This is a genomic window from Streptomyces sirii, assembly GCF_045690365.1.
Taxonomy (GTDB): domain Bacteria; phylum Actinomycetota; class Actinomycetes; order Streptomycetales; family Streptomycetaceae; genus Streptomyces; species Streptomyces sirii.
Genome location: NZ_CP147982.1, coordinates 6783809 through 6841479, shown reverse-complemented (window position 1 = coordinate 6841479; position 57671 = coordinate 6783809). Strand labels below are relative to the sequence as shown.

Below are 57671 nucleotides of genomic sequence, written 5' to 3'. Positions count from 1 at the left end.
CGCTGCTGCTGCCGGCGGCCTCCCCCGGGGAGCTGTTCAGCGCGGTGGGCCGGCACAAGGTCACCGTGCTGCTCACCGCGCCCACCGCCTACCGCACGGCGCTGCGGCGGATCGAGACCTACGACCTGCGGTCGCTGCGGCGGTGCGTCTCGGCCGGGGAAGCGCTGCCCGCGGACACCTGGCACGCCTTCGAGCGGGCCACCGGCCGGCGGATCATCGAGGGCATCGGCTCCACGGAGCTGCTGCACGTCTTCATCTCGGCCGCCGACGACGCCATCCGGCCCGGCGCGACCGGCAAGCCGGTGCCCGGGTTCCGCGCCCGTGTGGTCGACGAGGAGGGCGCCCCGCTCCCGGACGGTGCGCCGGGGCGGCTGGCCGTGCAGGGGCCGACCGGGTGCCGCTATCTCAGCGACGACCGGCAGCGGGCGCAGGTGCAAAACGGCTGGAACATCACCGGCGACATCTACGTCCGCGACACCGACGGCTACTTCCACTACCAGGCCCGCGCCGACGACATGATCGTCACCGCCGGATACAACGTCGCCGCCCCCGAGGTGGAGCAGGCGATGATCCGCCACCCGGCCGTCATGGACTGCGGGGTGGTCGGCGTGCCCGATCCGGAACGCGGCCAGGTCGTCAAGGGCTTCGTCGTCCTCGCGCCCGGCTTCGAAGCGGGCGAGCAACTCGCCCGGGACATCAAGGATTTCGTCAAGGCCGAGATCGCACCGTACAAGTACCCGCGGCTGGTGGAGTTCGTCGCCGCGCTCCCCTTCGGCGACACCGGAAAGCTGCAGCGCCATGTGCTGCGGGCCGCTCTCGCGGCGGACCGCGCATGAGCGACCGGCGGCGTCGTCGTCTCGTCCGGGGCCCCGGCCGACCGGCCGTCTCCTTCTTCCAGGCAGGTGAGTTCTGATGTCGCTGACGGAGACCGTCGGCGCCCCTCCGACCGCTCGGCGGGTGACGCAGTGGACCACTCCCGCCGGGGTGAGCGTGCACCGCTCGGTGACCCCGGCCGGCAGCGCCCGGCTCGTGCGGGCCCGGCTGGAGAGCGCGCTCGACCGGCGGCGCGGCATGCTGCGGTTCCGCGGCGACGAGGTCGTCGTCGGCTACGCCGATCCCCCGGTCGAGGTGAGTGTGCGCGGCGACCGGGTGACCGTCCGCGCGCTCAACTCCCGTGGCCGGGTGCTGATCCCCGCGCTGCGCGGCGCGCTGGACGCGGTCCTGACCGGGCTGTCGGCCGGGGACGACGAGGTGTCGGGACGGGTCCCCGGGCGCACCGGGATCTTCGCGGAGGAGGACCGCACCTCGCACGCCGGTGTCTTCCACGCGGTGCGCGCGCTGCTGCGGGCCATGGCGGCGCCCGAGGACCGGCTGCTGGGGCTGCACGGCGCCTTCGGCTACGACCTGCTGTTCCAGGTGGACCCCGTCGAACTGCACCAGCGGCGCGATCCGGACGACCGCGACCTGGTGTTGCACCTGCCGGACGAGATCTACGAGCTCGACCTGCGCCGCGACGAGGCGGTGCGGCACGCCTACGAGTTCACCGTCGGCCGGGCGCGCACCGAAGGGCTGCCGCGCACCACCGACGCCGTGGAGTTCACCCCCGGCGCCCCCGGCCGGCTGCGCGACCACGCGCCCGGCGAGTACGCCGGGGTGGTGACCCGGGCCAAGGAACTCTTCCGCTCGGGCGACCTGTTCGAGGTGGTCCCCGGCCAGGTCTTCCGCCGCCCCTGCGCACAGCCGCCCTCCGTGCTCTTCCGGCGGCTGCGGGAGAGCAACCCGGCTCCGCACAGCCTGCTGGCCAACCTCGGGGAGCGGGAGTACCTGATCGGCGCCTCGCCCGAGATGTTCGTACGGGTGCGGCACGAGGCCGGTGCGGCCGGCGCCGGCGACCACCTGGTGGTGGAGTCCTCGCCGATCAGCGGGACCGTCCGGCGGGGCCGCGACGCCATGGAGGACGCCGAGCACATCCGCCGGCTGCTCAACTCCGCCAAGGAGGAATCCGAGCTGACCATGTGCACGGACGTGGACCGCAACGACAAGGCCCGCGTCTGCGTGCCCGGTTCCGTGCAGGTCACCGCCCGGCGGCGGATCGAGAAGTACGCCACGCTCATCCACACCGTGGACCGGGTGCGCGGGGTGCTCGCGCCGGGGCGCGACGCCCTCGACGGCTTCCTCGCCCACCTGTGGGCGGTGACCGTCACCGGGGCGCCCAAGCTGGCGGCGGTGGAGTTCATCGAGCGCGAGGAGCGCTCACCGCGCCGCTGGTACGCGGGGGCGGTGGGGTGCCTCGCCTTCGACGGGGACCTGGACACGGTGCTGGCCCTGCGCACCATCCAGGTGCGCGACGGCGTGGCGACGGTGCGGGCCGGGGCGACGCTGCTGTACGACTCCTCGCCGGCGGCGGAGGAGGCCGAGACCGAGCTCAAGGCCGAGGCGCTGCTGCGGGTGCTCGACGGACCGGTGCCGGCCGCCGGGCCGCCGAGCGCGGGCCGGGACCGGCCGGGCGAGGGCCTGCGCATCCTGATGGTCGACCACCGCGACTCGTTCGCCCACTGCCTCGCCGACTACCTGCGCCAGACCGGTGCGCGGGTGACGACCTACCGGACCCCCGGCCATCTGCCGATGCTGGCGCGGGAACGGCCCGACCTGCTGGTGCTCTCGCCGGGACCGGGCCGACCCGCGGACTTCGGGCTGGGCGCGACGCTCACCGAGGCCGAGCGGCTGGACCTGCCGGTCTTCGGGGTGTGCCTGGGCCTGCAGGGACTCGTCGAGCACTTCGGCGGCACGCTGGGCGTGCTGGACCGGCCGGTGCACGGCAAGCCGTCCCGGGTCAGGGTGACCGCCGAGGACAGCCGCCTGCTGGCCGGACTGCCCCGGGAGTTCGAGGTGGGGCGCTACCACTCGCTGTACGCCACCGCGGCGCGGCTTCCCGCGCAGCTGCGGGTGACCGCCGAGACCGCGGACGGCGTGGTCATGGCCGTCGAGCACCGTCAAAGGCCGCTGGCCGCCGTCCAGTTCCACCCCGAGTCGATCATGACCGCCGGCCGACGGATCGGCCACCTGGTGGTCGAGGGCGCCGTGACCTCCCTGGTCCGCCACCGTGCGGGCGCCGGTGCGAGGGGACGGCGGCCGTGAAACGGCGGAGCGCAGCGGCCCACCACACATCCACGAGGAGAACTCCCATGGCCGTTCGGCCGCTTCGGATCGGCATCGTCGGCGCCGGACCACGAGGGCTGTCGGTGCTGGAGCGGCTGTGCGCCAACGAGCGCGCGGCGCCCGCGCACCCGGCTGTCGTCGTCCACCTCGTCGACCCGTTCCGGCCCGGCGCGGGCCAGATCTGGCGCACCTCGCAGTCCCGGCATCTGCTGATGAACACCGTCGCCTCGCAGATCACCGTGTACACCGACGCCGGCGTGAGCATGGCGGGCCCGGTCGAACCCGGTCCGGGCCTGTACGACTGGGCCCGTTCGCTGTCCCTGATGGGGCCGCTGGAGCAGTCGTTCGGCGGCTTCGACGACGAGACCCTCGCCGAGGCCCGGGACCTGGGGCCGGACGCCTACCCCACCCGCGCCTTCTACGGCCGCTACCTGGAGGACGCCTACCGCCGGATCGTGGCCGGGGCGCCGGACCATGTCACCGTGTGCGTCCACCGGACCCGGGCGGTCGCACTCGACGACGAGGGCGGCACACGGGCCGGTGCGCAGCTGCTGACGCTGGCGGACGGCACCCGGCTGTCCGGGCTCGACGCCGTCGTGCTCGCACAGGGGCACGTCCCCGCCCTGGCCACCCGCGAGGAGGAGCGACTGACCGCCGCGGCACGGGAGTCGGGCCTGCGCCACATACCGCCGGCCAACCCCGCCGACGTGGACATCACCCAGATCCGGCCCGGTGAGACCGTGCTGCTGCGCGGCCTGGGACTCACCTTCTTCGACTACCTGGCGCTGTTCACCGTCGGCCGCGGAGGCTCCTTCGAGCGGACCGGTCGCGGGCTGGTCTACCACCCCTCGGGGCACGAGCCGCGGCTGTACGCCGGCTCGCGGCGCGGCGTGCCGTACCACGCGCGCGGCGAGAACGAGAAGGGCGCACACGGCCGGCACCGTCCGCTGCTGCTGACCCCGGACGTGATCGACGGGCTGCGCCGGCGCGCCGAGCGGGGTGAGCGGGTGCGGTTCCGCACCGAACTGTGGCCGCTGATCGCCATGGAGGTCGAGTGCGTCTACTACGGCACCTGGCTGACCGCGCACGGCCGCGGCGCGGAGCGCGAGCGCTTCACCGAGCGGTACCCGGCCGCCACCGACGCCGCGTCCCGGCGGCGCCTGCTGGACGCCTACGCCGTCCCCGATGCCGAGCGGTGGGACTGGGAGCGCATCGCCGCGCCGTACGGCGGACGGCCGTTCGCCGACCGGGAGGAGTTCCGCCGCCGGCTGCTGGAGCATCTGCGGCGCGATGCGCGCGAGGCCCGGGCCGGCAACGTCGGCGGACCGCTCAAGGCCGCCCTGGACGTGCTGCGCGATCTGCGCAACGAGATCCGGCTCGTGGTCGACCACGGCGGCCTGGACGGCGCCTCCTACCGGGACGACCTCCAGGGCTGGTACACCCCGCTCAACGCGTTCTTGTCCATCGGCCCGCCCACCTCCCGCATCGAGGAGATGACCGCGCTGATGGAGGCGGGCGTGCTCGACGTCCTGGGGCCCGGGATGCGGGTGCGGCCGGACGCCGATCGCAGGGCGTTTCGCGCCCGCTCCTCGGTGCCCGGTCCCGAGATCGACGCGCGGGTGCTGATCGAGGCGCGCCTGCCGGACCCGGACCTGCGCCGCACCGGCGACCCCCTGCTGCGCCACCTGCTGCGGACCGGCCAGTGCGCCCCCTACCGCATCGCCTCCGACGACGGCACCGACCACGAGACCGGTGGCCTCGCGGTCACGGCCCGCCCCTACCGCCTGGTCGACGCCCGTGGACGGGCGCACCCGCGGCGGCTGGCCTACGGAGTCCCCACCGAGGCCGTCCACTGGGTCACCGCCGCCGGGATACGCCCCGGCGTGGACTCGGTGACCCTCGGCGACTCCGACGCCATGGCCCGCGCCGTCCTCGCCCTGCCCCCGGACCGCCGAGCCCGCCCCGGACATCGCGCACCGGGCGTCATGACCGCCACCGACCCCATCGAACCCGGCGCACCCGGCGCACCCGGCGCGGCGTTGGCGCTGCGCCGGGCCGTCGCGGACCTGGAGGGCCGTCCGCCGCTGGTGTTCCCCGACGAGTGCGACCGGCTCCGCGACCGACTCGCGGCGGTCGCCCGCGGCGAGGCGTTCACGCTGCTGGGCGGCGGCCGTGCGCCGACCGGCGAGGTGCTGACGACACTGCTGCGGATGGCCGTCGTGCTGTCCTACGCGGGCTCGGTCCCGGTGGTGAAGGTGGCCGGGACGGCCGGGGCCGAGGGGCCGAACGGTCTGCCGGATTCGTACGCCCCGGACGCGGAGCGGCTGCGGCGGACGTACCACGCCTCGGCGGCGGCGCTGAACCTGCTGCGCGGTCTCACCGCCGGCCTCCACACCGACCTGCGACGCACGCACCGCGCCCTCGAGGACTTCGCGGCACGCTCCCCCGCGCGGGTCCGCCATCGCCGTCTGACCCGGGACATCGGCGCGGCGATCCGCTTCATGGAGGCCGCCGGAGCCACCGGGGACGCGCCGGGCACCGCGGAGTTCTTCGCCGGCCATGCGGCGCACCCGACGGCGTACGAGTCCGCGCTGACCCGGGTCGACGAGCGCGGTGGGCGGGCGTACGCCCTGTCGGGCCATCTGCTGTGGATCGGCGAGGGCCCCCGGGGGCCGGACGACGCGCGGGTGGAGTTCGCCGCGGGCATCGGCAATCCGCTGGGGGTCGTCCTCGGCCCCGCCGCGACGGCCGACGAGGCGCTCGCGATGATCGACCGCCTCGACCCCGAACACGTCCCGGGGCGGCTGACGTTCCTCATCCGGATGGGCGCGGCGGCGGTGCGGGACCGGCTGCCCGAGCTGGTGGCGAAGGTCGCCGCGAGCGGCGCCCCGGTGGGCTGGGTGTGCGACCCGATGCACGGCGGCACCGGCGGCGCCCCGAGCGGAGCCGGTACGCGCCGCCTCGCCGACGTCCTGGACGAGGTCGGCGGCTTCTTCGAGGTCCACCGGGCACTGGGCACCCATCCGGGCGGCGTCCGGCTGGAGTTGTCCGGAGCCCCGGGGCCGAACGCCGGCGATCCGCTCCTGAGCCCGGACCAGGCTCTCGAACTCGCCTTCGCGATCGCCGAGCTGTACGGAGGCCGGTGACCTTCCTGAGCGTCGGCCGGGGTGCGCGACGGGGCGCGCGAGGACCGAACGCCGGTTGCACGCACCGTAGTTGCGCACCGCAGTTGCTTCATCACCTGAATGGTTAAACTCAAGCAATGAACTTACCGGCTTCACCGCTGACCCTGGAGGTCATCGACCTCATCGGCACGATGGTGTCCCGCTTCCACGACGAGTACGAAGCGGCCGCGGCCGACCACCAGCTCACCGGCGCCCAGGCCCGCCTGCTGGCGCTGCTCTCCCACGGGCCGCTGCCGATGCGCCGGATCGCCGAGCAGCTCAAGTGCGAACCGTCCAACGTGACCGGCCTCGTCGACCGTCTCGAAGCCCGCACTCTGGTGCAGCGCCGCCCCGACCCCGCCGACCGCCGCGTCAAGCTGGTCGCCGCCACCGACGCGGGCCGCCGCACCGCCGACCGCCTGCGCTCCTCACTGGACTTCGCCCGCGAGCCGCTGGCCGCGCTGGAGGACCAGGAGCGCGCGACCCTGCGGAATCTGCTGCGCCGGATACTGGCCTGAGCGAACGCGCGCGGAGCCGGGTGGCCCGGGGCGACCCGGCTCCGCACACACATCAGCCTCAGGCCTTGCGGGCGGCGATGATGCCGTAGCCGATCTGCGGCAGGTCCCCGAAGCGCTCGATGATGTCGGCGGCCTCGGTGAGCTGTTCGCTGAACGCGTCGTCGAACGTCTCCTTGGCCTGCCGGATGGCAGCCGCGGCCAGCGTGTGGCTGCGCCGTACGTTCTCGCCGATGTCCAGTACCTCGACGACCTCCAGGCCGGCCTTCTCCATGTGGGCGACGTACTCGTCGGCGTCGCCGATCGGCGGGATCTGGAACAGCCTGCGGTTGGCCGCCACGATCTCGGTCCCCCGGGCGTCGAGTTCGCCCTCCTGGTACGGGTTCGCCGTCACCAGCATGCCGCCGGGGCGCAGCACCCGCGTCGCCTCGGCGATGGCCTTGGCGCGGTCGGACATGTGCAGGAAGGACTCGATGGCGTAGACGCGGTCGAAGTGGCCGTCGTCGAAGGGCAGGTCCATGCCGTCGGCCTGCCGGAAGGCCACCTGGCCGCTGCCGTCGCCGACTTCGGGCCGGGCGGCGGCCACTTCCGCCTGCTGGGCGCTGATGGTGACACCGGTGACGTGCACCTCGCGCCCGCCCGCGATATGGACGGCGGGCTTGCCGCTGCCGCAGCCGATGTCCAGCACCCGCAGACCCGGTGAGAGCGCGAGCCGGTCGGCGACCATGTCGGTCAGCGTGTCGGTGGCCTCGGCGACCGTGGCGTCGTCGTCATCGCTGCGCCAGTAGCCCAGATGAATATTTCCCCCCATCACTTCGGAGAGAAGATCGGTCGACTGGTCGTACATGCTGCCCACGTCCGCCGCGGTGGGTATTTGCTGTTCGGCCATCCCTGATATGCCTTTCCCTCATTCCCCGGCCGGTGCGCCCGCACCGCCGGACGGACGCTACAAAGCGCCAAGTCCGTTTGTCAATGGATCACTTCACCCGCCACCGGCAGCTTTCCCCGCCTTATTCACTGCATTTACCTGCCATTTGGACCGGGTGTTTTGTTTTTCTCGGCAAAACGCCGATCGCACCGCCCGCCAGCCCTGATAGCAGAAGTTATCAGCCTCATCGGGCGAGTTATTGGACAGTACAGCAGGCGTCGGGTGTACTGATTAACACGTGATCACATCAGGGACTCTGCAGAGTGGCAGGCCCTGCGAGCGAGCCGGGCCCGCCATCGAGCAGGGCCGGTGAGGACTGGCAATTGACGGGTCAGCGGGCGCTTGCGCGACCGGCGTGAGCGGGTTCACATCACGAGGGCTCGGCCCCAATATCTCTGTCCAGCGAAATCCTGGTTCGCGACATGTCACCTGACATTCGCCCGCCGTCGGCCTTTGGGGGAGTTTCATGCGCACCGCTCGAGTTTTCCCGCAGGACAGCACCAGCGTGGAGAACGATCCCATCGCGGTCGTCGGCCTGGCCTGTCGATTTCCCGGCGCGCCGAACCCGGATGCCTACTGGAAGCTGCTGAGCAACGGCACCGACGCCGTATCAGAATCTCGTCCCGACCGGCCGACCGGTAACCGCGCGGGCGGCTTCCTGGACCAGGTCGACCAGTTCGATCCCGAATTCTTCGACATCTCGCCCCGTGAAGCGGCCGCCATGGATCCGCAGCAGCGGCTGGCCCTCGAATTGAGCTGGGAGGCGTTCGAGGACGCCGGGATCGTCGCCGCGGACCTGAAAGGCCGCAGGGTCGGCGTGTTCGTGGGGGCCATGTGGGACGACTACGCCACCGTGCTGCACCGGCGCGGCGAGGGCGCGGCCACCCAGCACAGCATGACCGGTCTGCATCGCAGCATCATCGCCAACCGGGTGTCGTACACCTTCGATCTGCGCGGGCCGAGCATGGTGCTGGACACCGGGCAGTCGTCCTCGCTGGTCGCGGTGCACACGGCCTGCGAGAGCCTGCGCCGGGGCGAGGCCGCGCTCGCGCTGGCGGGCGGGGTGAGCCTCAACCTCGCGCCGGAGAGCACCCTTTACTCCGAGAAGTTCGGCGGACTGTCCCCGGACGGCCGCTGCTTCACCTTCGACGCCCGCGCCAACGGCTATGTCCGCGGCGAGGGCGCCGGACTCGTCGTGCTCAAACCCCTCTCCCGGGCCCTCGCCGACAACGACCGCGTCCACTGCGTGATCGAGGGCACCGCGATGAACAACGACGGTGCGAGCGAGGGACTCACCGTCCCCAGTTCCCGGGCGCAGGAGGAGGTGCTGCGCGAGGCGTACCGCAAGGCCGGCGCCGACCCGTCCGAGGTGCAGTACGTGGAGCTGCACGGCACCGGGACGAAGAAGGGCGACCCGCTGGAGTCCGCCGCGCTCGGCGCCGTGTTCGGTGCGGACCGTGGCGAGGGCGCACCGCTGCTCGTCGGGTCGGTGAAGACCAACATCGGGCACCTGGAAGCCGCCGCCGGTGTCGCCGGACTCATCAAGACCGCACTGAGCATCGGGCACCGGGAGATCCCGCCGAGCCTCAACTTCCGTACCCCCAACCCGCAGATCCCCTTCGACGAGTGGAAGCTGCGGGTGCAGACGGACCTGAGCGGGTGGCCGCGCGGCGAGGCCCCGCTGCTGGCGGGCGTCAGCTCGTTCGGCATGGGCGGCACCAACTGCCATGTGGTGCTGTCGGACGCCCACACCAGGGCCGCGGACGCCGAGACCGGCCACGACGAGGCACCCGCCGGCCGTCCCGCCCAGGCCCCGGCGCTGCTGCCGTGGGTGCTCTCGGGGCGGTCCGCGGCCGCGGTGCGCGCCCAGGCGGAGCGGCTGCGCGACCATGTCACCGCCCACCCCGAACTGGACCCGGCGGACATCGCCTTCTCCCTGGCGACCCACCGCACCGCGTTCGAGGAACGCGCCGTCGTCCTGGGCGGCGAGCGCGGCGACCACCTCGGCGGCCTGGAGGCCCTCGTACGCGACGCGCCCGCGCCGAACCTGGTGCGCGGCACCACCCGCGGCGGGGGCCGGACGGCGTTCCTGTTCACCGGGCAGGGCAGCCAGCGCCCCGGGATGGGACGCCGGCTGCACGCGGCGGTTCCGGCGTTCGCCGACGCGCTGGACGAGGTGTGCGCCCAGCTGGACACCGAACTGCCGCACCGGCTCCAGGACCTGATCTTCGCCGAGCCCGGCACCGACGAGGCGGCCCTGCTGGACGAGACGCGGTTCACCCAGGCCGCGCTGTTCGCGGTGGAGGTCGCGCTGTTCCGCCTGATCCGGCGGTGCGGGCTGCGCCCGGACTTCCTCCTCGGCCACTCCATCGGCGAGCTGACCGCCGCCCATGTCTCCGGGGTGCTGTCCCTCGCCGACGCCTGCACCCTGGTCGCGGCCCGGGGACGGCTGATGCAGCAGGCCACCGCGGGCGGCACGATGTTCGCGCTCCAGGCCGACGAGCGGGAGGTCCGCGCCGCGCTGGCCGACCGCGACCGGCTGGTCTCGATCGCCGCCCTCAACGGTCCGCTGACCACCGTGATCTCCGGCGACCGGGAGGCGGCCGAGGCCGTCGCCGCCGGGTTCGCGGCCGACGGCCGCAAGACCAAGCGGCTGCGCGTCAGCCATGCCTTCCACTCGCCGCACATGGACGGCGTACTGGACGAGTTCCGGGAGGTGGCCCGGCAGTTGAGCTACGGCGCCCCCGAGATCCCGCTGGTCTCCAACGTCACCGGACGGCTCGCCACCGCGGACGAACTCGGCTCACCGGACTACTGGACGCGGCACATCCGGTCGGCCGTGCGCTACCACGACGGTGTCCGCCTGCTGCGGTCCGAAGGCGTCACGGGCTATCTGGAGCTCGGCCCCGGCGGCCTGACCGCGATGACCCGGGAGAGCCTGGCCGCGGACGGCGGGCGGCCCGGCGCCGCGGTCGTCCCCCTGCTGCGCGACGGCCAGTTGGAGGACCGCACCGTGGCCGCCGCGCTCGCCGAGGCGTTCGTGCGCGGGGCGGCGGTGGACTTCGCACCGCTCACCGGGTCCTTCGGGGCGCGGGTCGAGCTGCCGACGTACGCCTTCCAGCGGCGGTCCTACTGGGTCGGCGGGACGGACCGGGCGGACGAGGCGGACACCGCGCGGCCCGCGGACGCCACGGCCGGTGCCGAGCCCGCTCCGGCGCCCGAGCGGCACGAGCCGGTCGGTGCCGGCTCCGAGGCGGATGTGGCGGAGCTGGTGCGGGCGAGTGTGGCGACGGTGCTCGGGCACCTGTCGTCCGACACCGTCGACACCGGCAGGACGTTCAAGGAGCTGGGCTTCGACTCGCTCACCGCGGTCGAGTTCCGGGACCGGGTGGCCGAGGCGACCGGCCTGGCGCAGCTGCCCCCCACTCTGATCTACAACTACCCGACGCCGGTCGAACTGGTGCGCTATCTGCGGGCCGAGCTGTCGGGCGAGAAGCCGGCCGCGGAGGACCGGCGGCCGGCGGCGACCGCCCTCGACGAGCCGATCGCCATCGTGGGCATGGGCTGCCGCTTCCCCGGCGGGGTGCGCTCGCCGGAGGACCTGTGGCGGCTCGTGGCCGACGGCGCGGACGCCGTCTCCGCGTTCCCCACCGACCGCGGCTGGCCCGCCGACGAGCTCCGCGACCCGGAGAACCCGGACGTCCGGTACACGCGGGAGGGCGGGTTCCTCTACGACGCGGCCGCCTTCGACGCGGGCTTCTTCGGGATCAGCCCGCGCGAGGCGCTCGCCATGGACCCGCAGCAGCGGCTGGTGCTGGAGACGGCCTGGGAGGCGCTGGAGCGGGCGGGCATCGACCCCACCGCGCTGCGGGGCAGCCAGGTCGGGGTGTTCGCCGGCGCGACCGCGCAGGACTACGGCCCCAGGCTGGGCGAGCCGGCACAGGGCGCGCAGGGCTATCTGCTGACCGGCAACACCGCCAGCGTCATCTCCGGCCGGGTGGCCTACACCCTCGGCCTGGAGGGCCCGGCGGTCACCGTGGACACGGCCTGCTCGTCGTCGCTGGCGGCGCTGCACATGGCGAGCCGGTCCCTCCAGCAGGGCGAGTGCACGATGGCGCTGGCCGGCGGGGTGACGGTGATGGCGACACCGGGCATGTTCGTGGAGTTCGCCCAGCAGCGCGGTCTGGCGCCCGACGGCCGCTGCAAGCCGTTCGCGGCCGCCGCCGACGGCACCGGCTGGAGCGAGGGCGTGGGCATGGTCGTGCTGGAGCGGCTGTCGGACGCCCGCCGCCACGGCCACCGGGTGCTCGCGCTGGTGCGCGGCTCGGCGGTCAACCAGGACGGCGCCAGCAACGGCCTCACGGCGCCGAACGGACCGTCGCAGGAGCGGGTGATCCGCCAGGCACTGGCCAACGCCCGGGTGTCCGCGCGGGACGTCGACGCGGTGGAGGCGCACGGCACGGGCACGAAGCTGGGCGATCCGATCGAGGCGCAGGCGCTGGTGGCCACGTACGGCCGGGACCGGGGCGGCGACCGGCCGCTGTGGCTGGGATCGGTGAAGTCGAACATCGGGCACACCCAGGCGGCCGCCGGCGTGGCCGCGGTGATCAAGATGGTGATGGCGCTGCGGCACGGCCGGCTGCCCGCCAGCCTGCACATCGACCGGCCGACCCCGCATGTGGACTGGTCCGCGGGCTCGGTGGCACTGCTGACCGACGGCGTGCCCTGGCCGGCGGGCGAGCGGGTGCGCCGGGCGGGCGTCTCCTCGTTCGGCATCAGCGGCACCAACGTCCACGCCATCCTGGAGGAGGCGCCCGCCGAGGCCGAGCCGGCGGCCGGGCCCGGCGAGCGGGCCGCCGCACCGGCGGGCCCGGTGGCCTGGCCGCTGTCGGCGAAGACCCCGCAGGCGCTGCGCGGCCAGGCCGCCGGTCTGCGGACGCATCTCGACGGCCACGACGGCCTCGCCGCCGCCGACGTGGGCTACTCCCTGGCGACCACCCGGGCCGCGTTCGACCACCGCGCCGTGCTGATCGGCGACGACCGGGACCAACTGGCCGCCGCCCTGGACACGCTGGCGCAGGACGCCCCGTCGGAGACGGTGGTCCGCGGCCTCGCCGTGCACGGCGCGGAGCGGGTGTTCGTCTTCCCGGGCCAGGGCGCGCAGTGGGCCCAGATGGCGGTGGAACTCCTGGACTCCTCACCGGTGTTCCGCGCCCGGATGGAGGAGTGTGCGGCGGCCCTCGACGCGGTCGTGGACTGGTCCCTGCTGGACGTACTCCGCGGTGCCCCCGGTGCGCCGGGCCTGGAGCGGGTCGACGTCGTGCAGCCGGTGCTGTTCGCGATGATGGTGTCGCTGGCGCGGCTGTGGGAGTCCTACGGTGTGCGGCCGACCGCGGTGATCGGGCACAGCCAGGGCGAGATCGCCGCGGCCTGCGTCGCGGGCGGGCTGACACTGGCGGACGCCGCGCGGATCGTGGCGCTGCGCAGCCGGGCGCTGACCGCGATCTCCGGCCGCGGCGGGATGGTGTCGGTGTCGCTGTCGGCCGAGCGGGTACGTCGACTGCCCTGCTGGGACGAGCGGCTCGACCTCGCCGTGGTCAACGGACCCTCGTCGGTGGTGGTCTCCGGGGAGCCGGCCGCGCTGGAGGAGCTGCTGGCGGTGTGCGCCGCCCGCGAGATCCGCGCCAAGCAGATCCCGGTGAGCTACGCGGCGCACTCCGCGCAGGTCGAGGCCATTCGCGAGCGGCTGCTGGACGCGCTGCGCGAGGTCGAACCCCGCTCGGGCGAGGTCCCCTTCTACTCGACGGTGACCGGGGAACTGCTCGACACCCGCACGCTCGACGCCGAGTACTGGTACCGCAACCTGCGCGAACCGGTCCAGTTCGAGCGGGCCATGGGCACGGTCCTCAAGAAGGGCCACACGCTGCTGGTCGAGGTCAGCCCGCACCCGGTGCTCGGCGTCGGCGCCCAGGAGGCCATCGACACACTCGGCGGGTCCGGCGCGGTCGTGGGCTCCCTGCGCCGCGACGACGGCGGCCCCCGGCGTTTCCTGACCTCGCTCGCGCAGGCCTATGTGCTCGGCGCCCCGGTGGACTGGACGGCCGTCTTCGCCGGGTTCGGCGCGGCGCGGACGGAGCTGCCCACCTACTCCTTCCAGCACCAGCGGTACTGGCTGGCGCCACCCGAGCCCGCGGCCGCCGTGGCGCGGGGCGACGCGGCACAGGCACGGTTCTGGGAGGTGGTGGAGCGCGGCGACGCCGAAGGGCTGGCCGCCGAGGTCGGCCTCCAGGACCCGGACGCCCTGCGGGCGCTGTTGCCGGCACTGTCCGCATGGCACCGGCAGCAGGGCGAGCGCGCCCTGGTCGACTCCTGGCGCTACCAGGTCACCTGGCAGCCCCTGCCGCAGGTCCCGGTGAGCGCGCCGACCGGCCGGTGGCTGGTGCTGCTGCGCGAGGGCGCCGAGCGGCGGCAGCCCGTCGCGGCCGCCGTGGACGCCCTGGGCCGGAGCGGCGCGCAGGTGGTGGCGGTGGCGGTGCGGCCCGGCATCGGGCGGAGCGAACTCGTCGAACGGCTGCGCGCCGCGGCCGGCGAGGGGCCGCAGCCGGCCGGAGTGCTGTCGCTGCTGGCGCCGTCCGCGCCCGCCGGGCCGGTGCTCCCCTCGGAGACCGAGCAGTGGGCCGACGCCCTGACGCTGGTCCAGGCGCTCGGCGACGCCGAGATCCCGGCACGGCTGTGGTGGGTGACCCAGGGCGCGGTGGCCGTGGGCGCCGGCGACACGGTGACCTCGCCCGCCCAGGCGCAGGTGTGGGGTCTTGGCCGGGTCGCCGCCGTGGAGTTCCCCGAGCGCTGGGGCGGACTGGTCGATCTGCCGGCGGAGGCGGGCGGCGACGTCATCGGGCGGCTGCCGGCCGTGCTGGCCGGTCCGTGGGCCGCACAGGGCGAGAACCAGGTGGCGCTGCGCGCGGCGGGGGTGTTCGCCCGCAGGCTGGTGCGCGCACCGCGGCCGGAGAGCGCCCCCGGGCGGCGCTGGGAGCCGCGCGGCACCGCGCTGGTCACCGGCGGCACGGGCGCGCTCGGCGCGCACGCCGCGCGCTGGCTGGCCGAACAGGGCGCCGAGCACCTCGTGCTGGTCAGCCGCAGCGGGCCGAAGGCGGCGGGCGCCGATGCGCTCAAGGAGCGGCTGACCGCCCTCGGCGCCCGGGTCACCGTCCTGGCCTGCGACGTCGGCGACCGTGCCGCGCTGGCCCGGCTGCTGGCCGACCTGGAGGCGGACGGCAGCCCGGTGCGCACCGTCGTCCACACGGCGGGGCTGATCGAGAACACCCCGCTCGACCTGCTGACCCCGCAGCGCTTCGCGGAGCTGATCCGGGCGAAGGCCGACGCCGCGCTGCATCTGCACGAGCTCACCCGCGAGCAGGACCTGGACGCGTTCGTGCTCTTCTCCTCCGTCTCCGGGATGTGGGGCAGCGCGGGCAACGGCGGATACGCGGCGGCGAACGCCTACCAGGACGCCCTCGCGGAGTACCGCAGGTCGCAGGGCCTGCCGGCCACTTCGGTGATCTGGGGGCCGTGGGCCGGCGACGGGATGATGGCCCGCGACGGCATGGACGAGACGGTGGTCCGCCACGGCATCCGGTTGCTGGACCCGGACCGCGCGATCGAGGCGCTGCGGCAGTGCCTCGACGGCAGCGCCGCGGCGCCGGTCGTCGCCGACGTGGACTGGGCGGCGTTCTTCCCGGCGTTCACCGCGAAGAGCCCGAGCCGGCTCTTCGCCGAGGTGCCCGAAGTGCGGCGGACGGTCGAGGAGTCGGCCACACCGCAGCCGGACGGCGCCGATGCCGAAGCCGCCGGGACCTGGGCGACGCGGCTCGCGGAGCTGACGCCGGCGCGGCGCCGGGAGACCGCCTCCCGGCTCGTGCGCGCACAGGTGGCGGCCGTACTGGGCTACGCCGACGCGGACGCGGTCGGCGACCGTGCGGCGTTCAAGGACCTGGGCGTCGACTCGGTGATCGCGGTGGAGCTGCGCAACCGGCTCCAGGCCGACACCGGGCTGCGGCTGCCGGTCACCGTGATCTTCGACCATCCCACGCCGGAGAAGCTGGTGGATTTCCTGCTGACCACGGCGATCGGGGACGACGAGACACCCGACGCGGGCGCCGCGGAACCGATCAGCGAGAAGGAACAGCAACGCAAGAAGGAACTGCTTGACGCGGAAGCGCGGATCAACGAGATGGACGCCGACGACTTGGTGCGGCTCATGCTCGGCGAAGAGTAGCAACGCATCGAAGAGAACTCCGTTCCAAGGAAACCGATCTGTGAGGGACCATGGCCACGTCGCCGGATAAAATCGTCGATGCCCTGCGCGCGTCAATGAAGGAGACGGAGCGACTGCGGCAGGAGAACCAGGATCTGCTCTCCGCCGCGCACGAGCCGATCGCCATCGTCGGCATGGGCTGCCACTTGCCCGGCGACGTACGCAGCCCGGAGCAGTTCTGGCAGCTCATCGCCTCGGGCGGGGACGCGATCGCCGGGTTGCCGACGGACCGGGGCTGGGACCTGGAGGCCTTGTTCGACCCGGACGCGGACCGCTCGGGCACCGTGTACACGCGCCACGGCGGATTTCTCACCGATGTCGCCGACTTCGACGCGGAGTTCTTCGGGATCAGCCCGCGCGAGGCGACGGCGATGGACCCGCAGCAGCGTTTGCTGCTCCAGACCTCATGGGAAACGCTGGAGCGCGCCGGAATCGATCCGACGACGCTGCGGGGAAGCCGCACCGGCGTTTATCTGGGAACCGCGTTCCAGGATTACGCGACGCGCGCCAAGCCGTCCGAACTCGGGGAATACGAGGGGTATTTCCTGACCGCGGGAGCGGCGAGCGTGCTCTCGGGCCGTATCGCGTACACGCTCGGCCTCGAAGGCCCGGCGGTCACCGTCGACACCGCCTGCTCGGCGTCGCTGGTGGCGATCCACGCCGCGTGCCAGGCGCTGCGCCGTGCCGAGTGCTCCCTCGCGCTGGCCGGTGGCGTCACCGTGATGACCACCCCCCATCAGCTCCAGGGGTTCAGCCGGCAGCGCGGGCTGTCCCCGGACGGGCGGTGCCGGTCCTTCGCGGCGGCGGCGGACGGCACGGGCCTGTCCGAAGGCGTCGGCGTCCTGCTGCTGGAGCGGCTGTCCGACGCCCGGCGGCTGGGCCACCGGGTCCTCGCCGTGGTGCGCGGCAGCGCCACCAACCAGGACGGGGCGAGCAACGGACTGGCCGCGCCCAACGGCCCCTCGCAAGCGCGGGTGATCCGCCAGGCGCTGGCCGACGCCGAGCTGACCACCGCCGAGGTCGACGCGGTGGAGGCGCACGGCACCGCCACCACGCTGGGCGACCCGATCGAGGCACAGGCGCTGCTGGCCACCTACGGCCAGGACCGCACCGACCCCCTGTGGCTGGGCTCGGTGAAGTCCAACATCGGCCACACCCAGGCGGCGGCCGGCGTCGTCGGCGTCATCAAGATGGTGCTGGCGATGCAGCACGGCGTGCTGCCGCCGACCCTGCACGTCGACGAGCCGACGCCGCATGTGGACTGGTCGTCGGGGCGACTGGAGCTGCTGACCGAGGCGGTGGCCTGGCCGGAGACCGGCCGCCCCCGCCGCGCCGGGGTGTCGTCGTTCGGCATCAGCGGCACCAACGCCCATGTGGTGCTGGAGCAGGCGCCCGCGGCGGACGGGCCGGCGACCGAGGCCGTCGGCGGCACCCCGCCGCGGACGGTGCCCTGGGTGCTGTCCGCGCGCAGTGCGGACGCCTTGCGGGAGCAGGCCCGCAACCTGCACGCCTGGCTGGGCGACCGCGATGAGCCGGCCGCGGCGGACGTCGGGTACGCGCTGGCCACCACACGGTCGGCCTTCACCCACCGGGCCGCGCTGGTCGCGGCGAGCGGCGAGGAACTCGCCCGGGGCCTGGCCGCGCTGGCCGAGGACCGCCCCGATCCGGCGGTGACGGTCGGTACGGCGGTGCGCGGCAAGCTCGGGTTCCTCTTCACCGGCCAGGGCAGCCAGCGCGTGGGCATGGGACGCGAACTGTACGAGGCCTCGCCGGAGTTCGCCGAGGCGTTCGACGCGGTGTGCGCGGAGCTGGACCGGCATCTGGACCGGCCGCTGCGCGAGGTGGTGTTCACGGCCGCCGGCGACGACGGGCTGCTGGACCGGACCGGGTACACCCAGCCGGCGCTGTTCGCCCTGGAAGTCGCGCTGTTCCGGCTCTTCGCGCACCGCGGCGTCCGCCCGGACTATGTGACCGGGCACTCCATCGGCGAGGTGAGCGCCGCGCATGTGGCCGGGGTGCTCTCGCTGCCGGACGCGGCGGCGCTGGTGGCGGCGCGCGGCCGGCTGATGCAGGCGCTCCCCGAGGGCGGCGCGATGGTCGCCGTGCAGGCCACCGAGGACGAGGTGCGCCCGCTGGTGGCCGAGCGCGCGGCGCTGATCGACCTGGCCGCGGTCAACGGGCCGTCCTCCGTGGTGGTCGCCGGCGCTGAGCAGGCGGTGCGGGAGGTCGCCGAGCACTTCGCGGCACAGGGGCGCAAGACCAAGCAGCTGACGGTCTCCCACGCCTTCCACTCGCCGCTGATCGACGCCATGCTGCCGGAGTTCCGCCAAGTGGTCTCGCAACTGACCTTCCACTCCCCCGAGATCCCGGTGGTGTCCACCCTGACCGGCCGGGAGATCACGCCGGAGGAGATCCGGACGCCGGAGTACTGGGTGCGGCACGCCCGCGGGACCGTGCGGTTCGCCGACGCGATCCGCGTCATGGAAGCCGAGGGCGTCCGCACCTTCCTGGAGCTGGGCCCCGACGGAGTGCTGTCGGCGATGGGTCGGGAGAGCCTCACCTCGGCGGACGTCGATCTGACCCCGGCGCTGCGGGCGGACCGGGGCGAGGAGCTGGCGGCGACCACCGCACTGGCCCGACTGCACACCCGCGGCGTACCGGTGGACTGGCGGGCGTTCTACGCCGGGTCCGGTGCGCGGGCGGCCGAGCTGCCCGTCTACCCCTTCCAGCGCACCCGCTACTGGCTGCCCGCCCCCGCCTCCTCGGCGGCCGTGGGCTCCGCCGGCCTGTCCACCGCCGACCACCCGCTGCTCGGCGCGGTGGTGTCGCTGGCCGACGACGACGAACTGCTCTTCACCGGGCGGCTGTCGCTCGGCGCGCACGGCTGGATCGCCGACCACGCGGTGTTCGGCCAGGCGCTGCTGCCCGGCACGGGGTTCCTCGAACTGGCCCTGCACGCGGGCGAACGGGTCGGCCTCGACCTCGTCGAGGAGCTGACCTTCCACACGCCGCTGGTGGTCCCCGAGCGCGACGCGGTCACGCTGCAGGTGCGGGTGGGCGGCGCCGACGAGTCCGGCCGGCGGTCGCTGAGCCTGCACTCCCGGCCGGACGGGGCGGCGGACGACGAACCGTGGACGCTGCACGCCACCGGTCTGCTCGCACGGGCCGAGGTGCCCGCCGACGAGGAACCGGCCGTATGGCCGCCGCGCGGCGCCGAGCCGGTGGACGTCGCCGGGCTCTACCCGCTGATGGCCGAGACCGGCCTGGACTACGGGCCGGTGTTCCAGGGGCTGCGGGCCGCCTGGCGGCGCGGTGACGAACTCTTCGTGGAGACCGTCCTGCCGGACGGCTCCGGCGCCGAGGAGTTCGGCGTGCATCCCGCGCTGCTGGACTCGGCGCTGCACGGGGTCGCGCTGAACGTCGTCCTGCCCGAATGGGACCAGGCCCGGCTGCCCTTCTCCTGGCGCGGGGTGACCCGGTACGCCACCGGCGCACCCCGGTTGCGGGTGCGCCTGGCGCCGGTCGGTACGGACGCGGTGTCCGTGGTGGCCGCCGACGACACCGGCCGTCCGGTGCTGTCGGCCGACGCGCTGGTGCTGCGCCCGGCCTCGCGCGACCGGATCGAGGCGGCCGGCACCGCCACCCGCGACCGGCTCTTCCAGGTGAGTTGGGAGGCCCTCGCCCCCACCACGGCCCGGGGTGCGGCCGCGGCCTGGGCGGTGGTGGGCACCGGCACCGACGATCTGGCGCCCTACCTCGCCGACCGGTCCGTCGACACCCACCCGGACCTGGCCTCGCTGGCCCGTACGCTGGACGCGGGCGGCCCGGCCCCCGACTCGGTGCTGGTGTCCTGCCGCGCCGACGCGGGCCCGGCGGCCGATCGCGCCGACGCGGTGCGGGCCGCCGCCCACCGGGCGCTCGACCTGGTGCACGGCTGGCTGGCCGAGGAGCGCTTCGCCGGCAGCCGGCTGGTGGTGGTGACCCACCGCGCCGTCGCCGTGGGCGCGGAGGACGTCACCGACCTCGCGCACAGCGCCGTATGGGGCCTGGTGCGCACGGCCCAGTCGGAGAACCCGGGCCGTATCACGCTGCTCGACCTCGACGGCCACGCGGACTCCCGCGGCCGGCTGGCCGACGCCCTCGCCTCGCAGGAGCCGCAACTGGCGGTCCGGGCGGGCGAATTGAGGGCGCCCCGGATGGCGCGGCTGCGCCCCGAGCGGGCGCTGTCCGCCCCGGCGACGCCGACCTGGCGGCTGGGCGTCGACGGCGGCGGGACGCTGGAGAGCCTCTCCCTGCTCGACCACCCCGAGGCCGGTGCGCCGCTGGCCGCCGGTCGGATACGGGTGGGGGTGCGGGCGGCCGGGCTGAACTTCCGCGATGCGCTGAGCGCCCTGGGCATGTACCCCGGGGAGGCCGGACCGCTCGGTGTCGAGGGCGCCGGCGTGGTGCTCGAAGTGGGCCCCGGCGTCGAGTCGGTGGCGCCCGGCGACCGGGTCCTGGGCATGATCTTCGGCGGGATCGGCCCGGTCGCCGTGACCGACCACCGGATGGTCGCCAAGATCCCCGACGGCTGGTCGTTCGCGCAGGCGGCGGCCGTCCCCGCGGTGTTCCTCACCGCCTACTACGCGCTGGTCGACCTCGCGGACCTGCGGCCCGGCGAGTCGGTACTGGTGCACGCCGGAACCGGCGGCGTCGGCATGGCCGCCGTACAGCTGGCCCGGCACCTGGGAGCCGAGGTGTACGCGACCGCGAGCCCGGCGAAGTGGGACACCCTGCGGTCGATGGGGCTGGACGACGACCACATCGCCTCCTCCCGGACCCTGGAGTTCGAGGAGAAGTTCCGGCGGACCGGCCGCGGCCGGGGCGTGGACGTCGTACTGAACTCCCTGGCCGGGGAGTTCGTCGACGCCTCGCTGCGGCTGCAGGCTGCGGGCGGCCGGTTCCTGGAGATGGGCAAGACCGACGTCCGGGACCCGAAGGCCGTCGCCGACGAGCACGACGGCGTCTCCTACCAGGCGTTCGACCTCGTCGACGCGGGACCGGAGCGCACCGAGGCGATGCTGGCCGCGCTGCTCGGCCTGTTCGCGGACGACGCGCTGCGGCTGCCGCCGGTGACCCCGTGGGACGTCCGGCACGCGGCCGACGCGTTCCGCTTCATCAGCCAGGCACGCCACATCGGCAAGGTGGTGCTCACCGTGCCGTCCGGGCTCGATCCGGCGGGCACGGTCCTGATCACCGGCGGCACCGGCGCGCTCGGCGGGGCCCTCGCCCGCCGGCTGGTGGACCGGCACGGGGTCCGGCATCTGACGCTCGTCAGCCGCCGGGGCGCCGACGCCCCCGGAGCGGACGCCCTGGTGGCCGAACTCACCGAGCGGGGCGCCGTGGTGACGCTCGCGGCCTGCGACGTCGCCGACCGCGCCGCGGTGCGGCGGCTGCTCGCCTCGGTGCCGGCCGCGCACCCGCTGACCGCCGTGGTGCACACGGCCGGGGTGCTGGACGACGGGGTACTGGCGTCGCTCACCCCCGAGCGGCTGGACACCGTGCTGCGCCCCAAGGCGGACGCGGCACTGCTCCTGGACGAGCTGACCCGGGACGCCGACCTCGCCGCGTTCGTGCTGTTCTCCTCGACCGCCGGTGTGCTCGGCGGGCCGGGGCAGGCGAACTACGCCGCGGCCAACGTCCTGTTGGACTCGCTGGCCTACCACCGCAAGGCCGCGGGACTGCCCGCGGTGTCGCTGGCCTGGGGTCCGTGGGAGGACTCCGGCAGCATGCTCGGCGGGCTGGGCGAGGTGGACCTGGTCCGGCTCGGCCGCACCGGTCTGGTGCCGCTGTCCGACGAGGAGGGCCTGGACCTCTTCGACGCCGCCGTCGCCACCGGCGAGGCCGCCGTCATCCCGGCCAAGGTCGACGCCGCGCTGCTGCGCCAGGCGCCGGCGGACGAGATGCCGCACATGCTCCGCGGGCTCACCCGGAAGCCCAAGCGCCGGGCCGGCGGCGCGGCGCACCGGCCCGCCGCGGCCGCGGCGCTGCAAAGCCGACTGGCCGCCGCCTCCGAGGCCGAGGGCGAGCAGCTGCTGCTCGACCTGGTGCGGCTGCACGCGGCGACGGTGCTCGGTCACGCCGACGGCGCGACGGTCGCGGCCGACCTCGCGTTCAAGGAGCTGGGCTTCGACTCGCTGACCGCGGTCGAACTGCGCAACCGCCTGGGCGGCGCGGTCGGCACACAGCTCTCCTCCACCCTGATCTTCGATCACCCGACGCCGGCCCTGCTGGCCCGCCATCTGCGGACCGAGCTGCTGGGCGCCGAGGTCGACCGGTCGGCCGCCGCCGCACAGGCGGTCCCCCTGGACGACGACCCGATCGCGATCGTCTCGATGAGCTGCCGCTACCCCGGCGGCATCGCGACGCCGGAGGACCTGTGGCGGCTGGTCACCGACGAGTCGGACACGGTCTCGCCGTTCCCGTCCGACCGCGGCTGGGACGTGGAGAGCCTCTACGACCCGGACGGGAACCGGCCGGGCACGACGTATGTGCGGGTGGGCGGATTCCTCGACGACGCCGCGCGGTTCGACGCCGGACTGTTCGGGATCAGCCCGCGCGAGGCGCTGGCGATGGACCCGCAGCAGCGGCTGCTACTGGAGACCTCCTGGGAGGCGCTGGAGCGGGCCGGGATCGACCCGCTGTCGCTGAAGGGCGACCAGGTCGGGGTGTTCGTCGGGGCCGCGGCCCAGGGCTACCCCTCGGACCCGCGCCAGGCGCCCGAGGACCTGGGCGGCTATCTGCTGACCGGCAGCACCTCCAGCGTGATGTCCGGCCGGATCGCCTACGCCTTCGGCGTGGAGGGGCCGGCGGTGACCATCGACACCGCCTGCTCCTCGTCGCTGGTGGCGCTGCACATGGCCGTACAGGCCCTGCAGCGCAACGAGTGCTCGCTGGCCGTGGCCGGTGCGGCCGCCGTCATGGCGTCGCCCGACATCTTCCTGGAGTTCAGCCGTCAGCGCGGACTGTCCCCGGACGGCCGCTGCAAGGCCTTCGCGGCGGCCGCGGACGGCACCGGCTGGGGCGAGGGCGTCGGCACGCTGCTGCTGGAGCGGCTGTCGGACGCGCGCCGCAACGGCCACCCGGTGCTGGCGCTGGTGCGCGGCTCGGCGATCAACTCCGACGGCGCGAGCAACGGCCTGACGGCGCCGAACGGCCCCTCCCAGCAACGGGTGATCCGACAGGCGCTGGCCAACGCCCGCCTGTCGGCCGACGACGTCGACGCGGTGGAGGCGCACGGCACCGGCACCCGGCTCGGTGACCCGATCGAGGCCCAGGCCCTGTCGGCGACGTACGGGCGCGAGCGCGCCGAGGACCGTCCGCTGTGGCTGGGCTCGGTGAAGTCCAACATCGGGCACACCCAGGCCGCCGCGGGACTGGCCGGCGTGATCAAAATGGTGGCGGCGATGCGGCACGGCGTGCTCCCCAAGACCCTGCACGTCGACCGGCCCACACCGGAGATCGACTGGTCCGGGAGCGGGCTGGCGCTGCTGACCGAGGCCACGCCGTGGCCCGAGAGCGGGCGGCCGCGCCGGGCCGCGGTCTCCTCCTTCGGCATCAGCGGCACCAACGCCCATGTGATCATCGAGCAGTCCCCGGCCGTGACCAGCGAGGTGGCGAGCGCCCCGGAGCCGGCCGCCGCCCCGCTCACGGCCCTGCCCTGGGCGCTGTCCGGCAAGACCGAGGAGGCGCTGCGCGCCCAGGCACGCCGGCTGCTGGCCCACCTCGCCGGGACGACCGACCCCGACCTGGAGGCCGTCGGCCACTCCCTGGCCACCGCCCGCGCCACGCTCGACCACCGCGCCGTGGTGGTCGCGGACGGGCCGCAGGACATGCTGGCGGGCCTGGCCGCGCTGGCCGACGGCCGGGAGGCGGACACGGTCGTCCAGGGCGCGGCCCGCAACCGGGGCAGGACGGTGTTCGTCTTCTCCGGCCAGGGCTCGCAGTGGCCGCGGATGGCCGCCGGGCTGCTCGACGCCTCCGAGGTGTTCGCCGAGCGGATCCGGGAGTGCGAGGCCGCCCTGGCCCCCTTCGTGGACTGGTCGTTGACGGATCTGCTGCGCGGCGCCGACGACGCGCCGTCGCTGGACCGGGTGGACGTCGTCCAGCCCGCGCTGTTCTCGGTGATGGTGTCGCTGGCCCGGCTGTGGCAGTCCTTCGGTGTACGGCCGCACGCGGTGATGGGCCACAGCCAGGGCGAGATCGCCGCCGCCTGCGTGGCCGGCGCGCTGTCGCTCCAGGACGCGGCCCGGGCGGTGGCCCTGCGCAGCAAGGCGCTGGCCGCGATGTCGGGCCAGGGCGGCATGGTGTCCGTCGCGCTGGGCGAGGAGGCGGTGTCCCGCCTGGTGGCGCGGTGGGACGGTCAGCTCTCCGTCGCCTCCGTCAACGGCGCCTCGTCCACGGTCGTCTCCGGGGATCTGGACGCGCTGGAGGAACTGCTGGCGCGCTGCAAGGAGGACGGGGTCCGGACCAGGCCCCTCCCGGTGGACTACGCCTCGCACTCGCCGCAGGTCGAGCAGGTCCGCGAGCGGCTGCTGGAGGAGCTGGCCCCCCTTGCCCCCAAGCCCTCGGAGATCCCCTTCTACTCGACGGTCACCGGTACGGAGCTGGACACCACGGCGCTGGACGCGGAGTACTGGTTCCGCAATCTGCGGCAGACCGTTCACCTGGAGCGGGTGACCCGCCTGCTGCTGGAACAGGGCTACGACGTCTTCGTCGAGGCCAGTCCGCACCCCGTGCTGACCATGGCGATCCAGGAGACGATGGACGCCGCGAACGTGGCCCACGGCATCACGGTGGGCTCGCTGCGCCGCGAAGAAGGCGGCCCGGCGCGCTTCCTGGCCTCGGCCGCGCAGCTGCACACCTGCGGCGTGACGCTGGACTGGACCGCGGCCTTCGCCGGCCGCCGCACCGACCCGGCCGAGCTGCCGACCTACCCCTTCGAGGGTGAGCGGTACTGGCTGGAGCGGGTCGTCGGGTCGGGCGAGGTGACCTCGGCCGGCCTGGGCAGCACCCGCCATCCGCTGCTCGGCGCCCTGGTCGCGCTGCCCGGCTCGGCCGGCACGGTGCTGGCCGGACGGCTGTCGGTCAAGGCCCAGCCGTGGCTCGCCGACCACGCGGTGCTGGACACCGTGCTCTTCCCCGGCACGGGCCTGGTCGAGCTGGTGCTGCGCGCCTGCGAGGAGAGCGGCTGCGACACGATCGAGGAGCTCACCCTCCTCGAACCGCTGGTCGTCGACGCGGACGGCGCCGTCCAACTGCGGGTGATGGCCGGCGAAGCGGACGACACCGGGCGCTGCTCGGTGGAGGTGCACTCCCGCCCGGAGGACGCCCCCGCGGACGCGCCGTGGCACCGGCACGCCGTCGGTGTGCTCGCCACCCACAGCCCCGCGCCGCCGGCCCCCTCGCCCCAGTGGCCGCCGTCGGACGCGGAGCCGGTGGCGCTGGACGACGGGTACGCGGTGCTGGCGGCGGCCGGACTCGACTACGGCCCGGCCTTCCAGGGGCTGCGCGGGGTCTGGCGGCAGGGACCGGACGTCTTCGCCGAGGTCGACCTCCCCGACGAGGCGCAGGCCCGGCGGTACGGCGTCCATCCGGCGCTCTTCGACGCGGCCCTCCACGCGATCGTGCTCGGCGGGCTGGTGGCCGACGCCACCGAGCCGCGGCTGCCGTACGCCTGGAACGACGTGCACCTGCACACCGCGGGGGCGTCGACGCTGCGCGTACGGCTCTCGCCCGCGGGGACGGACGCGGTGTCGCTGACCGCGGTCGACGCGTCCGGCGAGCCGGTGCTCTCGGTCGGGTCGCTGAGGGTGCGGCCGGTGCCGCCGGGGTCCCTCGGCAACGCCCGCCGGGTGTCGCAGCGTTCGCTCTTCCGGATCACCGGTGAGCGGCTCGCGCCACCGGCCACGCCCGCCCCGGTCACCGGCACCTGGGCGGTGCTGGGGCCGGACGACCTCCAGCTGGGGGCCGTCATGGCGGCGGCCGGGGCGCGGCTCGACGGGTACGAGGACCTGGAGGCGCTGGGCGCCGCGGTCGGCTCCGGAGCGCCGCTGCCCGACGTGGTCGTGGTGCCCTGCCTGTGCGACCCGCAGGAGGATCCGGATCCGGCCCGGGCCGCTCGTGAGGCGACCCACCGGGCGCTGGCGCAGGCCCAGGCCTGGGTCGCCGACGAGCGGTTCGCCGCCTCGCGGCTGGTCTTCGTCACCCGTCACGCGATGGACGTCGACGACGAGGCCGCGGAACACGACCTGCGGCATGTGCCGTTGTGGGGTCTGGTGCGGTCGGCGCAGTCGGAGCACCCCGGCCGGTTCGTCCTGCTGGACACGGACGAGGACGCCGCGTCCCGCGGCGCCCTGCCGGCGGCCCTGGCGTCCGAGGAGCCCCAACTGGTGCTCCGCGGCGGCGTGGTGCGCGCGGTGCGGCTCGCCCGGGTCCCGGCCGCCGAGGAGCCGGCCGGGCTGCCGGTGCTCGCGGCGGACGGCACGGTGCTGATCACCGGAGGCACCAGCGGACTGGGCGAGTTGCTCGCCCGTCACCTGGTGGCGCGGCACGGCGTCACCAGGCTGCTGCTCACCAGCCGCAGCGGCCCGGCCGCGGCGGGCGCGGCCGAGCTGGCGGCGGACCTGACCCGGCAGGGAGCCCACGTCACGGTGGCGGCCTGCGACGTGGCCGACCGGGACGCCCTGGCGGCGGTGCTCGACAAGGTCCCGGCGGCGCATCCGCTGACCGCCGTGGTGCACGCCGCCGGTGTGCTGGACGACGGGGTGCTCACCGCGCAGACGCCGGAGCGGATCGACCGGGTGCTGCGGCCCAAGGTGGACGGCGCACTGAACCTGCACGAACTCACCCGGGACGCACGGCTGTCGGCCTTCGTGCTGTTCTCCTCGGCCGCCGGGGTGCTGGGCACCGCGGGACAGAGCGGCTACGCGGCGGCCAACGCCTTCCTGGACGCGCTCGCGCGCAGCCGGCGGGCCGCCGGTCTGGCGGGCAGCTCCCTGGCGTGGGGAATGTGGGAGCGGCGCAGCGGTCTCACCGGCGACCTGTCCGAGGCGGATCTGCGGCGCATGGCGCGCTCCGGGGTCGGGCAACTGCCCACCGAGGAGGGCCTGGCGCTGTTCGACGCGGCGCTGGAGGCGCCGCACGCCGTACTGGTGCCGATGAAGCTGGACCCCGCGGCGCTGCTGGCGGCGGGCGGACCCGGGCCGGTGCCGGCGGTGCTGCGCACGGTGGTCCGGGCCGGGCGGCGCCGCGGCGGCGCCGAGACGCCGGGCGGACCGGGCGGGTCGTTCGCCGCCCGGGTGGCCGAACTCCCCGCCGAGGAGCGGGAGCAGGCGCTCCTTCGCCTGGTGCGGGAGCAGGCGGCGACGGTGCTGGGTCTCGCCTCGCCCGACGCCGTGCCGGACACCCGGGGCTTTTTGCAGCTGGGCTTCGACTCGCTGACCGCGGTCGAGCTGCGCAGCCGACTGGGCGCGGCCACCGGCCTGCGGCTGCCGGCGACGCTCGTCTTCGACCAGGCCACACCGGCCAACGCGGCCCGCTATCTGCGCGACCGGCTCTTCCCCGAGAGCCGGGAGCCGACCGAGTCCGAGGCGGAGGAGACGAGGTTCCGCGAGGCGCTGGCCTCGATTCCGCTGGCCCGCTTCCGGCAGGCCGGGCTGCTGGCGGACGTGCTCCGGCTCGCCGGGGGCGAGGCGGCCGCGGAGCCGTCACAGGCGGGCGAGGCGGCCGGGATCGACGACATGGACGTCGAGGATCTCGTGCGCACGGCCTTCGGCGGGGACAAGTCCTGATCTTGGATGCGAATTGCGGGAGGGGTCATGGCCACATCGTCTGAAGCGGTGGTCGAAGCACTACGGGCTTCACTGAAGGAGAACGAGCGGCTCAGGAACGCGGCGCAGGCCGCGGTCGAGCCGATCGCGATCGTCGGGATGGGCTGCCGGTACCCGGCCGGCGTGCGCTCCCCCGAGGAGCTGTGGGAGCTGGTCGTGGACGGCCGGGACGCCGTCGCGGGGTTCCCCACCGACCGGGGCTGGGATCTGACGTCGCTGTTCTCCGACGACCCCGACCGGCCCGGTACCTCGTACACGCGGGAGGGCGGATTCCTCTACGACGCGGCGGAGTTCGACGCCGGGTTCTTCGGCATCTCGCCGCGCGAGGCGCTCGCCATGGACCCGCAGCAGCGGCTGCTGCTGGAGACCTCCTGGGAGGCGGTCGAGCGGGCCGGCATCGACCCGCTGGCGCTGCGGGGCAGCCGGACCGGTGTCTTCGCCGGAGTGATGTACCACGACTACGGCGCCCGGCCCGGCGTGGCGACCGAGGAGGTGGAGGGGTACCTCGGCACGGGCAGCGCCGGCAGCGTCGCCTCCGGCCGGATCTCCTACACCCTGGGCCTGGAGGGCCCGGCCGTGACGGTGGACACCGCGTGCTCGTCGTCGCTGGTGGCACTGCACCTGGCGGCCTCGGCACTGCGCCGGGGCGAGTGCTCGCTGGCCCTGGCCGGCGGGGTGACGGTGATGTCGACCCCGTCGACGTTCGTGGAGTTCAGCCGGCAGCGGGGGCTGGCCCCCGACGGCCGCTGCAAGTCGTTCGCCGACGCCGCCGACGGGGCCGCCTGGAGCGAGGGCGCCGGGGTGCTGCTGCTGGAGCGGCTGTCCGACGCCCGCCGCAACGGCCGCCGCATCCTGGCGGTGGTGCGCGGCACCGCGGTGAACCAGGACGGCGCGAGCAGCGGGCTGACCGCGCCGAACGGACCGTCGCAGGAGCGGGTGATCCGGCAGGCGCTGGACGACGCGGGCCTGTCGACCGGGGACATCGACGCGATCGAGGGGCACGGCACCGGCACGCCGCTCGGCGACCCGATGGAGGCCCAGGCGATCCTGGCGACGTTCGACGGCGAGCGCGAACGCCCGCTGTGGCTCGGCTCGGTGAAGTCCAACATCGGGCACGCCCAGGCGGCCGCGGGCGTCGCCGGCGTCATCAAGATGGTGCTGGCGCTGCGGCACGGCGTGCTCCCCAAGACCCTGCACGTCGACCGGCCCTCGACCCATGTGGACTGGTCGGCCGGCGCTGTCGAGCTGCTGACGGAGACCCGGCGGTGGCCGGACCCGGGGCGGCCGCGGCGCGCCGGGGTGTCGTCCTTCGGCATCAGCGGCACCAACGCCCATGTGATCGTCGAGGCGGCCCCCGCGGCCGACCGGGACGAGGACGCCGCGCGCCCGCCCGAGGCGGCCGAACTCGCGCTGCCCTGGGTGGTGTCGGGCCGGGACGAGGACGCGCTGCGGGCCCAGGCCGAGCGGCTGCGCCGGCATCTCGAAGGCGACCGTGCCGGGCACCTCGCCGATGTGGCGTACTCCCTGGCCACGACGCGTTCGGCGTTCGACCACCGGGCGGTCGTGGTGGCGGCGGACCGCGCCGAGCTGGCGGACGGCCTCGGCCGGCTCGCCGGCGGCGAGCGGCCCGGCGCCGGTGCGCGCGGTGAAGTGTCCGACGGCAAGCTGGCCGTCCTGTTCACCGGCCAGGGCGCGCAGCGGGTGGGCATGGGGCGTGAGTGGTACGCCCGGTACCCGGTGTTCGCGGAGGCCTTCGACGCGGTCTGCGCCGAGCTGGACCGGCATCTCGACCGGCCGCTGCGCGAGGTGGTCCTCGGCCGGCCCGGCACCGAGGGACTGCTGGACGAGACCGGCTGGACCCAGCCCGCGCTGTTCGCGGTGGAGGTCGCGCTCCACCGGCTGGTGGAGTCGTGGGGGGTGCGGGCGGACTTCGTCTCCGGCCACTCCATCGGCGAGCTGGCCGCGGCACATGTCGCCGGGGTGCTGTCGCTCGCCGACGCGGCCACCCTGGCCGCCGCCCGGGGCCGCCTGATGCAGGCGCTCCCGCCCGGCGGGGCGATGACCGCGGTGCAGGCGACCGAGGACGAGGTCGCGCCGCTGCTGGCGGAGCGGGCCGGCCGGGCCGCTCTCGCGGCGGTCAACGGCCCCTCCTCCGTGGTGGTCGCCGGTGACGAGGACGCCGTCGCCGAGGTGGCCGCGCACTTCGCCGACCAGGGACGCGACACCAAGCGGCTGCGGGTCAGCCATGCGTTCCACTCGCACCGCATGGACGCCATGGTGGCGGAGTTCGCCGCCGTGGTGCGGGGGGTGTCCCTGCACGCCCCGCGGATTCCCCTCGTCTCCGCGCTGACCGGCGCCGTGGTGCGGGCCGACGAGGTGTGCACGCCGGAGTACTGGGCGCGGCACGCCCGCGAGACGGTCAGGTTCCTCGACGCGGTGCGGACGCTGGAAGCCGAGGGCGCCACCACGTTCCTGGAACTCGGCCCGGACGCGGTGCTCGCGGCGATGGGCCAGGAGTGCGCCGCCACCGGTGACGCCGTCTTCGCCGCCGCGGCGCACCGCGACGAGCCCGAGCAGCGCGCGCTGCTGGCGGCGCTGGGGCAGCTGTACGTGCGCGGCGTCGCGGTGGACTGGTCCCAGGTGTTCGCCGGTACCGGCGCCCGGCCGGTGGCGCTGCCGACGTACGCCTTCCAGCGTGAGCGGTTCTGGCTGGCGGCGGACGCGGCGGAGGCGGACCCGTCCCGGGTGGACGACCACCGCTACCGCGTCGACTGGGCGGCGCTGCCCGATGCCGGCCCGGACCGGCTGTCCGGCCGGTGGCTGCTCGTCTCCTCCGACGGCGGCGACGGCCCGGCGGCCGAGGTGCTGGCGGCGTGCGAACGCGCCGGGGCGGACGAGGTGCTCCGCCTCGGCCTCGACGCGGCCGCGACCGACCGGGCGACGCTCGCCCGCCGGCTGCGGGAGGCCGCCGGTGAGGGGCCGTTGGCGGGTGTGGTGTCCGTACTCGCCGCGGACGAGCGGCCGTTGCCGGATCTGCCCGCGCTGTCCAGGGGACTGGCGGCGACGGCGGTGCTGGCGCAGGCGCTGGGCGACGCCGGGATCGAGGCCCCACTGTGGTGCCTCACCCAGGGCGCGGTGGCCACCGACGACGCCCCGGTACGGCATCCGGCGCAGGCGGCCGTATGGGGGCTGGGCAGGGTGGCGGCGCTCGAATGGCCCGAGCGTCGCGGCGGTCTGGTCGATCTGCCCGAGCAGCTGGACGAGTCCGCCCTGTCCCGCCTCGTCGGCGTCCTCGCCGGCCCGGGCGAGGAGGGCCAACTGGCCGTCCGGACCGACGGGGTGCACGGCTGCCGGCTGGTGCGCTCGCCGCTGGCGCAGGCGCCGGTGCGGCGCGCCTGGCAGCCCACCGGCAGCGCGCTGGTGACCGGCGGAACGGGCGCGCTCGGCGCACAGGTGGCCCGCTGGCTGGCCGCCCAGGGCGCAGAGCACCTGGTGCTGCTCAGCCGCCGGGGCCCCGACGCCCCCGGTGCGGCCGAGCTGACCGACGAGCTGAAGCGGCTGGGCAGCGAGGTGACGGTCGTCGCCTGCGACCTCGGCGACCGGGACGCCCTGCGGCGGGTGGTCGAGTCGTTGCCCGAGCGGCATCCGGTCGGCACCGTCGTGCACACCGCGGGCGCGGTCCAGGCCGAGAAGCCGCTGGCCGAGTGCGACCTCGCGGAGCTCGCCGCGGTGCTGTCCGGCAAGGTCGAAGGCGCCAGGAACCTGGACGCCGTCTTCGACGGGTCCCCCGGCCGGTCCCCCGACGCGTTCGTGCTCTTCTCCTCCGGCGCCGGGCTGTGGGGCAACGTCGGGCAGGCGGCGTACGCGGCGGGCAACGCCTTCCTGGACGGGCTGGCCAGCGCCCGCCGGGCCGAGGGCCGGGCCGCGACCTCGGTGGCGTGGGGCGCCTGGGACGGCGGCGGGATGGCCGCCGCCGACGGTGCGGGCGAGCGCTTGCGCGAGCGCGGCGTACCGCTGATGGCCCCGGAGACGGCGCTGGCGGGCCTGCGGGCGGCGCTCGACCGCGACGAGACCCACACGGCCTTCGCCGACATCGACTGGGACCGGTTCGCCCCCGCGTACAGCATGTCCCGCTCCCGCGCGCTGCTGAGCGACCTGCCCGAGGCGCGGCGCGCCGTCCAGGGCGCCGCGGGGCCCGGCCGGGCCGACGCCCTGCGGGAGCGGCTCGCGGCGCTGGGCGCGGACGACCAGGACCGGCTGCTGCTGGACCTGGTGCGCACTCATGCCGCCGACGCCCTGGGACACCGCACGGCCGATCAGGTCCGGGCCACGCTGGCGTTCCGGGACCTCGGGTTCGACTCGATGGCGTCGCTGACGCTGCGCAACCGGCTCAACGAGGCCACCGGTCTCGCCCTGCCGACCACGGTGGTCTTCGACCACGCCACTCCGGCCGCGCTGGCGACGCATCTGCGCGCGCAACTTCGGCCCGGCGGCGAGCAGATCACCGCGGTGCTCGCCGAAGTGGACCGGTGGGAGACGGCCGTCGAGGCGCTGGCGCCCGACGACGACGCGCGCGGCCGGGTCGTCGCCCGGCTGCGGTCGCTGCTGTGGAAGTGGGACCGGTCCGAGGGCACCGCCGCCGACGCGGCCGGTGACGACGCGCTGACGCTGGCCACCGACGAGGAGATATTCGACATCGTCAACAAGGAGCTTGGAATCTCGTGACGACCTCAGAGGACAAACTTCGCCAGTACCTGAAGCTGGTCACCACCGAGCTCCGGCAGACCCGCGCCCGTCTCGACCACGCCGAGCAGCGCGAGCACGAGCCCGTCGCGATCGTCGCCATGGGGTGCCGCTTCCCGGGGGACGTCGCGTCCCCGGAGGAGCTGTGGCGCCTGGTCGCCGACGGCGCCGACACCGTCTCGGGGCTTCCGGAGGACCGGAACTGGGACCTTGAGGAGCTGTACGACCCGGAGCCGGGCCGGCCGGGCAGGAGCTACGTCCGTACCGGCGCCTTCCTCGGCGACGCGGCGGGGTTCGACGCCGAGTTCTTCGGGATCAACCCGCGCGAGGCGCTGTCGATGGACCCCCAGCAGCGGCTGTGGCTGGAGGTCGTCTGGGAGGCGCTGGAGCGGGCCGGTATCGACCCGGTGTCCCTGCGGGGCAGCCGCTCGGGGGTCTTCGTCGGGCTGACGCACCAGGGGTACGCCTTCCCCTCGCGGGTCAGCACGAGCGACGAGGTGGCCGGCTACCGGCTGACCGGCAGCACCGCGGCCGTGGCGGCCGGGCGGACGTCCTACGTCCTGGGGCTGACCGGTCCCGCGGTGACCATCGACACCGCCTGCTCGTCCTCGCTGGTGGCGCTGCACCAGGCGTGCCACGCGCTGCGCTCCGGGGAGTGCTCCCTGGCGCTGGCCGGCGGGGTGACCGTGATGGCCACCCCGAACGCCTTCGTGGAGTTCAGCCGGCAGCGCGGGCTGGCCTCCGACGGCCGGTGCAAGTCCTTCGCCGCGGCGGCCGACGGCACCGGCTGGGGCGAGGGCGCCGGCGCGCTGGTGCTGGAGCGGCTCTCCGACGCGCGGCGCAACGGCCACCCGGTGCTGGCCGTCATCCGCGGCTCCGCCGTCAACCACGGTGGCGCCGGCAACGGCCTGACCGCCCCCAACGGCCCGTCCCAGCAGCGGCTGATCGAGGACGCGCTGGCCGACGCCCGGCTGTCGCCCGCCGAGGTCGACGCGGTCGAGGCGCACGGCACCGGGACCACTCTGGGCGATCCGATCGAGGCCCGGGCGCTGCTGGCGACCTACGGCCAGGGCCGGGCGGCGGACCGTCCGCTGTGGCTGGGGTCGGTGAAGTCCAACATCGCGCACACCCAGGCGGCCTCCGGTGTGGCCGGAGTGATCAAGATGGTGATGGCGATGCGGCACGGCGTGCTGCCGCGGACGCTGCATGTGGACGAGCCCACGCCGCATGTCGACTGGTCGGCGGGCGCGGTGCGGCTGCTGACCGAGGAGCGGCGGTGGCCGGCGGACGACCATCCGCGCCGGGCGGCCGTCTCGTCCTTCGGGGTCAGCGGCACCAACGCGCATGTCGTCCTGGAGCAGGCCGCCCCCGAGGACCTCGCCGCCGAGGCCGCTGTGCCGGACACCCGCCCCGCGGCGGCCGGTCCCTCGGCAACGCCGTGGGTGGTGTCCGGGGTGAGCCGTCAGGCGCTGCGGGCGCAGGCGGCGCGGCTGGCCGAGTACGCCGACGCCCGTCCGGAGGTGGCCGCGGCGGACATCGGGCACGCCCTGGCGACGACCCGGTCGGTCTTCGCGCACCGCGCGGTCGTGGTCGCCGCCGACCGGAGCGAACTGGTCAAGGGTCTGGTGGCGCTGTCGCGCGGCGAGGAGTCGCCGGCGGTCGTCACGGGCCCGGCGGGCGAGGCCGGGGCGGGTGCCGGGGCTCCGGCCGGGCGGGAGAAGACGGTGTTCGTCTTCCCCGGCCAGGGTTCGCAGTTCGCCGGGATGGCCGCCGGGCTGCTTCGGACCTCACCGGTCTTCCGGGAGGCCGTCGAGGAGTGCGCCGCGGCGCTGGCGCCGCACGTGGACTGGTCGCTGCTCCGGGTGCTGCGCGGCGAGGCGGACGACGACTGGCTGGAGCGGGTCGACATCGTGCAGCCGGCGCTGTTCGCGGTGATGGTGTCGCTGGCCGCGCTGTGGCGCTCGGTGGGCGTGGAACCGGACGCGGTGGTGGGCCATTCGCAGGGCGAGATCGCCGCCGCGTGCGTGGCGGGCGTGCTGTCGCTCAAGGACGCGGCCCGGGTGGTGGCCGTCCGCAGCAAGGCGCTGCGGGCGCTGGCCGGCCACGGCGGCATGGTCACCGTCGCGCTGGGCGAGACCGGGGCCGCGGCGCTGCTCGCGCCCTGGGGCGAGCGGCTGTCGGTGGCGGCGGTCAACAGCCCTTCGTCGGTGGTGGTCTCCGGCGACGGCGAGGCGCTGGAGGAGCTGATGGCCCGGTGCGAGGAGGACGGCCTGCGGGCCCGCCGCATCCCGGTGGACTACGCCTCGCACTCCCCGCAGGTCGAGGCGGTCCGCGACGATCTGCACCGGGCGCTGGCCGGGATCACCCCCAACACGCCGCGGGTGGCGTTCCGTTCGACGGTCACCGGCACCTTCCTGCAGGCCGACGACCTGGGGGCCGAGTACTGGTACCGCAACCTGCGGCAGCCGGTGCGGCTGGCGGAGGTCACCCGGGAACTGGCGACGAGCGGATACGACACCTTCCTGGAGATCAGCCCGCATCCGGTGCTGACCGTGCCGATGCAGGAGACGATGGAGCACGCCGAGGTGACCGGCGCGCTGGTGACCGGGTCGCTGCGCCGGGACGACGGGGGGCTGGACGGCTTCCTGCGCGCGGCCGGCGGGCTGTACGCACACGGCGTCGACGTCGACTGGACACCGGTGTTCGCGGGCCGCGAGGCGGCCCGGGTGGACCTGCCGACGTACGCCTTCCAGCGGCAGCAGTACTGGCTGGACGACCGGGACGGCGGCGCGGACCTCGCGGCGACGGGCCTCGCGGCGGGCGACCACCCGCTGGTCGGGGCGGTCGTCGCCACCGCGACCGGGGACGGGCTGGTGCTCAGCGGGCGGATCTCGGCCCGGTCCCATCCGTGGCTCGCCGACCACGCGGTGCACGACACGGTACTGCTGCCCGGCACGGCGTTCCTCGAACTGGCCCTGCACGCCGGACAGTTGCTCGGTGTCGGGCAGGTGCAGGAGCTGACGATCCAGGCCCCGCTGGCGCTGCCCGAGGACGGCGAGGTGACGCTTCAGGTGGTCGCCGCCCACCGGGACGGCGCCGAGGGCTGGACCGTCGGCGTGCACTCCAGGACCGGGGACGAGGAGCCCTGGACGCAGCACGCGTCCGGCGTCCTGGTCGAGGACGGACCGCCGCCCGCGTCCGAGAGCGGGGCCTGGCCCCCGGTGGACGCGGTCGCCCTCGACGTGAGCGACCACTACACCGGGCTGGCCGACCGGGGCTACGCCTACGGGCCGGCCTTCCAAGGACTGCGCTCCGCCTGGCGGCGGGGCGAATCGGTCTTCGCCGAGGTACGGCTCGACGACGAACACCTCGCCGACGCCGAGTCCTTCGGCCTGCATCCGGCGCTGCTGGACGCGGCGCTGCACGCCGTGGCACTGGCCGCCGGCGAGGACGGAGCGGAGCCGGCGCAGGGGCGGCCCCTGCTGCTGCCGTTCTCGTGGAGCAACGTCGCGCTGCACGCCGTCGGGGCGTCCGCGCTGCGGGTGGCGCTGTCGCCGGCGGGCACGGACGCGGTGACCGTCACCCTCACCGACCCGGCCGGGAACCCGGTGGCCACGGTGGACTCGCTGGCCCTTCGGCCGGTCGACCCGGCCCGACTGGCCCCCGCGCACCGGCCCCGGCACGACGGGCTGTACCGCCTCACCTGGCCGGCCGCCCCGGCCGCGCGGCAGGCGGCGCCCGGCAGTTGGGCGCTGGTGGGCTCCGCCCCCGGCTTCGAGGAGAGCGCGGACGCACCGGCCGCGCTGCGGCGCCACGCCGATCTGGCCGCGCTGGGCGAGAGCCTTCGCGCGGGCGGCCCGGAGCCCGACGCCGTGGTGGTGTCCTGCGCCACGGACCCCGCCGACGGCGACGGCGACAGCGCCGGCATGGACGCCGTACGGCCCACGACGGTGCGGGCACTGGAGCTGCTCCAGGCCTACCTCGCCGACGACCAACTCGCGGCCTCGCGGCTGGTGTTCGTGACCCGCGGCGCGGTGGCGGCGCACACCGAGGACGTCCCGGACTCCGCGCAGGCGGCGGTCTGGGGGCTGGTGCGGTCGGCGCAGACCGAGCACCCCGACCGCTTCGTCCTGGTCGACCTCGACGGCGCCGGTCCGCCCGCCGAGCAGCTGGCCGCGGCGCTGGCCACCGGCGAACCGCAGATCGCGGTGCGCGCCGGCGAGGCTCTGGTGCCGCGGCTGGCCAAGGCCGGCATACCGGCGCAACGGCCCGAGCGGGAGCGGCCGTTCGCCGAGGGGACCGTACTGATCACCGGTGGCACCGGCCTGCTCGGCAGGCTGCTGGCCCGTCATCTGGCGGCCGAGCACGGCGCCACCCGCCTGCTGCTGGTGGGCCGCCAGGGCCCGTCGGCCCCGGGAGCCGCCGAGCTGGTGGCGGAGCTGGCCGAGCTGGGCGCCGCGGCGGAGGTGGCCGCATGCGATGTGGCCGACCGGGACGCCCTGGCCGCGCTGCTGGCGCGGATACCCGACAGCGCCCCGCTGACCGCCGTGATCCACGCGGCCGGGGTGCTGGACGACGCGATGGTGACCGATGTGACACCGGAGCGGCTCGGCCGGGTCGCCCGCCCCAAGACCGACGCGGCGGCGCACCTCGACGAACTGACCCGCGGGACGGACCTGTCGGCGTTCGTGCTGTTCTCGTCGGCCTCGGGCGTCCTCGGGACGGCCGCGCAGGCGGCGTACGCCTCGGCGAACGCGGCCCTGGACGCGCTGGCGCAGCGCCGCCGGGCCGCCGGCCTGCCCGCCACGTCGCTGGTCTGGGGCTTCTGGGAGCAGCAGAGCGGAATGACCGGACACCTCGGCGAGGTGGACCTGGCCCGGATCGCGCGCTCGGGAATGCGGCCGCTGACCTCACAGGAGGGCCTGGAGCTCTTCGACCGGGCACTGACGGACGGGGACCCGGTACTGGCGGCCCTGCGGATCGACGCGGCGGCCCTACGGGCGCGAGCCGCCTCCGGTGCGGTCCCACCGGTGCTGCGCACCCTGGCGGGCCCCGCCGTGCGCAGGGCGGCGGCCCTCGGGCGCGGCGCCACGGGCCCGTCGGAGCCGACGGCCGTCGAGGGCCTGGACGGGCTGCCCGAGGACGAGCGGGAGCGGGTGCTGCTGGACCTCGTACGCACCACGGTGGCGACGGTGCTGGGGCACCGTTCCCCGGACGAGATCGCGGACACCCGGGGCTTCTTGGAGCTGGGCTTCGACTCGTTGACCGCCGTCGAGCTGCGCAACCGGCTCGCCGCCGCGACCGGGCGCCGCCTGCCGACCACCCTGGTCTTCGACCACCCCACGCCGCAGGCCGTCGCCCGGCACCTCGGCACGCTGCTGGCCCCGGACGGGGACCGGCCCGCCGCCGACGTCCTGGCCGGCCTCGACCGGCTGGCGGCCGGACTGCGCGCCACGCGGCAGGGGGACGAGGTGCGCGAACGGGCCCTTGCGCGGCTGTCGGATCTGCTGACCGAGCTGACCGGGCAGGACGGCGCCGACGCGGACCTGGGGCTCGACGCGGCGAGTGACGAGGAACTGTTCGACCTGGTGGACAACCGGTTCAGCAATGCCAATTGACCAGCCGTCGTGCCGGCTGTCGGAAAGGTGGGGAACGCATGGCGGATGAGAACAAGCTCCGCGCATACCTCAAGCGGGCGATCGCGGAGGGGCAGCAGACGCGGCAGCGACTGGAGGAGGTGGAGGCCAGGGCCCGGGAGCCGATCGCCGTGGTCTCGATGGCCTGCCGGTTCCCCGGCGGCGCCACCAGCCCCGAGGACCTGTGGCGGCTGGTCGCCGACGGACGCGACACGCTCTCCGGGCTGCCGACCGACCGGGGCTGGGACCTCGACCGGCTGCTGGACCCCGACACCGAAGGACCGGGCAGATCGCACGCCGGGGTGGGCGGATTCCTCTACGACTCCGCGGAGTTCGACCCGGAGTTCTTCGGGATCAGTCCGCGCGAGGCGCTGGCGATGGACCCCCAGCAGCGCCTGATGCTGGAGCTGACCTGGGAGGTCCTCGAACGGGCCCGGATCGCCCCGGACTCCCTGCGCGGCAGCCGGACCGGCGTCTTCCTCGGCGTGATGTACAGCGACTACGGCGGCCGCTTCACCCACGCGCCGGAGGCGCTGGAGGGCTACCTCGGCAACGGCAGCGCCGGCAGCGTCGCGTCCGGCCGGCTGTCGTACACCTTCGGGCTGGAGGGGCCCGCGGTGACGGTGGACACCGCGTGCTCGTCGTCGCTGGTGGCGCTGCACCTGGCGAGCAGCGCGCTGCGCTCCGGGGAGTGCTCCCTGGCCCTGGCGGGCGGGGTGACGGTGATGTCCACGCCGGGCGTGTTCGTGGAGTTCAGCCGCCAGGGCGGACTGGCCTCCGACGGGCGGTGCAAGTCCTTCGCCGCGGCGGCCGACGGCACCGGCTGGGGCGAGGGCGCCGGCGTCCTGGTACTGGAGCGGCTGTCGGACGCGCGGGCGAACGGCCACCCGGTGCTGGCCGTCCTCCGCGGCTCCGCCGTCAACCAGGACGGCGCCAGCAGCGGGCTGACCGCGCCGAACGGCCCCTCGCAGCAGCGGGTGATCCGCCAGGCGCTGGCCCAGGCCCGGCTGTCGCCGTCCGACGTGGACGCCGTCGAGGCGCACGGGACCGGCACCCGTCTCGGCGACCCGATCGAGGCGCAGGCCCTCCTCGCGACGTACGGCCAGGACCGCCCCGCGGACCGCCCGCTGTGGCTGGGTTCGGTGAAGTCCAACATCGGGCACACCCAGGCCGCCGCCGGCGTCGCCGGGGTGATCAAGATGGTGATGGCGATGCGGCGGGGCGTCCTGCCGGCGAGCCTGCACATCGACGAGCCGACGCCGCACGTGGAGTGGTCGGCCGGCGGCGTGGAGCTGCTGACCCGGCAACGCCCGTGGCCCGAGGGCACCGGACCGCGCCGGGCGGGCGTCTCGTCCTTCGGGGTCAGCGGCACCAACGCGCACGTCATCCTGGAGCAGGCGCCCCGGGAGGAGGCGGGCGGCGAGGCCACGGAGGGCTTCGACGACGACGGCGTCGTGCTGCCCTGGCTGCTGTCGGCGAAGAGCGCGGAGGCACTGCGGGCGCAGGCGCGCAGGCTGGTGGCGCACCTCGACGAGCGGCCCGGCGAGCGGCCGGTCGACACCGCCTGGTCGCTGAGCCGGCGCCCGGCGCTGGACCACCGGGCGGTCGTGGTGGCCCGGGACCGCGACCAGGTGCGCCGGGCGCTCGGCGCCCTGGCCGACGCCGACGCCGCGCCCGGCCTGGTCCGCGGCGTGTCCGGCGGGTCCGCACTCGCCTTCCTGTTCACCGGCCAGGGCAGCCAGCGCCGGGAGATGGGCCGGGAGCTGTACGCCGCGTTCCCGGCGTTCGCCGATGCGCTGGACACGGTCTACGAGCAGCTGGACACCCATCTGGACCGCCCGCTCAAGGAGGTGGTCTCCGGCGACGAGGGCGCCGAGGGCCTGCTGGACCACACCGCATACGCCCAGCCGGCGCTGTTCGCCTTCGAGGTGGCGCTGTTCCGGCTGCTGGAGCACTGGGGCGTACGGCCGGACTTCGTCGCCGGCCATTCGATCGGCGAGCTGGCCGCGGCGCACGCGGCCGGCGTGCTGTCCCTGCCGGACGCCGCGCGCCTGGTGGCGCAGCGGGGCCGGCTGATGCAGCGGATGCCCTCCGGCGGGGCGATGGTGGCCGTCCAGGCCACCGAGGAGGAGGTGCTGCCGTTCCTGGAGGACTTCCACGGCAGGGTCGCCGTCGCGGCGGTCAACGGGCCGTCCTCGATCGTCCTCAGCGGTGACGAGGCCGCGGTGGAGGAGACCGCGCGGGGGTTCGCCGCACGCGGGCGCAAGACCCGGCGGCTGACGGTGAGCCACGCCTTCCACTCCCCCCACATGGACGGGATGCTGGACGAATTCCGCGCGGTGGCCGCGGAGTTGGACTTCCGGGCACCGCGGATCCCGCTGGTGTCCACCCTGACCGGGGACCTTGCGACGGCGCAGGAGCTGGCTTCGCCGGACTACTGGGTGCGCCACGCACGCGAGGCGGTGCGCTTCCTCGACGCGGTCCGCACCCTCGAAGCCCGCGGCGCCGGCCGGTTCCTGGAACTGGGACCGGACGGCGTCCTCGTGCCCATGGCCCAGAGCGCGCTCGCGGACGACGGCGCCGCGGTACTGGCCGCGACCGCGCGGGCCGACCGGTCGGAGGAGGAGACGCTGGTCGCGGCCGTGTCCCGGCTGCACGCCCACGGCACACCGGTGGACTGGGCGACGTACTTCTCCGGAACCGGCGCCCGACCGGTCGACCTGCCGACCTACCCGTTTCAGCGCCGGCGCCTCTGGCTCGACGCGGCCCCGGAAGGACCGGGCGCGGGCCAGGCGCACCTGGCGGGCCTGCGCGAGGTCGGCCATGCGCTGCTCGGCGGCGCCATCGACCTGCCGACCGGGGACGCGACCCTCTTCACCGGCCGGCTGTCGTCGGCCGACCACCCCTGGCTCGCCGACCACACGGTGCTCGGCACCCCGCTGCTGCCCGGCACCGCGCTGGTGGACCTGGCCCTGGCCGCCGGCCGGGAGGCCGGCCTGCCCGAGGTCGAGGAACTCACCCTGGAAGCACCGCTGGTGCTCGCGGAGAACGGCGCCGTGCACGTCCAGGTCCTCGTCGGCGCCGCGGACGACTCCGGACGCCGTCCGGTGAGCATCCACTCCCGGCCCGAGGACGCGTCCCCGCAGGAGGAACCGACCCGGCACGCCACCGGCCTCCTGTGTGCCCCGGCCGCCCAGGAGCCCGAGCGGCTCGCGGTGTGGCCCCCCGAAGGCGCCACCGAGGTCGGGGTGTCGGACCTCTACGACGATCTCGCCGCCGCGGGCCTGGGGTACGGCCCGATGTTCCGGGGACTCGGGGCCGCCTGGCGGCGCGGCACGGAGCTCTTCGCCGAAGTGGCGCTGCCCCGGCAGGACACGGGCGGAGCCGGCGACTTCGGCGTGCACCCCGCGCTGCTGGACGCCGCGCTGCACGGCGTCGGCCTGGGCGGCCTGATCGAGGGCGGGGGCGGCGCCCGGGTGCCGTTCTCCTGGAACGGCGTGGCGCTGCACCGCACCGGGGCTTCGGTCCTGCGCGTCAGGCTCGCGCCGGCCGGGCCCGACAGCGTGGCGGTGGCGGCCGCGGACGAGGACGGCCGGCCGGTGGCCTCGGTGCGCTCCCTCGTGCTGCGGCCGGTCACCCGCGAGCAGATCCAGGCCGCGGGCGGGGCCCGGCGCGATGCGCTCTTCCGCGTCGACTGGCCGCGGGTCGAGGCGTCCGGGACGACGCCGGTGCGGACGTGCGCCGTGGTGGGTGCGGACGGCGCCGAGTCGGCCCCCGGCCTGGAGTCGGCCGGCATCCAGGTCGTCCGCGCCACCGATCTGGCGGAGCTGGGCGAGGCGGTCGCCGCGGGCGCGCCGGTACCGGACGCGGTCGTGCTGGCCGTCGGTGCGCCCGCCGACGGCGCGGATGCCGCGGCGGCCGGCCGCGACGCCGTCCACGAGGCGCTGGCGGCGGCCCAAACGTGGCTGGCCGACCCGCGCTTCGCCGGAAGCCGACTGGCCTTCGTGACCCGGGGCGCGGTGGCCGCCGGCCCCGGCGAGGACGGCCCGGCACCGGCTCAGGCGCCGGTATGGGGCCTGATCCGCTCCGCGCAGACCGAGAACCCGGACCGCTTCGTACTGATCGACACGGACGGGGAGGAGGCCTCGCGACGCGCACTGGCCGCGGCGCTCGGCACCGGCGAACCCCAGCTGGCGCTGCGCGCCGGCGAACTTCGCGCCCCCCGGCTCGCCCAGGTACCGGTGTCCGGCGCGCCGCAGGACCTCGCGCTGGACCCCGACGGCACCGTCCTGGTGACCGGCGGCACCGGAGGCCTCGGCGCCCAGGTCGCCCGATGGCTGGCCGACCGGCACGGCGTACGGCACCTGGTCCTGGCGAGCCGCCGCGGCCGGGCGGCCGACGGCGCCGCGGAGCTGGCCGCCGAACTGGCCGGGCTCGGCGCCCAGGTCACCGTCGCCGCCTGCGACGTGGCCGACCGGGACGCGCTGGCGGAGCTGCTGGCGGGCATCCCCGCCGCGCACCCGCTGTCCGCCGTGGTGCACACGGCCGGTGTGATCGACGACGGCGTGCTCACCTCGCTGACGCCGGAGCGGGTGGACGCGGTGCTGCGGGCCAAGATGGACGCGGCCTCGCATCTGCACGAACTCACCCGGGACGCCGGTCTGTCGGCGTTCGTGCTGTTCTCCTCGGCGGCCGGCGTCCTGGGCGCCGCGGGCCAGGGAAACTACGCCGCGGCGAACGCCTTCCTCGACGCGCTGGCACAGCACCGGGCCGCCCAGGGGCTGCCCGCGGTCTCGCTGGCCTGGGGACCGTGGGAACAGCAACAGGGCGGTATGACCGGCACGCTGGAGGCGGACGACCTCGCCCGGCTCGCCCGCACCGGCGTGGTCGCGCTGACCTCCGCGGAGGGCCTGGCCCTGTTCGACGCGGCCTGGGCGGGCGAGGAACCACTGCTCGTCCCGATGCGCCTGGACACCGCGGTGCTGCGCGGCACGGCGGGCCGGGCGAACGTGCCGGCCGCGCTGCGCGGACTGCTCCCCGCGACACGCCCGGAACCGGCCCCGGCGGCCCGGGCGCTGACCGAACTCGGCGAGCGGGAACTGGCGGCGGCGCTGCGCGAGTTGGTGCGGGCGCGCGCGGCCGGCGTGCTGGGGCACACCGCCGTCGCGGAGTTCGACGACTCCCGGCCGTTCCTGGAGTCGGGGTTCGACTCGCTGACCGCGGTGGAGCTGCGCAACGCGCTCGGCGAGGCGACCGGTCTGCGGCTGCCCGCCACGGTGGTGTTCGACAGCGGCACGCCGGCGGCGCTCGCCGTACGGCTGGGCGAACTGCTGAGCGCCGCCCGACCCGGCCAGGGCGGCGGCGCCCAGCCGGAGGACACCATCGACGCCCTGTACCGGCAGGCCTGCCAGGAGAACAGGATCGGCGAGGCGAACGAGTTCCTGGCGGCCGCCTCCCGGCTGCGGCCGACGTTCACGGCCGGCCAGGAGGGCGCCGCCGCGGAACCGCTGCGGTTGGCCGCGGGCCCCGAGCGCCCCGCCCTGATCTGCTTCCCCAGCGTCGGGGCGTCGTCGAGCCCGCTGCAGTACGCGCGCTTAGCCGCGGCTCTCGACGGGCTGCGCGAGGTGTCGGTGCTGCCGGTGCCGGGCTTCGTGGCCGGCGAGCTGCTGCCCGCCGACTTCGACACCATGGTGGAGACCCAGGCCGACGCGGTGCTGCGCTGTGCGGGCGACGCCCCGTACGCCCTGGCCGGATACTCCTCCGGCGGCTGGCTCGCCAACGCCGTGGCGGGATGCCTGGAGCGGCGCGGCCGCGGCCCGTCGGCCGTGGTGCTGCTGGACACCTACTTCGTCGACGACAACCTGCCGCTGGTCCAACCGGCGCTGACCCGGGGCATGTTCGACCGGGAGGACACCTTCGGCCGGATCGACCACGTCCGCTGGACCGCGATGGGCGCGTATCTGCGGATGTTCGCCGACTTCACGCCGGCCGCCACCCAGGCGCCCACCGTCATGATCCAGGCCACCGACCCGATGCCCGCCGACGGCGACACGGCCGAGCCGCCGCCCGAAGCGGGAGCGCGCGCCCTGGCGTTCCCCATGGCCGTCGAGCCCGTACCCGGCGACCACTTCACGATCGTGGAGGACGACGCCGAAGCGGTCGCGCGGTCGGTGCACGCCTGGCTCACCGCCCCCTCCCACCGTCCCGGCCCGTGACCGACCACGGCCCGGGAAACCCACGCTCCGTCAACTCCGAACGAAAGAGAACCGACATGACCGAGACATCGACGGCGACGACCGGCGAGGAACTCCACGAGTACCCGATGCGGCGGGGCTGCCCCTACCACCCGCCGACGGAGTACACCGAGCTCGCCGAGGAGGGCCCGCTCTCCCAGGTGCGGCTGTACGACGGCCGGACCGCGTGGCTGGTGACCCAGCACAAGGAGACGCGCGAGATGTTCGCCGACGCCAAGCTCTTCTCCTCCGACCACGACAACCCGGCCTTCCCGATCCTGGCCGAACGGGAGAAGAACTTCCCCGAGTTCACCCAGGAGCTGTTCGGCCTGGACGGGGAGCCGCACAAGTCCCGCCGGCGCATGCTGCTGCCGCGCTTCACCGCCAAGCAGGTGGAGAAGCTCCGGCCGATGATCCAGTCGGTCGCCGACGAGCTGATCGACGAACTGCTGCGGCACGAGGGGCCGGTCGACCTGGTCTCGGTGCTGGGCCGGCCGCTGCCGTCGCGGGTGATCTGCAAGATGCTCGGCATCTCCTACGAGGAGCACGAGCTCTTCGAGGTGCATGCCCAGGGCATCATGCAGGCCCCCGACCTGGAGAAGGCCGTCGAGGCCGGCCGCGAACTGCTCGACTACCTGGTCAAGGTCGTACAGGCCAAGCAGACCAACCTGGGCGACGACCTGCTCAGCACGCTCATCACCGAGCGGCTGAACACCGGCGAGCTGACCTCGATCGAGGTGTCGAAGCTCATGGTCGCCCTGCTGATCGGCGGCCAGGAGACGACCACGAGCATGATCGGTCTGGGCACCCTCACGCTGCTGGAGCACCCGGACCAGCTGGCGATGCTGCGCGAGGACCCCGAACTGCTGCCCGGCGCGGTGGAGGAGCTGATGCGCTTTCTGTCCATCGCCGACCTGACCACGCTGCGCGTCGCCACCACCGACGTGGAGGTGGCCGGGCAGGTGATCAAGGAGGGCGACGGCGTCATCCTCTCGACCGCCGCGGCCAACCGCGACCCCGGCGCCTTCGAGGACCCCGACGCCTTCGACATCCGCCGCTCCACCCAGGGCCACCTGGCCTTCGGCCACGGACCCCACCGGTGCCTGGGCGAGAACCTGGCCAGGGCCGAGCTGGAGATCCTCTTCGGCACCCTGTTCAAGCGGATTCCCACGCTCCGGCTGGCCGTTCCGATGGACCAGGTCTCCATGAAGGTCGGCATGACGCTGGAGGGCCTGCACGACCTCCCCGTCACCTGGTAGGGGCCACCCGCCAGGGGCCACCCGCCATCCGCCCGCATTTCCTTCCCGATTAGGACGCACACATGGACGACCGCTACGCGATCATCGAGACCTGCGATCGCATGGGCTGGCACACCGACCGCCACGAATGGGACAAGGCCACCGCCTTGTTCACCCCCAAGGTTCTCCTGGACTACACCAGCCTGCTCGGCGGAGAGCCGGTCACGCTGGCGGCGACGGAGCTCATCGATTCCTGGGTCGCGGTGCTCGGCGGCTACGACGCCTCCCAGCACCTGATGACCAATCATCTGGTGATCCTGGACGGCGACACCGCGGAATGCACCGCCTCTTTCCAGGCGACCCACCGGCTGGAAAACCCGCTCGGCTCCCCTTTGTGGCGCATCGGCGGAACCTACCGCTTCCATCTCGTGCGTTCCGGCGGCAGCTGGAGGATCGACGAGCTGGCGATGTCGATTCTCTGGGCGGAGGGAAACAAGAACATCGCGGATATCGCCGCGGAACGCCAACGGGCGAAGGCGGAGAACTGAGCGCGCCGAGCCCGCGTCCGTAGCCCACCGGCCCATTCATCACCACATCGCTGACGAAGACAGGAGCACATCATGGTCCAGGGGAACAGCACGTCAACAGGCCTGCGGGGAAAGCGCGCACTCGTCACGGGCGGCACCCGCGGCATCGGCCTGGCGATCGTTCAGCGCCTGGTCGAGGAGGGCGCGACCGTGGTGACCTCGGCGCGCAAAGAGGCGCCGGGACTTCCGGATGCGGTACGGCTGGTCACCGCCGACGTGAGCACCCGGGAAGGCGTCGCGCACCTGGCGGACAGCGCCTTCGAGATACTCGGCGGGGTCGACATACTCGTCAACAACGCGGGCGGCGCGAGCAGCGGCGGAATGCCGCACTTCGGCGGCTCCGCCTCGATCCCCGACGAGGACTGGGTCGAGGCCCTGATGACGAACTACCTCGCCGCGGTGCGTCTGGACCGGGCCGTCCTGCCGTCGATGATCGAGCGGCGCAGCGGCGTGATCATCGAGGTGGCCTCGACCGTCGCCCGCCGCCCGGCCGGCGCCCTGCTGCACTACGGGGCGGCGAAGGCGGCGCTCATCAACTACGCGAAGGGCCTGGCGACCGAGGTCGCCCCGCACAACGTACGCGTCAACAGCGTGCTCCCCGGGCTGGTCAAGACGCCCGCCATGGACATGGTCGCGGAGAACCTCATGGGGAGCACCGGCCAGGACGGCGACGCGGTCGTCCACATGATCGTCGAAGCCGAAGGCGCCCCGATGGCGGGCATCACCGAACCGACCGACGTGGCCGACCTCGTGGCCTTCCTTGCCTCCGACCGAGCCCAGCGCATCACCGGCGCCGGCTACGTGATCGACGCCGGCGCCCTCCCCCAGGTGTAACCCTCACCCACCCCCGACCCCACCCACCCCCCTCTCCCCTCTCCCCTCTCCCCACCAGATATCTCCCCTCCCCTCCCCTCCCTTTCGGGCCGGCGTCGCACTCCTGACGCCGGCCCGAACCACTGAGGCGGGCGGTCACCTCCCGCACCCCCGTCGAACAAGCGGCCGGATTCCAGTAACAGGCCGAATTCCACCCCTCCCGACACCACCCCCACCCCCGCACCACCACCAAAACCGCCCCACACCCGACCAACCAACCCCCCTCCCCACCCCCACTCGCCCCACTTTGCCCCAGTTACCCCACCCCCAACCCCGGCATTTCACTCGCCCCTTTACTCACCACCACCACACCCGTCGCGGACTTTCCCAAAACATGACCGAGAATCTCCTCCGCGCCCTCACTGGCCGAAATTACCCACCCCGCCGGGCGGAAGGTGAGGATTCTTACCGATGCAACCGGGGTGCAATTTTTTACAGCTGCGGCAAAACGGTGTACAAAGTGTTGCGCCCCCGCTCCATCGAGCAGCTACCGACCGTAGGCCGGTTTTTGCCTCAACCTCTTGTCCCGCCGCGAAGGCGTTGGCTTGGCATTCGTCGCTGGAGAACGAGTCCGCGGAGGCGGTTCCCGACCCCACTTCGCACCCACTGATCTGGGGCCCGTTCCCAATTACGGAGGACAGGAGCATGCCCGAGCCCGCACCCATACCCCACGACTCCTCGGGCGACCGGGAAGCGGCGCTCACTCCCCTCGAACTCATGGGCCTGGCCGGTCTGCTGCGGGCATGGCGCGCGGCCGCCGGCGAGAAGCGCGGACTCGGCCGGCCGCTCACCCAGAAAGAGGTGGCCCAGGCCATCGGCCGCAGCGTGCGCTGGTACATCGACCTCGAAGGCGGCGCCACGCCCCGCCTGGAGCGGAACATCCTCGACGCGCTCGCCCGGGAACTGATGCTCGGCCCCGACCAGGAGACGACGCTCCACCTCTACGCCCTGGGCGGCGCCGTCACCACCACCATCCCGGCCCTCAGCTCCGAAGCGGCGACCCTGCTACAGCTGCTGCTCGACCAGCAGATGCCCAGCCCGGCGTACATCAGCGACCTCAGCTGGGACATCATCGGCTACAACACCGCCATGGCCGAGTGGTACCCCTGGGTGCGCGAGCGGGACGCGAACCTGATGCGCTGGGCCCTGCGCAGCAAGGAAGCCCGCCGCCAGTTCATCAACTGGGAGCACCACGCCGCCATCTACCTGGAACAGCTCCGCTTCGCCCTCGCCGAGCACCCCCACAACCCCGAACTGCAAAAGCTGCTCGCCTACATCCTCCAGGACCCGGACTGCGAACGGCTGTGGCACGCGAGCTCCGAGGTGCGCAAGAGCGGCGAGGGCCGCCACTTCTTCCAGGCCCTGCCCCGCCACGACTACGAGATCATCCACGTGGTCAGCAACGTCCTCTACCCGGCGGGGCTCCCCAACTCCCGCCTGGTCGTCATCACCTGGCTCAAGGACGAATGCGAGCCGAAGTCCACCGACGACGCGACCCTCAGCACCCCTTACGACACGGCACCGACTGGCGGCCGCGCGTCCCAGCCCCACCCCACCGCCGGCGCGTACTTCTCCGTCCCCTCCCCGCGGGAAGCATCCAAGCTGGCCGGCCCCGACGCCGTCCCCCTCCCCCTCCTGAGCGGCCTCGCGGGCCCCCGCCACCAGCTCACCCTCTCCCGCGAACGGGGCACCGTCATCTGGGCCACTGAGCAGAGCGACGGCACCTGGGCCTTCGAGGAACTCGACCCCTACACCGTCATCAAGAAACTCCCCCGCCGCCACGCCCCCCTCGAAGCCCCCGAGGAATACAAACACCTGGTCCGCGCCCTGATGCCCAACGACCCAAAAGAAGCCGCAAGGCACATCGACACACTCCTCCCCGACTACCTGGCCCGAATAGAACACCTCACAGAAATCCGCAGAGAACTCACCCGACAACACCCCGACCAACTCTCAGACATCGACCCCCTCGGCAACGCCTTCGAGCATCCAAAAATCCTCAGACTGCTGAGGGATATGCCGAACTGACAGCTGCGCAGACGGGGAGCGGGCCGCCCTTATCCGAGTGAACGGAGCGACTTCCGATGCCTGTCTGCCTCGACGGTGCCCCTGCGCGCACCGACCCGAGTTCCAGGTCAGACGGACAGCCCGATGTACGCAATCGGTGGGAGAATGGCCCGGTCGGCATCGGGCCCCGACGCGCCAGGCCGGGCAACAGTGAAGGTCACAGCTTGTGGTGCGCCGAGCGCCCCGACGACGCTTTCCCTGCCCCTAGAGGGCGAATGAACCGGCTGGGCTCACCATTCCACGAAATGGTGATTGCGTCCCGCGCTCTGGTGGCCGCGACGAACTGCAGCGAGCGGGCCCGCTGCAGTTCACGGCGGTGGCGCAAGCGGTCGGTCCGTTCCCAAGCGTCCACAGCCGAGCATCCTGCCCAGTTCCTCGAGCTCCAGGATCAGCTGGGCGATGCGCCCGCCCAGGGTGATCAGGTCCTGGATGAAGCGCTCCAGACACTGGATAAGGCGATCTTTGTAGGCGAGGAAGACGGCTTCCTCCACCTCGTGGAGGTCAATGGTGCGCTGCAGCGAGCCCATGAACGCACGCGCGTTGTCGGCGAGAGCGGCGAACCGGCTCGCGAGTGCGTCGAGAGCGAGATGTGTTTTGCCGGGATCGGGCTGCTCGTCGGCGGTGAGCACGAGGAGGCCCGTAGTTGAGTGACGATGTCGTGCAGTGCGATGGCCTGGAGGGCGCCGCGGCGTCCGAGGGCCTCGTCGTAAACGGCAAGAGCCTCCTCGGCGGCTTCGCCGGCCCGGGTGAGCTGGTAGATGAACCGTTTGCGGTAAAAGTCCTCGACGGCGGTGACCCCGCCAGTGTCGGGGTCGGCCCGCAGATTCCCCCACTCGACCAGCTTGTCCAGCGCCTTGACGACCCCGTCGAGATCGCTGGACCGCGTCTCTCCGGGGAGCGCGGCGTGCACGTCCTCGGGTCGCAGATGCACGGCGAAGTGTTGCTTTGCCACGACGAACGCCCGCATCACCTGGCGGTAGAGCACGGTGTTCTGCACGGAGAGGTCGGCGAAGGGGCTGAACCCGTGCGGTTCACCCGCCAGTTCGGCGGTGGAGGCAGTCATCGTCAGCCATTCTGTCGTGGCGGAAACGCCCCTGGGCAGGGACCAAAGCACTTGGCTGAATGTCGCCGATGGGTACAGCGCCCGAACCCCATTGCGCCGTCCGCCCGCCACGAGCGTCAGAAGGGGAAGGCTCGCGTCACAAGCTGCTCTTCAGCCCTCGCGACGCCCCACCTGCTGGACAGCCCTCGACGGATGAACCCGTAGCGCCGGCGCAGGCGACCGGCACATGGAAGGTGGCAACGGACCCGGAACGCAGAAAAGCCCCGCACCATAAGGTGCGGGGCTTTCCCACAATGATTGTTCGGCGGCGTCCTACTCTCCCACAGGGTCCCCCCTGCAGTACCATCGGCGCTGAAAGGCTTAGCTTCCGGGTTCGGAATGTAACCGGGCGTTTCCCTAACGCTATGACCACCGAAACACTATGAAGTTAACCAACCGGAGCATGACTCAACGGTCGTTACTTCAGAACCTACACAGTGGACGCGAGCAACTGAGGACAAGCCCTCGGCCTATTAGTACCAGTCAACTCCACCGGTTACCCGGCTTCCATATCTGGCCTATCAACCCAGTCGTCTACTGGGAGCCTTACCCTCTCAAGGAGGTGGGAGCCCTCATCTCGAAGCAGGCTTCCCGCTTAGATGCTTTCAGCGGTTATCCTTTCCGAACGTAGCCAACCAGCCATGCCCTTGGCAGGACAACTGGCACACCAGAGGTTCGTCCGTCCCGGTCCTCTCGTACTAGGGACAGCCCTTCTCAAGACTCCTACGCGCACAGCGGATAGGGACCGAACTGTCTCACGACGTTCTAAACCCAGCTCGCGTACCGCTTTAATGGGCGAACAGCCCAACCCTTGGGACCGACTCCAGCCCCAGGATGCGACGAGCCGACATCGAGGTGCCAAACCATCCCGTCGATATGGACTCTTGGGGAAGATCAGCCTGTTATCCCCGGGGTACCTTTTATCCGTTGAGCGACGGCGCTTCCACAAGCCACCGCCGGATCACTAGTCCCTACTTTCGTACCTGCTCGACCCGTCAGTCTCACAGTCAAGCTCCCTTGTGCACTTACACTCAACACCTGATTGCCAACCAGGCTGAGGGAACCTTTGGGCGCCTCCGTTACTCTTTAGGAGGCAACCGCCCCAGTTAAACTACCCACCAGACACTGTCCCTGATCCGGATCACGGACCCAGGTTAGACATCCAGCACGACCAGAGTGGTATTTCAACAATGACTCCACCATGACTGGCGTCACGGCTTCAAAGTCTCCCACCTATCCTACACAAGCCGAACCGAACACCAATATCAAGCTATAGTAAAGGTCCCGGGGTCTTTCCGTCCTGCTGCGCGAAACGAGCATCTTTACTCGTAATGCAATTTCACCGGGCCTATGGTTGAGACAGTCGAGAAGTCGTTACGCCATTCGTGCAGGTCGGAACTTACCCGACAAGGAATTTCGCTACCTTAGGATGGTTATAGTTACCACCGCCGTTTACTGGCGCTTAAGTTCTCAGCTTCGCCACACCGAAATGTGACTAACCGGTCCCCTTAACGTTCCAGCACCGGGCAGGCGTCAGTCCGTATACATCGCCTTACGGCTTCGCACGGACCTGTGTTTTTAGTAAACAGTCGCTTCTCGCTGGTCTCTGCGGCCACCCCCAGCTCAGGAAGTAAATCCCATCACCGGAAATGGCCCCCCTTCTCCCGAAGTTACGGGGGCATTTTGCCGAGTTCCTTAACCATAGTTCACCCGAACGCCTCGGTATTCTCTACCTGACCACCTGAGTCGGTTTAGGGTACGGGCCGCCATGAAACTCGCTAGAGGCTTTTCTCGACAGCATAGGATCATCCACTTCACCACAATCGGCTCGGCATCAGGTCTCAGACTTATATGCTGTCCGGATTTGCCTAGACAGCGTCCTACACCCTTACCCCGGGACAACCACCGCCCGGGCTGGACTACCTTCCTGCGTCACCCCATCGCTTACCTACTACCACCTTGGATCGGCGGCTCCACCACGTCCCTTTGTCCGAAGACTCCAGGCCGGCTTCACGGCCTTAGCATTAATGGATTCGATATTGGGCGTTTCAAAGCGGGTACCGGAATATCAACCGGTTGTCCATCGACTACGCCTGTCGGCCTCGCCTTAGGTCCCGACTTACCCTGGGCAGATCAGCTTGACCCAGGAACCCTTAGTCAATCGGCGCACACGTTTCCCACGTGTGTATCGCTACTCATGCCTGCATTCTCACTCGTGAACCGTCCACAACTCGTTTCCACGGCTGCTTCACCCGGCACACGACGCTCCCCTACCCATCACAGCGGGCGTTGGCCCTCATGCTGCAATGACACGACTTCGGCGGTGTGCTTGAGCCCCGCTACATTGTCGGCGCGGAATCACTTGACCAGTGAGCTATTACGCACTCTTTCAAGGGTGGCTGCTTCTAAGCCAACCTCCTGGTTGTCTCTGCGACTCCACATCCTTTCCCACTTAGCACACGCTTAGGGGCCTTAGTCGATGCTCTGGGCTGTTTCCCTCTCGACCATGGAGCTTATCCCCCACAGTCTCACTGCCGCGCTCTCACTTACCGGCATTCGGAGTTTGGCTAAGGTCAGTAACCCGGTAGGGCCCATCGCCTATCCAGTGCTCTACCTCCGGCAAGAAACACACGACGCTGCACCTAAATGCATTTCGGGGAGAACCAGCTATCACGGAGTTTGATTGGCCTTTCACCCCTAACCACAGGTCATCCCCCAGGTTTTCAACCCTGGTGGGTTCGGTCCTCCACGAAGTCTTACCTCCGCTTCAACCTGCCCATGGCTAGATCACTCCGCTTCGGGTCTTGGGCACGCTACTCAACGCCCTATTCGGACTCGCTTTCGCTACGGCTTCCCCACACGGGTTAACCTCGCAACATACCGCAAACTCGCAGGCTCATTCTTCAAAAGGCACGCAGTCACGACACAAGGACAAGTCCTTGTGCGACGCTCCCACGGCTTGTAGGCACACGGTTTCAGGTACTATTTCACTCCGCTCCCGCGGTACTTTTCACCATTCCCTCACGGTACTATCCGCTATCGGTCACCAGGGAATATTTAGGCTTAACGGGTGGTCCCGCCAGATTCACACGGGATTTCTCGGGCCCCGTGCTACTTGGGTGGTTCTCAAACGAGCCGTCAATGTTTCAGCTACGGGGGTCTTACCCTCTACGCCGGACCTTTCGCATGTCCTTCGCCTACATCAACGGTTTCTGACTCGTCTCATCGCCGGCAGACGATGAAAGAGAACTCCCACGACCCCGCACTGGCAACCCCTGCCGGGTATCACACCAATACGGTTTAGCCTCATCCGGTTTCGCTCGCCACTACTCCCGGAATCACGGTTGTTTTCTCTTCCTGCGGGTACTGAGATGTTTCACTTCCCCGCGTTCCCTCCACATACCCTATGTGTTCAGGTATGGGTGACAGCCCATGACGACTGCCGGGTTTCCCCATTCGGACACCCCCGGATCAAAGCTCGGTTGACAGCTCCCCGGGGCCTATCGCGGCCTCCCACGTCCTTCATCGGTTCCTGGTGCCAAGGCATCCACCGTGCGCCCTTAAAAACTTGGCCACAGATGCTCGCGTCCACTGTGCAGTTCTCAAGCAACGACCAGCCACCCACCACCCCAACCCGAAGGCTGAGTTCACTGGGGCCGGCATCGCGAAGGTCCAGACTCACAGTCCGTACCCTCAGATACCCAACAACGTGCCCGACACGATCCCCCAAGACCCACGTTCCACGCCGAAGCAGTACTAATGAACCCTCAGAAACCGTGCCGAATAGTCAACGTTCCACCCATGAGCAACCAGCATCAGACATTCGCTGATGTACTGGCCTCTGACCAAGCCAGGCTTGGTAAGAAGTGCTCCTTAGAAAGGAGGTGATCCAGCCGCACCTTCCGGTACGGCTACCTTGTTACGACTTCGTCCCAATCGCCAGTCCCACCTTCGACGATTCCCTCCCACAAGGGGTTGGGCCACCGGCTTCGGGTGTTACCGACTTTCGTGACGTGACGGGCGGTGTGTACAAGGCCCGGGAACGTATTCACCGCAGCAATGCTGATCTGCGATTACTAGCAACTCCGACTTCATGGGGTCGAGTTGCAGACCCCAATCCGAACTGAGACCGGCTTTTTGAGATTCGCTCCACCTCGCGGTATCGCAGCTCATTGTACCGGCCATTGTAGCACGTGTGCAGCCCAAGACATAAGGGGCATGATGACTTGACGTCGTCCCCACCTTCCTCCGAGTTGACCCCGGCAGTCTCCTGTGAGTCCCCATCACCCCGAAGGGCATGCTGGCAACACAGAACAAGGGTTGCGCTCGTTGCGGGACTTAACCCAACATCTCACGACACGAGCTGACGACAGCCATGCACCACCTGTACACCGACCACAAGGGGGACCCTGTCTCCAGGGTTTTCCGGCGTATGTCAAGCCTTGGTAAGGTTCTTCGCGTTGCGTCGAATTAAGCCACATGCTCCGCTGCTTGTGCGGGCCCCCGTCAATTCCTTTGAGTTTTAGCCTTGCGGCCGTACTCCCCAGGCGGGGAACTTAATGCGTTAGCTGCGGCACGGACGACGTGGAATGTCGCCCACACCTAGTTCCCAACGTTTACGGCGTGGACTACCAGGGTATCTAATCCTGTTCGCTCCCCACGCTTTCGCTCCTCAGCGTCAGTATCGGCCCAGAGATCCGCCTTCGCCACCGGTGTTCCTCCTGATATCTGCGCATTTCACCGCTACACCAGGAATTCCGATCTCCCCTACCGAACTCTAGCCTGCCCGTATCGAATGCAGACCCGGGGTTAAGCCCCGGGCTTTCACATCCGACGTGACAAGCCGCCTACGAGCTCTTTACGCCCAATAATTCCGGACAACGCTTGCGCCCTACGTATTACCGCGGCTGCTGGCACGTAGTTAGCCGGCGCTTCTTCTGCAGGTACCGTCACTCTCGCTTCTTCCCTGCTGAAAGAGGTTTACAACCCGAAGGCCGTCATCCCTCACGCGGCGTCGCTGCATCAGGCTTTCGCCCATTGTGCAATATTCCCCACTGCTGCCTCCCGTAGGAGTCTGGGCCGTGTCTCAGTCCCAGTGTGGCCGGTCGCCCTCTCAGGCCGGCTACCCGTCGTCGCCTTGGTAGGCCATTACCCCACCAACAAGCTGATAGGCCGCGGGCTCATCCTTCACCGCCGGAGCTTTCCACGCACAGACCATGCGGTCGCGCGTCATATCCGGTATTAGACCCCGTTTCCAGGGCTTGTCCCAGAGTGAAGGGCAGATTGCCCACGTGTTACTCACCCGTTCGCCACTAATCCCCTCCCGAAGGAGGTTCATCGTTCGACTTGCATGTGTTAAGCACGCCGCCAGCGTTCGTCCTGAGCCAGGATCAAACTCTCCGTGAATGCTTTACCCGACTGCGTTTAATGAAAAACGGCGGGTGACACTCGCGTTGAGCGGAACAAGCAGGCGGAATAAGCCTGCTCGTTCACAGCGTCCTCGCTGTGTGTTGCCTACCCGCACATTGTGCCGGTAGGACTTTCAAAGGAACCTCATCTCCCGGATGTTTCCGGTCGACGGGGTATCAACATATCTGGCGTTGACTTTTGGCACGCTGTTGAGTTCTCAAGGAACGGACGCTTCCTTTGTGCCTTATCGGTTCTGAGTGACTCAGTACCGGGCTCTCCGGGCGCTTCCCTTCGGTCTTACGTTTCCGACTCTATCAGATCCTCGCGGCTCCGATTTTCGCCGACGCGTTTCGGCCTTTCGGCTTCTCCGCGTTTCCAACCTTACCAGATCCGTTTCCGTCTCTGGCCCCCTGTTGGAGCGGGGTCGGCCGTTCGGCTTTCGCTTTTCGGCCTTTCCGACTCTATCAGATCCGTTTCGTTCCGTTGCCGGTCCGAATTTGTTTCCGATTCCCCGTCGGAGGGGGTTTGTTCGCGCCTTTCGGCGTGATCACTACTTTAGCGGAATTCCTCGTCGGCGCATAATCGCGCCGCGGTCCGAATTTCGGCACGCCGAAATTGTTCCCGGTGAGGGGCCGTGCAGTAGTGGTGTGCCGCGAAGCGGCGGGATGGCTGCCGCAGAACCGATCCGGCGCTGTGGCAACTCGAAGAACTTACACGATCCGATGGGTGCGGCACGACTTGGGGGTACATCCGCGGTGATTCGAGCTGTCCCGGACCGCTAGGCCGCCGGGCCACCTGGTCGCTGAGGGATCCACGAGGCAGGCGTATTCCGATGATCTGTCCCGGGTCAGCACGCTCGCAGTGGTAGGCCGCCTACGGGGGGACCGTGTTAGACGCATCCGCTCCCCTACGGCCTACCTGGTCTGCCAGGGCACCCTCGACCACTACGTCTGCCTGGTGCACAGCGCCCACGACGCCATCGGCGCCCTGAGAGTGATCCGCATGGCCACCTTCCAGCAGGAGATTCAACGAAGTGATCACCGGCCTCGGGGGCGGCTCCTGATCGCCTGGTGCTTCGGGTCCTCGGTGCGCCGCAACCGGGCACCGGCAATCACCGAGATCGAGACCGCGGGCGCCAGCCAGGAGCTTCCACGTGGACTCGACAGCCGACCGAGTGAGCGTTATGACGCTCCACCAGAATCAGCGTCGAACGAGCGTGAAGATGTTTCCCGACCACCCTCACGAAGTCGAGGCAGAGCGCGCTCCTCACCCGCGTACCGCTGCGCGAAACCGCAGGTGAGACATGTGGCGCGAGCCAGCGACACGCTCCACGTGGCGGACTTCGGGAAACAGGTCGAGCACGCCCGGCCGCGCCAGGGCAATCCAGAAGAACCGGCAGCTCAGCCCTGCTTCTCTGCCCGCTCCAGGATGACAACGCACTCCACATGATGCGTAACCGAGAGCACGTCACAGGATACGAGGACGAGAGAACCTGCAGTTCAATAGGGTTTTCGCTGCTTCGCGAACGGGTTGTGAGGCGACCTGAGCGTCAAGCGAGCGTCATGGCTCCCTGGTATCAGAGCACCTACTGTCGGAAGATGCGGCCTGTGACGCCGGGCGGCGCTCGCTGACAGGCCCGGTCGGTAATTTTGCCGACGGTCTACCCTTCCCGGGCCGCATGCCACGGCCAGTGCAGCCCACCGGTCCCCGGCACTGTCCGATGCATTTCAGCAAACGTCTCCAGATCCGCGAGCAGATCGTCGAGAACCGACTCTTCTTCGACACGTACTCCGTGCTCGGTAAGAGCGGCGGCCAGGGCGGGGTCCCACGGCG

At 72.5% G+C, this 57671-nt stretch carries 17 protein-coding genes, 3 rRNA genes and 2 pseudogenes (2 of these 22 running past the window's edge); 15 read left to right on the top strand and 7 right to left on the bottom strand.

The annotated features are described in order from the left end of the window. The 5 genes and pseudogenes from WAB15_RS30565 to WAB15_RS30545 all read left to right on the top strand — a co-directional run. Positions 1-836: the 3' portion of an AMP-binding protein gene (locus WAB15_RS30565; RefSeq protein WP_407288181.1), read on the top strand. Its footprint begins 793 nt before the window's first position; 836 of the gene's 1629 nt are visible here — the last part of the coding sequence; its start codon lies off the left edge, out of view; the stop codon is at positions 834-836. Positions 837-912: 76 nt separating this feature from the next. Beyond that, on the top strand, positions 913-3138 hold the full coding sequence (locus WAB15_RS30560) for an anthranilate synthase component I (protein ID WP_407288180.1): 2226 nt from the start codon (positions 913-915) through the stop codon (positions 3136-3138). Positions 3139-3185: 47 nt separating this feature from the next. Continuing rightward, a pseudogene (locus WAB15_RS30555) lies at positions 3186-5123 on the top strand (FAD/NAD(P)-binding protein); the annotation flags it as partial. A 21-nt stretch (positions 5124-5144) separates the two neighbouring features. Then, complete coding sequence (locus WAB15_RS30550) at positions 5145-6305, top strand: 3-deoxy-7-phosphoheptulonate synthase (protein ID WP_407289326.1); 1161 nt, start codon at positions 5145-5147, stop codon at positions 6303-6305. A gap of 116 nt (positions 6306-6421) precedes the next feature. After that, on the top strand, positions 6422-6841 hold the full coding sequence (locus tag WAB15_RS30545; RefSeq protein WP_407288179.1) for a MarR family winged helix-turn-helix transcriptional regulator: 420 nt from the start codon (positions 6422-6424) through the stop codon (positions 6839-6841). A 58-nt stretch (positions 6842-6899) separates the two neighbouring features. Here WAB15_RS30545 and WAB15_RS30540 read toward each other — a convergent pair whose 3' ends face one another. Further along, positions 6900-7727 carry a methyltransferase domain-containing protein gene (locus WAB15_RS30540; protein WP_399146116.1) on the bottom strand — a complete coding sequence of 276 codons (828 nt, stop codon included), beginning with the start codon at positions 7725-7727 and terminating at the stop codon, positions 6900-6902. 505 nt (positions 7728-8232) lie between these two features. Here WAB15_RS30540 and WAB15_RS30535 point away from each other — a divergent pair. The 9 genes from WAB15_RS30535 to WAB15_RS30495 all read left to right on the top strand — a co-directional run bounded on the left by WAB15_RS30535 (position 8233) and on the right by WAB15_RS30495 (position 49288). Then, positions 8233-16041 (top strand): type I polyketide synthase, encoded by a 7809-nt coding sequence (locus WAB15_RS30535; protein WP_407288178.1) that lies wholly within the window; start codon positions 8233-8235, stop codon positions 16039-16041. Between the two features lie 71 nt (positions 16042-16112). Beyond that, the gene (locus WAB15_RS30530) at positions 16113-27911 is read left to right on the top strand and encodes an SDR family NAD(P)-dependent oxidoreductase (RefSeq protein ID WP_407289325.1); all 11799 of its coding nucleotides are present in this window, start codon (positions 16113-16115) and stop codon (positions 27909-27911) included. Positions 27912-27959: 48 nt separating this feature from the next. Then, positions 27960-32675 (top strand): type I polyketide synthase, encoded by a 4716-nt coding sequence (locus tag WAB15_RS30525; protein ID WP_407289324.1) that lies wholly within the window; start codon positions 27960-27962, stop codon positions 32673-32675. Then, positions 32639-38311 (top strand): SDR family NAD(P)-dependent oxidoreductase, encoded by a 5673-nt coding sequence (locus WAB15_RS30520; RefSeq protein ID WP_407289323.1) that lies wholly within the window; start codon positions 32639-32641, stop codon positions 38309-38311. The genes WAB15_RS30525 and WAB15_RS30520 overlap by 37 nt, the downstream gene beginning before the upstream one ends. 38 nt (positions 38312-38349) lie before the next feature. Further along, on the top strand, positions 38350-44544 hold the full coding sequence (locus WAB15_RS30515) for a type I polyketide synthase (RefSeq protein ID WP_407288177.1): 6195 nt from the start codon (positions 38350-38352) through the stop codon (positions 44542-44544). Positions 44545-44600: 56 nt separating this feature from the next. After that, complete coding sequence (locus WAB15_RS30510) at positions 44601-45821, top strand: cytochrome P450 (protein ID WP_407288176.1); 1221 nt, start codon at positions 44601-44603, stop codon at positions 45819-45821. A gap of 62 nt (positions 45822-45883) precedes the next feature. Then, the gene (locus tag WAB15_RS30505) at positions 45884-46348 is read left to right on the top strand and encodes a nuclear transport factor 2 family protein (RefSeq protein WP_407288175.1); all 465 of its coding nucleotides are present in this window, start codon (positions 45884-45886) and stop codon (positions 46346-46348) included. A gap of 72 nt (positions 46349-46420) precedes the next feature. After that, positions 46421-47221 carry an oxidoreductase gene (locus WAB15_RS30500; protein WP_407288174.1) on the top strand — a complete coding sequence of 267 codons (801 nt, stop codon included), beginning with the start codon at positions 46421-46423 and terminating at the stop codon, positions 47219-47221. Between the two features lie 684 nt (positions 47222-47905). Further along, positions 47906-49288 carry a helix-turn-helix transcriptional regulator gene (locus tag WAB15_RS30495; protein ID WP_407288173.1) on the top strand — a complete coding sequence of 461 codons (1383 nt, stop codon included), beginning with the start codon at positions 47906-47908 and terminating at the stop codon, positions 49286-49288. 347 nt (positions 49289-49635) lie between these two features. Here WAB15_RS30495 and WAB15_RS30490 read toward each other — a convergent pair whose 3' ends face one another. The 5 genes and pseudogenes from WAB15_RS30490 to WAB15_RS30470 form a co-directional block, all read right to left on the bottom strand. Further along, entirely contained in the window at positions 49636-49956 is a 321-nt protein-coding gene (locus WAB15_RS30490) for a DUF2397 family protein (protein ID WP_407288172.1), read from the bottom strand. A 65-nt stretch (positions 49957-50021) separates the two neighbouring features. Further along, positions 50022-50294 (bottom strand): annotated as a pseudogene (locus WAB15_RS30485) (DUF2397 family protein); the annotation flags it as partial. Between the two features lie 395 nt (positions 50295-50689). Further along, positions 50690-50806 (bottom strand): 5S ribosomal RNA (gene rrf / locus WAB15_RS30480). 76 nt (positions 50807-50882) lie between these two features. Continuing rightward, positions 50883-54003, bottom strand: a 23S ribosomal RNA gene (locus WAB15_RS30475). Positions 54004-54306: 303 nt separating this feature from the next. Next, positions 54307-55835 (bottom strand): 16S ribosomal RNA (locus WAB15_RS30470). Together the 16S, 23S and 5S rRNA genes form the textbook arrangement of a ribosomal RNA operon. A gap of 864 nt (positions 55836-56699) precedes the next feature. Here WAB15_RS30470 and WAB15_RS30465 point away from each other — a divergent pair. Further along, a complete protein-coding gene (locus tag WAB15_RS30465) occupies positions 56700-57287 on the top strand; it encodes a DUF475 domain-containing protein (RefSeq protein ID WP_407288171.1) in 588 nt (195 codons plus the stop codon). A gap of 211 nt (positions 57288-57498) precedes the next feature. On the opposite strand, the gene WAB15_RS30460 is transcribed toward WAB15_RS30465, so the two are convergent. Next, positions 57499-57671, bottom strand: partial view of a TIGR02679 family protein gene (locus WAB15_RS30460; protein WP_407288170.1) — the 3' end only. 1159 nt of this gene lie beyond the right edge of the window; 173 of the gene's 1332 nt are visible here — the last part of the coding sequence; its start codon lies beyond the right edge, outside the window; the stop codon is at positions 57499-57501.

Coding starts and splice junctions, on each gene's coding strand:
- WAB15_RS30560 (WP_407288180.1), top strand. CDS start 913: ATGTCGCTGACGGAGACCGTCGGCGCCCCTCCGACCGCTCGGCGGGTG.
- WAB15_RS30540 (WP_399146116.1), bottom strand. CDS start 7,727: ATGGCCGAACAGCAAATACCCACCGCGGCGGACGTGGGCAGCATGTAC.
- WAB15_RS30535 (WP_407288178.1), top strand. CDS start 8,233: ATGCGCACCGCTCGAGTTTTCCCGCAGGACAGCACCAGCGTGGAGAAC.
- WAB15_RS30545 (WP_407288179.1), top strand. CDS start 6,422: ATGAACTTACCGGCTTCACCGCTGACCCTGGAGGTCATCGACCTCATC.
- WAB15_RS30495 (WP_407288173.1), top strand. CDS start 47,906: ATGCCCGAGCCCGCACCCATACCCCACGACTCCTCGGGCGACCGGGAA.
- WAB15_RS30510 (WP_407288176.1), top strand. CDS start 44,601: ATGACCGAGACATCGACGGCGACGACCGGCGAGGAACTCCACGAGTAC.
- WAB15_RS30500 (WP_407288174.1), top strand. CDS start 46,421: ATGGTCCAGGGGAACAGCACGTCAACAGGCCTGCGGGGAAAGCGCGCA.
- WAB15_RS30515 (WP_407288177.1), top strand. CDS start 38,350: ATGGCGGATGAGAACAAGCTCCGCGCATACCTCAAGCGGGCGATCGCG.
- WAB15_RS30505 (WP_407288175.1), top strand. CDS start 45,884: ATGGACGACCGCTACGCGATCATCGAGACCTGCGATCGCATGGGCTGG.
- WAB15_RS30550 (WP_407289326.1), top strand. CDS start 5,145: ATGACCGCCACCGACCCCATCGAACCCGGCGCACCCGGCGCACCCGGC.